Source organism: Neptunomonas sp. ABH4_499, assembly GCF_056160565.1.
Genome location: NZ_JBSWXK010000016.1, coordinates 1 through 57,671 on the forward strand (window position 1 = coordinate 1; position 57,671 = coordinate 57,671).

Below are 57,671 nucleotides of genomic sequence, written 5' to 3' on the forward strand. Positions count from 1 at the left end.
TGGTGACAGGGGTTGTGCTTGCATCGGTTACATCCACGCCACCGATGGTCACGGTGTCAATGCCCGCTTCGGCGGCTACGGTGATGGTGCCAGTTACGGTGTCACCGGTACCTTCAACGACGCTGTTATCGGCTGCCGTTGTTGTGCTGTCCGCATCTTCAACGTTGATGGTTGGTACGCCATCGTCTTGACCGTTAATGGTGACGGTCAAGTCAGCGGTATCCACATCACCATCGCTGTCCGAGATGGTGTAAGTGAAGGTATCAGTGAGTGTTTCAGTGTCGTTAAGTGCCTGCACCGCTGGGTTGCTGTTATCCAACGCGTAGGTGTAGGTGCCATCGCTGTTCAGCGTCAGCGTACCGTACGTACCTGTGATGGTGGCCGGAGTTGTATCCGTCACCGCCGCACCGTCTACCAAGGTGACTGTGATAGGCGTATCGACGTTCTGCGTATCCGCCACATCACCGGCGCTTGCGCCTGCTGTACCTAATACGTTACCGGTGACAGAAGTACTGTCCTCGGCGATCGCATTGGCATCATCTTGAGCAACTGGAGCCGTGTCGATGATCTGGATGTCCAGCGTATCGTCAGAGGTCTGGCCCGCAAGGTCGGTCACTTCAACGGTGAACTGATCCACGATCGAGTTATCACCGGCGGTGTGATCTTCCGCTGCACCGTCTTCGGTGTATTCGTAGGTGATCTCACCGGTGGTCGCGTCATAACCGGTAACCACCAAGGTACCTTCCGTACCAGGAATGGTGACAGGGGTTGTGCTCGCATCGGTTACATCTACGCCACCGATGGTCACGGTGTCAATGCCCGCTTCGGCGGCTACGGTGATGGTGCCAGTTACGGTGTCACCGGTACCTTCAACGACGCTGTTATCGGCTGCCGTTGTTGTGCTGTCCGCATCTTCAACGTTGATGGTTGGTACGCCATCGTCTTGACCGTTAATGGTGACGGTCAAGTCAGCGGTATCCACATCACCATCGCTGTCCGAGATGGTGTAAGTGAACGTATCAGTGAGTGTTTCAGTGTCGTTAAGTGCCTGCACCGCTGGGTTGCTATTATCCAACGCGTAGGTGTAGGTGCCATCGCTGTTCAGCGTCAGGGTACCGTAGGTGCCTGTGATCGTGGCTGGCGTCACTGTGACTGGCGTATCTGCATTTTGGGTATCCGCCACATCGCCTGCACCAGCGCCTGCTGAGGTCAATACGTTACCCGTTACAGAGACAGAGTCTTCTGTAATAGACGCCGCATCGTCCTGCGCCACAGGTGCGGTATCGATGATCTGGATGTCCAGCGTATCGTCAGAGGTCTGACCTGCAAGGTCGGTCACTTCAACCGTGAACTGATCCACGATCGAGTTATCACCCGCTGTGTGATCTTCCGCTGCACCGTCTTCGGTGTATTCGTAGGTGATCTCACCGGTTGCGGCATCGTAGCCTGTGACTACCAGAGTACCTTCGGTGCCTGGGATGGTGACAGGGGTGGTGCTCGCGTCGGTTACATCCACGCCACCGATGGTCACGGTGTCGATGCCCGCTTCGGCGGCTATGGTGATGGTGCCGGTAACCGTGTCACCGGTGCCTTCAACCACGCTGTTATCGGCCGCGGTTGTGGTGGTGTCGGTGTCTTCCACATCGATAGTTGGAACACCATCGTCCTGACCGTTAATGGTAACGGTTAAGGTCGCTTCGCTGCTGTCGCCATCGCTGTCTGAGATGGTGTAGGTGAAGGTATCGGTCACCAACTGACCATCGTCCAGTGCCTGCACCGCTGGGTTGCTGTTATCCAACGCGTAGGTGTAGGTGCCATCGCTGTTCAGCGTCAGGGTACCGTAGGTGCCTGTGATCGTGGCTGGCGTCACTGTGACTGGCGTATCCGCGTTTTGCGTATCGGCCACATCGCCTGCGCTTGCGCCGGTTGTACCCAATACGTTACCGGTAACAGAAGTGCTGTCCTCGGCGATTGCATTGGCATCATCCTGTGCCACAGGAGCCGTGTCGATGATCTGGATGTCCAGCGTATCGTCAGAGGTCTGACCTGCAAGGTCGGTCACTTCAACCGTGAACTGATCCACGATCGAGTTATCACCGGCAGAGTGATCTTCCGCAGCACCGTCTTCGGTGTATTCGTAAGTGATCTCACCGGTTGTAGCGTCGTAACCGATAACCACTAAGGTACCTTCCGTACCAGGGATGGTGACAGGGGTTGTGCTCGCATCGGTCACATCCACGCCACCGATGGTCACGGTGTCGATACCCGCTTCGGCGGCTACGGTGATGGTGCCCGTAACGGTATCGCCCGTGCCTTCAACCACGCTGTTATCGGCCGCGGTTGTGGTGGTGTCAGTGTCTTCCACATCGATGGTTGGTACGCCATCGTCTTGACCGTTAATGGTAACGGTTAAGGTCGCTTCGCTGCTGTCGCCATCGCTGTCTGAGATGGTGTAGGTGAAGGTATCCGTCACTAGCTGGCCATCGTCCAGTGCTTGAACGGCTGGGTTGCTGTTATCCAGCGCGTAAGTGTAGGTGCCATCGCTGTTCAGCGTCAGCGTACCGTACGTACCGGTAATGGTGGCCGGAGTTGTATCCGTCACCGCCGCACCGTCTACTAACGTGACTGTGATAGGCGTATCGACGTTCTGCGTATCCGCCACATCGCCAGCGCTTGCGCCTGCTGTACCCAATACGTTACCGGTGACAGAGGTGCTGTCCTCGGCGATCGCATTAGCATCGTCTTGAGCAACCGGAGCCGTGTCGATGATCTGGATGTCCAGCGTATCGTCGGACGTTTGGCCTGCTAGGTCAGTCACTTCAACGGTGAACTGATCCACGATCGAGTTATCACCCGCTGTGTGATCTTCCGCGGCGCCGTCTTCAGTGTATTCGTACGTGATGATGCCTGTTGTAGCGTCATAACCGGTGACCACCAAGGTGCCTTCGGTGCCTGGGATGGTGACAGGTGTGGTGCTCGCATCGGTTACATCCACGCCACCGATGGTCACGGTGTCGATGCCCGCTTCGGCGGCTACGGTGATGGTGCCGGTGACGGTGTCACCGGTGCCTTCAACGACACTGTTATCCGCCGCGGTTGTGGTGGTGTCGGTGTCTTCCACATCGATGGTTGGTACGCCATCGTCTTGACCGTTAATGGTGACGGTCAAGTCAGCGGTATCCACATCACCATCGCTGTCCGAGATGGTGTAAGTGAAGGTATCAGTGAGTGTTTCAGTGTCGTTAAGTGCCTGCACCGCTGGGTTGCTGTTATCCAACGCGTAAGTGTAGGTGCCATCGCTGTTCAGCGTCAGGGTACCGTACGTACCTGTGATCGTGGCCGGAGTTGTATCCGTCACCGCCGCACCGTCTACTAACGTGACTGTGATAGGCGTATCGACGTTCTGCGTATCCGCCACATCGCCAGCGCTTGCGCCTGCTGTACCCAATACGTTACCGGTGACAGAGGTGCTGTCCTCGGCGATCGCATTGGCATCGTCTTGAGCAACCGGAGCCGTGTCGATGATCTGGATGTCCAGCATATCGTCGGACGTTTGGCCTGCTAGGTCAGTCACTTCAACGGTGAACTGATCCACGATCGAGTTATCACCCGCTGTGTGATCTTCCGCAGCACCGTCTTCGGTGTATTCGTAGGTGATCTCACCGGTTGCGGCATCGTAGCCTGTGACTACCAGAGTACCTTCGGTGCCTGGGATGGTGACAGGTGTGGTGCTCGCATCGGTTACATCCACGCCACCGATGGTCACGGTGTCGATGCCCGCTTCGGCGGCTACGGTGATGGTGCCGGTGACGGTGTCACCGGTGCCTTCAACGACACTGTTATCCGCCGCGGTTGTGGTGGTGTCGGTGTCTTCCACATCGATGGTTGGTACGCCATCGTCTTGACCGTTAATGGTGACGGTCAAGTCAGCGGTATCCACATCACCATCGCTGTCCGAGATGGTGTAAGTGAAGGTATCAGTGAGTGTTTCAGTGTCGTTAAGTGCCTGCACCGCTGGGTTGCTGTTATCCAACGCGTAGGTGTAGGTGCCATCGCTGTTCAGCGTCAGGGTACCGTACGTACCTGTGATGGTGGCCGGAGTTGTATCCGTCACCGCCGCACCGTCTACCAAGGTGACTGTGATAGGCGTATCGACGTTCTGCGTATCCGCCACATCACCGGCGCTTGCGCCTGCTGTACCTAATACGTTACCGGTGACAGAAGTACTGTCCTCGGCGATCGCATTGGCATCATCTTGAGCAACTGGAGCCGTGTCGATGATCTGGATGTCCAGCGTATCGTCAGAGGTCTGGCCCGCAAGGTCAGTCACTTCAACGGTGAACTGATCCACGATCGAGTTATCACCCGCTGTATGATCTTCCGCAGCACCGTCTTCGGTGTATTCGTAGGTGATCTCACCGGTTGCGGCATCGTAGCCTGTGACTACCAGAGTACCTTCGGTGCCTGGGATGGTGACAGGTGTGGTGCTCGCATCGGTTACATCCACGCCACCGATGGTCACGGTGTCGATGCCCGCTTCGGCGGCTATGGTGATGGTACCCGTAACGGTATCGCCCGTGCCTTCAACCACGCTGTTATCCGCTGCGGTTGTGGTGGTGTCGGTATCTTCAACGTTGATGGTTGGTACGCTATCGTCTTGACCGTTAATGGTGACGGTCAAGGTCGCTTCGCTGCTGTCGCCATCGCTGTCTGAGATGGTGTAGTTAAACATCTCCGTTAGGCTCTGGCCGTCATTCAACGCTTGAACATCACCATTGCTGTTATCCAACGCGTAGGTGTAAGTACCATCGCTGTTCAGCGTCAGGGTACCGTACGTGCCTGTAATGGTCGCCGGAGTTGTATCCGTCACCGCCGTACCGTCTACTAAAGTGACTGTGATTGGGGTATCGACGTTCTGCGTATCCGCCACATCACCAGCGCTTGCGCCGGTTGTACCTAATACGTTACCGATGACAGAAGTGCTGTCTTCAGTGATCGCATTGGCATCGTCTTGTGCCTCTGGCGCTGTCTCAGTAACTAGAACGTCAACCGGATTTGAAGCCAAGTTTTCGAAATTACCACCAGTTGTATTTTGAACTGAGAATGTAACTTGGTCAGTCGAACTGTTGTAATCACTAACCGGCGCGTTGAAAGTGACGCTGCCGGTGGTTTCGCCCACGGGGATGGTGATGATTTCACCGTTATCCAGGGTGATCACCAACGGGGTGTCTTCAGGTGTGTTGTCCACGGTGGCTGTGATCGTCACCGGTTCACCTTCTTGAACCGCGTCTGGGCCGGTCAGGGTCACTGTGGTGGTGTCGCTGTCATCCACAATCGTTACGGTTGTAGACGAAGTAGCATCGAGGTTTTCGTAGCTACCGCCTTCGGCTGCTTCTATCGCAATATCAACTGGGCGATCAGCGTCTTGGTAAACATCATCTTCCGTTGCAAACGTTACGGTTCCTGAGGTTTCACCTACAGCAATAGTGATCGTTTCGCCATTCGTCAGCGTGATGATCAACGGAGTTCCAACCGGAGGATTATCAACCGTTGCCGTAATTGTGACCCTGTCACCTTCAGACACCGTCTCAGGCGATGTTAACGTAACCGTTGAGCTTTCTTGATCGCCTGCAGAGGCATCATCCAAAATCGCACCGATACCAACGCCATCAGCAATGGTCGCGTTACCAGCAATGACTTCGGTAATGTCTAGCTCAAACGTTTCATCACCTTCCAGTACGTAATCATCAACAATTGGAATGGTAATTGTGATCTGAGTCGATCCGGCTGGAATGGTTGCTGTGCCGCTTAGAGAAGTATAGTCCTGCTGATCAGTCGCAGAACCATTTTGGGTAGTATAAGCAAAAGTAATGTCTTCAGAAGATGGGGAACTGAGGGTAATGGTAAATGTGATTGAGCCATCGCTTTCGCTGGCAGTTACATCATTGACACGAAGCTCTGGTATAACTTGTGCATCTTCATCTGGATAACTATCACGCAGCTCCTCGTCAAATGAACGAGAAACACCGATGGTTTCATATCCCGCTTCTGGATTTTCCTCGAGTGCGGTACGTGTCAGGATTTCAAAACGAACGCCATCTTCGCCATCTTCACCCGCTTGCGCGCCGGCCGCCGTTGCATCAGCGACTTGAGTCGGATCTTCACCCGCTAAGATCGCTTGTTGAATGGCTTCAACATCGGCATCAGCCGCATTCGTAACAGCTTGATCGACGGGGTACTCAGTTACATCCGTATAGGTTTCAAGTGACACAAGCCAGCTTTGACCGCCACCCAGTGCAACCTCTTGACCATTGGACATGCGTATTTCGATGGCCGCATCAGGGGATGTACGAACAACCTCATCCGCGAATAACTCATCGCCTAATGCCAGCAGACGTTCAGTGCCATCCGCTTTCAACGCATATACAAGACCTTTAATGTAAGTAACGGTACCAACAGCCGCAGCCATAACATTCCCTCAAAACATACTTTTACCAGAGAGATATACTATAGCCGCTTATTTGGCGAGAGTTGTATTGTACCGTGGGCCAATACAAGAAAAGTAAATTTATCAATTAAATCGGCTACTTACCGATTTTTATCATGCCATTGCTTTAATCTTCAGCTGATGCAGCTGCTTGTATAGAGCAATGAGTGCACTGTGGTCCTTAAGATTACCAAGATCCGCCTGAATAACCGGGCAATCATCAAACACCCCCTGCCCTTGAAGCTTATCTAACCCTAAAGAGACCATCTTAGAACCGTACACATCGTTTAGAACATGACGGATCTCATCAAACTCGACGTCAGCATATAAAGAAAGTTCTAAAAGCTGCTTCAACAAACGATACAAGGTGTAACGACTGCCTTCTGGCGAGGCGTTTTCAAGCAACCAATCACATTCTTGCAAGGCCTCTTCGTAACGTTCAAACACTAAATGAACAAGACAGAAAAACTCAGAAACCGAAAAGGTCTCGAAATAGCCCCCTTCATCTGGAAGCACTCCGAACAACCAGGCTAGATTAACCCCTCGATCCACTGGCGCTTTTTGAATGGCTTGCATTAATCCATCTAGTTGTTGTTCGGTGGCGGAGGATAGATCCCGAAAAGTAACAACATGGTCGATCAGAATATTGTTGTTATCGAACACTAGGGTTTCGACTGGGTAGATTTCAGACATGCCAGGCACAATAATCCGGCAGGCATACATGCCCAAATGATCAAAATCTGCAATGTAGATGTCCATATCCACTTTATGGATCAGATAGCACAGATGCTCAAACTCCGCTTGAGCATCGCCCTCTATATTCCATTTAACAAACGGATAATCGGGCTCATTAGAGAACAACTCCCAGGACACCAAGCCGCTCGAATCCAAAAGGTGCAGCTCTATGTTCGCTTGATCAGCCACCAACTGAAGATCAAATACCGGCCCATCGAGTGATTCAAGATCACTCCAATCACGGCCTTGGAACAGCTCTATCACAGCGCGTTCAAGGGCAATTTCAAATTTAGGATGTGCACCAAAACAAGCAATGCACCCTCCATTCTTTGGATTGAATACAGAAACATTCACTAAAGGAAACTTGCCACCTAAAGATGCATCCAGAACATAGACGATAAAACCTTTTTCCTTTAAGGCATCTAAGCTGGTTTGAATAGATGGATATTGTGCGAGCTCTTCATCCGGCACTTGCGGCAAAGTGATACCCGAAGAGAGGATGGTATTTTTGATATGTCGTTCAAAAATTTCTGATAACGCCTGCACCCTCGCCTCGTACCGATTGTTACCCGCAGACATACCGCTACATGCATACAGGTTACGAATGAGATTAACAGGGAACCAGACCGTATTCTCGGTTTTCTGATGATGAAAAGGCAGTGCACAAATACCGCGTTCTCGGTTAGATGAATTGACATCCACCAACATGGAGGCAACCAACGACTCATCCATATTGTAATGACTGATGGTCGCTTCATCCAATAGGCCATCCGGAAGTGCATCTTGATCCGTTGGAAACCACTTTTCATTGGGATAGTGAACAAAGTCCGCTTTGGCGATCTCTTCACCTAAATAGAAAGGCGCAAAAAAATAGTTACAGCTCAGTCTCTCTATGAAACCACCTAATGCACTGGCGCGCGCTGCTAATTCAGTACGCCCTTTACCCTGCGAATAGAGAAAAGGTCTTTCTTTATCTTGCAGACGAACAAACCACGCATTTGGTAATGGGTTACGCCATTCGATCTCCTCTAACTCAAACCCTTGCTGAGTTAATAAAGAGGTCATAGCCGCAATCGATTCTTCGACTGGCTTTGTTTTACCCAATATAGAGGTCATAGAGGCTTCTCACGTTCACTCAAACACTAACAGGCGCATACTATAACCTGTCACTGCTGATTCAACACCCTATGCACCACCAGCCCACCCTTTCTGATCACTGAATAACCAGAAAGAACACTTTAAAATCAAATGTTAACCAGAAATAGCTCATTTCGATTAAAAGTTTAAAAATGAGCAATTTATTTCACTTTTTTTGAAAAAGAAGCTTGACGACATACGGCAAGCTCACTAATATACGCGCCCATCAGGTTGAGCAACGATTCCTCGATAGCTCAGTTGGTAGAGCAGTAGACTGTTAATCTATTGGTCGCTGGTTCGAGTCCAGCTCGAGGAGCCAAACCTGATATGTGTCGGAGCATAGCGCAGCCTGGTAGCGCATCTGCTTTGGGAGCAGAGGGTCGCAGGTTCGAATCCTGCTGCTCCGACCATTTTAACATCGTTGTATCTCCCTTGTGTCGGAGCATAGCGCAGCCTGGTAGCGCATCTGCTTTGGGAGCAGAGGGTCGCAGGTTCGAATCCTGCTGCTCCGACCATTCTCTTCTTGCTTACTCATCTTTACTTTATTTCATATATCAGTTGAGTATTCAGCTGTATACTCCTGTTTTACATCATCAAAGCGTGCCTTATTAGGGTATTTCAGTATAAAATAACGCTTATATTCGTATATAGCGGCAGCGCAGTATCACCGCTCTTGGTTTTCTGTCAAAGGACTGGCTAAGTGATCACGTATTCCTTTCGAAGCGCTGTTAAGATTACTCTCTCGTTTTTAGCGCTTTTTCTATCCTTCAGCCTTTGCGCTGAACCTCTAACCCTTCAACTTCGTTGGCATCATCAAGCCCAGTTCATTGGCTACTACATTGCTAAAGAGAAAGGGTTTTATTCCTCCTTGAATATGGATGTCACTATTTTGGAGGGCAAGCCAGACACCCCACCCTGGCAGCAAATAGCCTCAGGTGAAGCAGATTTCGCGGTGGATAACAGCAATGCTTTTACCGCCTACCTTCAAGGAGCTGACCTTGTTGCATTGGCTGCTGTGTTACAGCACTCACCAAGTGCATTTTTGATCAAACAGAGCTCGGGCATACATACCCCTATAGACTTGGAAGGCAAACGGGTGATGAGCTTCTCCCAAAACCAAGATCCAGAACTCATCCTGCTACTCAAAAAGGAATCCGTTAACCTAGATAATATTCAGTGGGTAAATAGCAGCGGCGATCTTAATGATTTATTGGATGACAAGGTCGATGCTTTCAATGCCTACGTGAGTAATGAGCCCTATTTGCTGCAACAACGAAACACGCCTTATCAACTGATTTCACCGCGCCAATACGGCATCGATTTTTACAGCGACTTACTGATTACGAGCCGCTCCTTCGCGAAACACAATCCGGACTTAGTGGATAAATTTGTATCAGCCAGCTTAGAAGGCTGGAAATACGCCCTTGCCAACCCAGATGAAGCCCTTCAAATTTTGCATGAGAAGTATCAACCCACCAAATCGATTGATCATCTAAGATACGAATTTAATCTAACCCGCGAACACATCATGCCAGAGCTCGTCAGCATTGGGCATATCAACCCGACTCGGTTGAATAATATGCGCAAACAGATGACCCAATACGGCTTTATTGAAGATTCTCGGGATGTCACATCGTTTGTTTATGACACTAAACAGTCCATTCGCTGGAGTAATTGGCTTCCACTGATTTACGCCTTAGTTGCGGTTCTGCTGATCTTATTCGTATTCAGCTTTTACCTGATCTCTCTTAACCGGAAGCTAAAAAGCGAAATCCGTCACCGCATTTATACGGAAGATCAGCTCAAGTACATGGCCACGCACGACCCCCTGACCGGACTTGCCAACCGCTCTGCCCTAACATCCAAGCTCGATATGATTGTGAGCCTATCCAAACGCAACGCTGAAACCCCAGCCATACTCTACATTGATTTGGATGGCTTTAAAGAGATTAACGACACGCTCGGCCATGCCTCTGGTGACCAAGTATTAAGCCGATTTGCGAAGCGCACATTAACCATCCTTCGAGAGAGCGATGTGTTTGCGCGATTGGGCGGCGATGAGTTTGTGATCATCATGCCACATGCCGACCGCGCCGGGGCTCATCACCTAGCACGAAAAGTTCTTCAGCACTTAAACACCCCTTTTAAGCTTCGCAGCGGCGATCATAAAATCAGTGCCAGTATCGGGATTGCTATCTACGACAACTATCAAGAAACGGCGGATCAGTTTCTGATTCGAGCCGACCATGCGATGTATCACATTAAACGAAGTGGGAAGTCGGGGATCAGCTTAGCTCCAACCTTTAAAAGGAATGAGCCTAACCCGCAGATGAGTTGTGTGTAACTCTGTATGGCTCAATAGAAAAGCGTCTTCAAAAAAGTGCAACGGGCCAGTCCAACCCGCTGCACAATAGCACGCTTTACGCGAAGGCGTAGCCCAACATAATGAAGGCTAAAAAGGTAACGATGGCGCCAATAACCGCGTAAGGGATTTGGGTGATGGCATGTTGCATTGAAGTACAGCCTGAGCCCTGTGCCGACAGCACAGTGGAATCACTGAAGAAACACGCATGACTACCAAAAGCCGAGGCGGACAATAACGCACCAACGGTCAAAGGCATCGACATATCCATCGCTTGTGCCATAGGAATCACAATCGGCAAAGAAACCACAAACACGCCCCAACTGGACCCGGTTGCAAACACAACTGCGGCCATAATCGCAAACACTAAGGCCGGTAAAAACTCTTTGGAGAGATAAGGAGAGACAGAGTCGATGATGTACGGTGTCATGCCCAGCTGCTCATTCACATCCTTAAGCATAAAGCCCGCGCATACTACCGCGATCGGGTGCAGCATCACTTTGAAGCCGTCCAGCATCGAATCCACCATTTGCCCAAAGCTCAGTAGGTTCTGCCAGAAATACAACACCATCGTAAACAAGGACGCCGTGAGAGCACCGAGCAATAGATCAATCTCGTAATAGACACTTGCGCCCACCAATACTGCCATGGGCAACAAGAAATTAATCAAACCAACAAAGGGCGAAACCGATTTAATGCCAGACAGCAAAGCGAAAGCCCCCATGATTCCTAGATAGAACACCAGCCACCCACTGGTGCGTAGCACATCCGATGGGGCTCTTTGATTGAGCGTTTCTCCTGTTAGGGTTGGGTTATTACTCATGTATATAGACCTCTTAGTATTATCGTTATTGTGCAGCACGTTGCGGCCCTCTCTTGACGCCAGACTGCACAGTTAAGATCTTTTCTATAGGCCGAGTTTATCCCGCAAGTTGTAATAAAAAGCCCCCATTGCCGTGAGCGGTATACGGAATGTACGACCGCCTGGGAATGGGTATTGAGGTAATGAGGCAAACACATCAAAACGTTCGGCCTGCCCTTGAATGGCATCCGATAATACGCGACCGGCCAAGTGGGAGCTGGTAACACCGTGTCCACTGTATCCTTGTGCGTAATAGATGTTGTTGTGCTGCCCTACTCGGCCAAATTGCGGAAGACGCATCAGCGTCAGTAAGAAGTTGCCCGTCCAGGCAAACTCGACCTTTGTGCCCTTTAAATGCGGAAACGTTTTCAGCATTTTAGGCACAATCAAAGATTCAATTTTGCTCGGCTCGCGGGCGCCATAGGTCACACCGCCGCCGTACAGTAAGCGTCCGTCTCCAGAGATCCGGTAGTAATCGAGCAGATAGTTACAATCCTCGACACACTGACCTTTAGGCAGCAATACGTCCTGTACCTCTTTGGATAGAGGTTCGGTGGCGATGACCTGCGTGCCACACGGCATCGCTTTGGATTGCAGTTTGGGAATCAAATCCCCCAGATAAGCATTACCGGCGACCACAACGAACGAGGCCGTCACTTGACCTTGATCCGTATGGACGATCGCTTTTTCGCCTTCCTCAACCCGTGTTACGGGCGAGCCTTCAAAGATACGCCCCCCCAGAGATTCAATCGCATCGGCCTCACCCAACGTAAGATTGAGTGGATGGAAGTGGCCACCTGAGTGATCCATCAAAGCGCCGGTATAACGGTCCGTGCCGATGTACTCTTGAACTGTGTTTTCATCCAGCAGCTCAAGGTTTTCGTGGCCGTGCGCTTCCCAAAGTGCCTTTTTGGAGATCAACTCGTTTAATTGTTTTTTGTTGCACGCGGCAAATATACCGCCGTCTTTTAAATCACACTGGATGTTGTACTGATCCACCAAGCGTCGAATGATGCGTCTGCCTTCGAACGCCATTTTTCCCATCGCTTGTCCGGTCTCTTTGCCGTAGTGTTTTTCAATAAAATCGATGTCACGGCTGTAACTGTGGACGATTTGCCCACCGTTACGGCCGGATGCGCCAAAGCCAATTCGAGTGGCTTCGAGCACCACCACCGAGAAGCCGGCTTCACACAGATGAAGCGCCGTTGAAAGACCGGTAAAGCCTGCACCAATAACGCAGACATCAGCCTCAATGGACTGATCCAACACCGGACGCACCGTTTTACGGTTGGCCGATGCGGCATAGTAAGAAGTGGTATGAGATTGCAATGGCATACTATTTCCTGTCATAAATGGCCAGAAGGAAAATCCCGTTATTTGTTGTCTTTTTTCGTGATCGTGGTCTTAACGGTCTGTATTTAAGATACGATTGCGACAACTCGGCGGGATATACCTACCCGGGTATATTTTTGATTCGATGTCGTTTTTAGATAAGCGACATCCCCTAATCACCACAAAAAAACCCGCTGAAACAGCGGGCTTTCAACGTTATTTAACCAATGAGTTACGCTGCACGTTTCTTTAAAAAAGCGGCTAACCAGCGCCCTACCGCATTGGATTGCGCGTCGGTTTTATCATCCAATGTCTGAAGCTGTTGATCGGTTAACGCCTCGGGAAACGACTCCCCTTTTTTGTGCTCCAGCAAGGTGCGCTCAAACCGGGTTAAAAACTCCGGATGCGCCTGAAAACTGGCCATCTGATCGCCGTACCTGAGCGCCGCAAACGGGCAAAAATCGGAATAAGCTACCACACTTGATTGCTCTGGTTGACTGAGCACCTGATACTGGTGAACCGCGTTCAAACTTAATGTTTGCCCAAGCTCACTTTTGATCTCTGGTTCATCAAGCTGATAAGTATGAACGCCCAATCCCCACCCTTTCGGTGCAGGGCCAACATCAGCCCCCATCACTTGAGCCATAATTTGATGGCCAAAACAGATGCCAATCAGCGGTTTATTTTGCTCTCGGATGGTGTGGATCAACGTGCGCAATGTCGCAATCCACTCATAGTTATCATCCACATTGTGGCGAGAGCCGGTTATCGCCCACGCATCGCACAAATCAACCGACCGTGGAAACACTCCGTGTTCCACTTCAAACACCTCAAATTCAAGGGTGCTATCGGCTTTACTGAGCAGATTGATCAGCATCTGTGCATAACTGCCAAAAAAAGGCTTTAGGGCCGGTGGTGTGTCACCTGCCGCTAAAATACCTACTTTCATGACCTTCACCTCGTAACAATCGACTTATAGGAAGCCTAGGTAAGATTCGTATTCAATGTCCGAGATCTGCTCGTGCAGTTTTCGAAGCTCTTGACGCTTTGCGGCCACAAACACACGGATGAACTCTTCACCTAAGTACTCTTTGAGTACCTTGCTTCGGTTGAATCGATCGGTCGCTTCATCCCATTTGTTGGGCAGCACCAGTGCATCACTGAACTCTTCACTGTAGGCATCGCCTTCAAGGTTATCCGGCGGTGTAAGCTTGTTCTCGATGCCGTACAAAGCCCCTGCAAGAATGGTGGCCAACACCAAATACGGGTTGGCATCCGCCCCCGCAACACGGTGCTCGATGCGGCGCGCTACCGGCGGGCTATCCGGTACACGGATGGCAACGGTGCGGTTCTCGTAACCCCAGCTCGCAAACGTCGGCGCATGTGCGCCTACCATGAAGCGGCGGTATGAATTCATGTGGGGTGCGAACGCCAGCATGCTTTCTGGCATCGTTTTCATCAGGCCACCGATGGCATGCAATAGCATGTCTGTGCCCTCTTCACCGCCATTGTCGAATACGTTATCGCCTTGTTCGTTCAGCAAACTAAAGTGCACATGGAAACCGTTACCGCTTTTGTTGGCATAAGGCTTCGCCATAAAGGTGGCGCAATAGTTGTGTTTGCGCGCAAGACCACGGACTAAGCGCTTGAACATGATGGCTTGATCACCGGCCAGCATAGGGTCAGGCACGTGGTTTAGGTTGATCTCAAACTGACCAGGGCCCAGTTCCGACACGATGGTATCGGCTGGCACGCCCTGAAGATCACACACGGCACGCACTTCGGAGAAGAAGCTAGAAAGACCGTCCATCTCATCGATCGAGTAGCAATCGGTTTCAGATAAACGTCGACCGTGCCCTTCAACCAACACGGGTGGTTTAGGTCGTTGAGTCTCTTCGGACTTACCGTCCATCAAATAGAACTCAAGCTCGGTAGCAACCACAGGCGTTAAGCCCATCGCTTTGTAGCGATCCACCACCGATTTCAGTACTTGGCGTGGGTCGGCTAAAAACGGCGTATCGTCTGGGTTATACATCATCGCCATCATTTGATAACGATCATTTTCAGCCCATGGCACAGAAACGGGGTCGTCGTGAACGGGTTTGCAAATACCATCGCTGTCACCGGTTTCAAACACCAGTCCGTTTTCGAGCACATCGTCACCCCAAAAATCGAAACCAATCACTGACCGCGGCAGCTTCACACCCTCTTTTTGAATTTTACGTAATGCCGAGTAAGGCATACGTTTACCACGTAAATTACCGTTAAGGTCGGTAATAAACAGGTCCAGCTCTTTTTCTGCTTCAGAATACATAGAACGTCTCTCTCGCTGCCTGAATCCATTCTTTTGATGCGTGATCAGTTGCAAAACGTCACGACAGTCTGTTTTATATCGGCAGTCAGCTAAATAGGCACAGAGTGTGATGGATTCTTATTGCTCATTGTGAGCAAACTTTAGGTACTCTGTGTTAACACAATTTCGTTTCTTGGTGACCATGGATAAAACATCACCCATACACATCACATTAACCGAGCGCGAGCCGTCTGTAACTATCACCCAGTGGGTATATCTGCAATTGCGGACGGCTGTGATGCAGGGTGAGATCTTGCCTGGGCGCGCACTGACCATCCGCGAACTGGCTGCCCTGTTAGGGGTGAGCAACATGCCAGTGCGCGAAGCACTTCGACAGCTTGGTGCCGAACAAGCGTTGAAGATTCGCGAAACCCGTCGAGTCATGGTGCCCAAAATGACGCGAGCTAAATTCGATGAGCTTTGCAAAGCCCGCATCGCTTTAGAAACCCACGCCGCCGAACGCTCACTGCCTTTCATTACACGGGATACACTGGCCGAGCTGATTAATATTGATCAACACATAGACCAAGCCCAAGCACAAAAACAATGGCAAGACGCCAACCGGTTAAATCAGCACTTTCATCGAACCTTATATCAGGCCAATCCTAACCCCGTTATGTTGCCCTTGATCGAGAGCGTTTGGTTACAACTTGGTCCATTCATGCGTTTAGCACAAAACCAATTACAATCGCATTACGAAACCGATCACCACCACGAAGCCTTGAGTGCCATTCGCGATAACGACGCAACAGGCCTCAAGCACGCCATCGAATTAGACATCCACGAAGGCTTGGCGTTAGCAAACAGCCCCGAATTTCTTAACTGTTTAACACAGTAATCGCTCTTTTCAGCACACTTTTGGATCGCATCCCTACTAGGGGGTAATTGACTTACCCTTTTTGTGATCACATTATTAAATTTTGTGATCACAAAAATAATCAGGATGACGATCATGCCAAGCGACGCCCGACATAACGAGTTCTCTTTGCACCAAGCATGGGATGCTGACCACCATATTCACCCGTTTACCAACACCAAAAGCCTGAACAACAAAGGCGCTCGGGTGATTACACGTGGGGAAGGCGTGTATGTTTGGGATGAGCAAGGACAACAAATATTGGATGGGATGGCCGGTCTTTGGTGCGTTAACATGGGGTACAGCCAACCCAGCTTGATTGCAGCGGCACATGAGCAACTGAACACCCTGCCCTTTTACAACACCTTTTTCAGACCACTCATCCGCCCCCGCTGATCATTACCCGCGATGAAATGGACTTGTTGTGCGAGCGCGCTCGCCTGTGTTTCGACTTGCCCCTTAAATCACTGAATTTGTAATTGTTGTTAACCCATAGCAGTTGTACCCACATGAGTAGCTTTACACCCAAATCGATCGCAACCTTGATCGATCAGGTTCGGGAAACGGACTTCCCCACCGCATTGATTGAGTTTCTAGCCACGGTTTGCCAGTTTGATACCGCACTGATCGTCACCTATAAAAAGGCGTTCAAGCCCATCATGCTGTTCCCGGTCGAGCCGGCCGAGGTCAGCCCGACCCTCACGCAGTACATCAACCAATACTATGTGCTGGATCCGCTGTTCAATGCGATCCAATCTAAGGATGTGGATCTGGTCAGCCGCATGTCGGATTTAGCGCCAGATTCTTTCGAGACGACTGAGTACTTTTTAAGCTGCTATAAAAACTTTGATCTGATCGATGAGATCAACATCGTCGCGCGCTTAACCCAAAGTGTGACCTGCTGCATTACCTTGGGGCGATTGTCTGATTCAGGGCCTGTCGCCCAATCGATATTGGATGAGCTTCACGCGATACAACCGGTGATCGAATCCTTAATGAAGCAGTTTTGGTTTCATCGCTCGGGGGATTATGTTCAGTTCGAGCAATCAGACACCGCAATGAACGCCGCCTTAGATTCCTTTGGTGAAGATCAGCTAACCAAGCGTGAGCGTGAAATTGCCCGACTGATTTTAAAGGGCCACTCCTCCAAATCCATCGCAAAGCTGTTGCACATCAGCCTTGGAACCGTGAAGGTTCACCGTAAAAACATCCACACCAAACTGGATACCTCCAGCAATTCGGATATTTTTACCCTCTTTTTAGAGCACTTAAACCAAGTCGATGCCACACCCTAAACGAAACTACTCCGTCAGCGCACAAAAAAGGCCGGTCAATGACCGGCCTAACAGGGTAACTACCCTCTATCAGAATCGTTACAAACGGATAAACACGTTTTTCACGTCGGTGTATTTTTCAAGGGCGTGTAAGGACTTATCGCGACCATTACCAGACTGCTTTACGCCGCCAAAGGGTACGGTCGAATCCCCTTCACCCCAAGTGTTGATCCACACCATGCCACTCTCGACCGCTTGGCTGACCCGATGAGCACGCGAGAGGTTATCAGTCCAGATTGCGGCCGCAAGGCCATAACGAGAGTCATTGGCCATCTCGATCGCTTCCTCTTCGGTTTCAAACTCCATCACCGCCAATACAGGGCCAAAAATTTCTTCTTTAACAGCCGTCATACCATGATGAGCGCCATTGATGATGGTTGGTTTGGCATAAAACCCATTACCCTCTTGGTACTCGGGGTAGCCGCCATGGAGAATCTCCCCCCCCTCTTCAATGGCCTGAGCAACATAGTGCTGAACGGTTTCAAGCTGCGCTTTGTCCACCATCGGTCCCATCGTGGTTGCCGGGTCTAATGGGTCGCCCGCTTTAAAGTTGGCGGCCGCTTTCACCAAGGCGTTTAAGAATTGATCCTTAATGCCCTTTTGCAAATACAGGCGTGAACAGGCGATGCACACTTCGCCTTGGTTGGAGAAAATCGCATAAGCTGAGGTGGCCGCCGCTTTTTCAATGTTCGCATCGTCAAATACGATATTGGGTGATTTGCCGCCCGCCTCAAGCCATACACGCTTCATGTTGGACTGCCCGGCGTAGGTCATTAACATACCCGCCACCTTAGTGGAGCCCGTGAAGGCCAACACATCCACATCCATATGCAGTGCCAACGCCTTACCGGCCACATGACCAAAGCCTGGCACCACATTAAAGACGCCATCCGGTAGGCCTGCTTCGGCTGCAAGCTTCGCTAAGCGAAGCACACTCAAAACCGCCTTCTCAGATGGCTTTAATACCACAGAGTTACCCATCGCAATGGCTGGCATGATTTTCCAGCAGGCCATCAACAAGGGATAGTTCCAAGGGGTAATCGCACCCACTACCCCAACAGGTGAATGACTGATCATTGCGAGTTTATCGTGAGAAGTTGGGGCAATTTCGCCGTAGACTTTATCGATTGATTCAGCCGTCCAACGAATGCAATCGATGGCATCGGGTAGATCGATGCTCATCATTTCCGAGATTGGCTTACCCATCTCAAGGGTATCTAAGAGTGCGAACTCCTCTTGGTGTTGCTCCAAAAGGTCAGCCCACTTAAGCATCACACGCTTACGATCACCAGGAGCCATTTTTGACCAAGCACCGGCTTTAAAGACCGTGCGGGCGGCTTTGACCGCTAGGTCGATGTCGGCTTCATCACACTCAGCGACCTGACATAACGTCTGCTCGGTGGTTGGGTTGACGGTCGCAAACACCTGTCCGCTTTGCGCATCTTGATATTGGCCGTTGATATAAGCTTGGCCCGTTAAAGCCAAGGACTGACTGTGTGCCACCCATTGCTGATGTGATTTCATGGAGCATCCCCTTTTATCGAATCTGCTTACGATACTTCGCTCTGTACCGTTTGCCTATATCCCCTAATTGGTAGGAGGATGTGGGCGTGTGTCGATAAGAAAACACGCCCAAGGGGAAAGTTTGATGAAGAGAAAGCAATTAATAACGGACGATGATTTTGCCATTATTGCACTTGCGGGGTCAGCGTGATGATGCGGTCACAGACCGAATCGAGCCAAGCCAAATCGTGACTCACCACCATGACGGCGCATTGGTGCTCTTTGGATTGTTGCACCAACAGCTTTGAGACCTCTCGAGAGGTTTCTGGGTCCAAGCGTGATGTGGGCTCATCCGCAAAGAGGAAGACGGGCTTGAGTAATAGCGCTCGTAGCAAACAAAAGCGCTGTAACTCACCACCGGATACCGCTTGCGCCGTGCGATCCAGAATAGACTCCGATAAGCCAAGGGCAGACAGCATTGCCGGGACGTTTGAGTCATCCAGCTGATGCCGCTTCACTACGTCGTTTAGTAATGTCCGCAAAGTCACATGATCGGCCACAGAGGAGACAGGGTCTTGGTAGAGCTTGGTCCATTGGTACGGCTTAGATGGCACACACGCCTCGATCTGTCCTTTTGAAGGACAAAGGCCCAACAAAGAATCACCCAAGGTGCTTTTACCACAACCACTGTCGCCCACGACCCCTAAGATCTCACCTTGATGCAAGGTAAAAGAGATCCCTTGCTGCAGGGTACGACCACCTCGGGCCAGGGTTAGATCATTCACACGCACGACGGGACGATCAAACGTTTGGGGGCTTGAAACCTTGGGTTTTCGATGCGCCTGTATCAGAGATTGAGTAAACGGGTCTTGAGGGTGATCAAGTACCGCATCTGCGCTCCCTTGCTCAATGATCTTACCGGCCCGCATCACCCAGACTTGACCACCCACTTGTCGGGCCACATCAATGTCGTGCGTGATGGTGATCAATGCCCCACCTTCGGTTTGCTCGATCAATTGGCGTACCGCTTGATCTCTTCGCGAGACATCCAAACCTTTGGTGGGCTCATCCGCTAACAATAAGCTTGCACCACCGGCCATAGCGCAGCGAATCGCCACCCGCTGCGCCATACCGCCTGACAGCTCACGTACGCGCTTATCTTCGGCGCCTTTAAGCCCCAATTCGGTAAAGGCACTGCGAGCCGACTGCTCCGCCACCGAAGGTCGCTCGCCTTTGACCCAGCGAAAGGTCTGGGCAAGCTGACGCTTCACCGGCATGAGTGGGTCTAACGATTTCCAAGGCTCTTGCGGTAACACGCTGATGGTATGCCCCCACAGCGGTTGCTGGGCAGCTTTTCCATTTGGGTGATTCAACTCGATGCGTTGCCCATCAATCCAAAGAGCGCCTTCCGCCCTAAGGTTTTTGGGGAGTGTGCCCATCATCGCCTGCATCAACAGGCTTTTACCTGAGCCCGTTTCACCCAAAAGAGTTAAACGTGCATTGCGCGGCAATTCAAAGGTGATCGGCTCCACTAAGCACTGATCTTGATGCCAAACCGATAGCTGCTCGACACGAATCATCGCGTGCTGCTGAATAGGTGCGTTCATGCCGCTCTCCTTTGCATCAATTGTTGCGTCGAGTGCTCAAGCACCACCGAGCGTTTAGGCTGGGCAATCATATGGCAAGCCAATACGATTAACGTCAGCGTGACCAAGGGCGCTATCAATAACCAAGGGGCATCACTGTAATAGGGAAACTGCTCTACGATCATTAACCCAAGCTCGGCACGCGGTGGCTGAATGCCCACGTAGATAAACCCAAGTGACGCCATCATCATGATGGCTGCAGCAGCACCAAACGCCGCTAAAGTGCGTACCTGAGGCGCAATCGCCGGCCAAAGGTGACGAGCAAAGCAGTAGCCATACCCAAAGCCCATCAAGCGAGAAGACTCCATCGCAGGCGAAGATTTCACCTTAAAGGCTTGCACTCGTACCATGCGGTAAAACTCAACCCACTGCACTAAGGCGATACCGATGTACATCATTAAAAACGAGCCTGGGACAATCGCCGATAAGATCAGCACCAAGACCAAGCCCGGCAAGGCCACGATCAAACTGAGTACAAAGCCCATGACCCGATCAATCCATCGAGGCCCCCAACCGGCCATAACCCCTAACGTGATGCCTAACGATGAAGCGGTTAACACACTCACCAAAGCCATCAGCAACGAGAGACGTAGTGCTTCGGCAAGACGCAACCACACCTCGCGACCATACCCATCGGTACCCAGCCAAAATTCCGAGCTTGGGGGTAACAGAAAATTAGATAAGTCCTGTTGGTCACTGCTGCTTCCGGACATGGGCACCCAAATCGCATAGATGCTCAGCACCGCTAAAATGAACACACCGCCCCACATGGGCAGATGTAATTGACGAAGACGCTGCATCATTACGCGGCCTCCTGAGTACTTGGGTCGATAAAGTAACAAGCAATGTCCACCAGCGTATTCAACGCCACAAACAAGATGCCCATTAATAATGCCGCGCCCTGTATAACGGGGATGTCTCGTGCAAAAACGGCGTGCGCCAAGCCATGCCCAAGTCCAGGCCAGGAGAACAGGGACTCAATCATCACCATCCCCTCCATAACAACCACAAGTTGGATGCCCACAAAGGTAATCACCGGAAGCGCGATGTTACGTACTCCGTGATGCATAAAGGCGCGGGATTCGCTCAAGCCTTTGGTACGCGCAAATTGATAAAAAGGTGCTCGCACTACTTCATGGGTGCGTTCTCGCACAATGCGGTTGGTGACAGCGGCCAAGCTCACGGCGAGCGTGATCATCGGCAAGACTAAGTAGATCGGCCCCTCTGCCCCGGCAACGGGGAACAACGGAATCTCAATCGCAAACAGGATGATCGCAACCACACCCAGCACAAAGAGTGGCGTGGCTCTGACACCTGCTGAACCGAGAACGGATAGGTGATCCACCCAAGGGACTCGAGCACTCAAAACGCCCATTGGGATCGCGATCACCAATGAGAGCAACATCGCGGTGATCGCCAGCACCAGTGAATGCCCCATCATGGCACCCAACTCATCCATCACTGGCATGCCGTTCACCAATGAACGACCTAAGTTGCCGGTGACAAGATCGGAGAACCACTGGAAATAAGCGGACCAAGCAGACCCGTCAAGGTTAAGCTCTTGACGGACTTGATCCGCGGCGTAGGCATCCACATTGTCTTGACCGTAACGGCTAGCGGCAATGCGGTACGCCATATCGCCCGGCAGCGCGCGCATCAGCAGGAAGGTAAGCGTACCTACCCCCCATGCAACGGCTGCCATCTGAAGTAGACGGCGCAGCAAGAGTGCTCTCATGGTTTAGCCCATTTAAGCTCATTCAAGTAGTAGGTGCGCTCGTACGGGTCTAACTTAAAGCCCGCTAAGCGTTTGCTGACCGCAACGTTTTGAGTGTAGGCCGCAACTGGAATCAACGGACGCTCATCATAGACCGCTTGCATAAAGGTCTGAGCCAGCGTGTTGTACTCATTATCATCCGTGGTTTGGGTCAGCGTCGTAATCCACTTTTGGGCTTGGCTTTGCCAATCCATCGCCCCCCAATCACCACCACGCTCGCCACCAAAGTCGAGACGGAACACCTCAACTGGGTCTGCGACAAAACCGTAGTTACGCGCGATCAACGCCATCTCCAGCGAGCCGTCTTCGTGACCGGCCGGAATCGCACTGGAGTTGGTGATCGCCACTTTGACATCAACGCCAATCTGCTTCCATTGGTTCTGTAACGCCGTCGCGACATTGGTTAACTCTGGACGATCCGCATAGGTGATCAAATTCAAGGTCAGGACTTGCCCCTCTTTTTCCATCCAGCCATCACCGTTCAGTGACCAACCGGCTTCAGCCAGTAAGGCTTTGGCTTTTTCAGGGTTTTTAGCCTCTACTTGGGTATCCAAACGCCAGCGCTCATAGGACTTTGGCAAAAGCTGATCCGTTTCGGCACCCGGTGTACGCAGGATCGCGCGGGCAATCCCGGCTCGGTCTATGGCATCACTTAAAGCGTTTCGAACCTTCGCATCGCCTAAAATTGCATGCCCTGAATTGAGCTTAACGACCAAAGTACGTGGCAACGCCACGCTATGAACCGCCACGTTCGGTAAACGCGACAACACAGGAATACTCGCGGGGTCTAGGTTGAAAACAATATCAGCTTGGCCACTTCGTGCTTGTAGCGTGCGGCTCTCGGCACGATGACTGGTGAGGTATTTTGCGTACTCAATGTCGGCTTTTTCACCCCAGTATTGATCAAATCGCTTCACCAGAATCGAATGCGGTGGCTCAAACGACTCCACTTGATAAGGGCCAGTGCCCGCAAGCTCGTGTGCGATGTCGTTTTTTAAGCTGTTAGGAGAGACAACCGCACTGGAGTAATGCGCCAGTACCGCGCCAAAAGAGCGGGAAGGCTTGTCCAACGAGATCACCAAGGTGTAAGCATCTGGGGCATTGATATCAATCACGCCAGCACGTGCGATGGGGCCTGGTTTCGTCATGGCGTATTCCAAGCTGTCTTTCACCGCTTGTGCGGTCAGCGGAGTGCCATCGTGGAAGCTAACCTCTTTTTTCAAGATAAGCGTCCATACTTGGCCGTCACCCGATACTTCCCACGCATTGGCTAAACCAGGCTGCAAATGACCTTCGGCATCAACATCGATCAGGGTTTCAAGCACCTGTAAGCGCGTCAAGATATACCCTTGCTGACTCGGTTCCAGTGACGTCATTTCAAACGGGCTGGTGATGCGAACGGTATTTTCAGTAGTGGATTCGGCGAAAGCGACGGAAGAAAACCCCATCAAAGCGACAAGGGCGGAACGGGTGAACATTGATTTCATATCATTTCCTTATATAAAGCATGTTATACAATAACATAACTAATATTATAAATGATATTCATTTTCAGTTTTATGACGGCGCCATAGAAAGACTCTTGAAAGCCCGAATTTATCCCAAAAGTGAGAGATCTTTTAAAAAGACCGGCGTATAGTGAGCCCGTAATTGAACGTCATTAACGCGTATTATATGAGTTCATCATTACGTGAATATTGAAATCACTCTTCGCTTGCTGGCCCTTCCGGTACTTTGGATGGGGGTTGTACAGCTGTTCTTCGCGGTACTCTCTTTAGTTATTTTTCATGATGGTCAAGTCTGGCATTTTCTTGACCCCGCGCTTGCGATGTTATTTTTTGGCATCGCGACCTTTATCAAGGTCAATAAGGGAGATCTCTCCAAGGCGGGCTACCGAGACGCCTTAGTGTTTGCAACGGCCACCTGGTTGATTGCAGGCTTACTTGGCGCCTTCCCCATCATGACCATCACCCACATCAGTTACACGGACGCGGTATTTGAGTCCATCAGCGCTTTAACCACCACCGGTGCCACGGTGTTATCGGGGCTTGATTACCTGCCGAAATCCTTTTTGATGTACCGTCAGTTTCTTCAATGGATGGGCGGCTTAGGGATTGTGATCTTTGTTGTTGCCGTGCTCCCGATGCTGAACGTGGGCGGGATGAAGCTCCTTAAGGCTGAAACACCAGGCCCCATCAAAGACGATAAGGTATCACCACGGGTATTTAATACGGCCCACCGTTTGTGGGGGGTCTACATCGGCATCACGTTGATGTGCGCGCTGGCTTACTACATTGGCGGTATGAGTCTGTTCGATGCCATTGCTCATAGCCTTACAACGGTTTCAACCGGCGGATTTTCAACCCATGACGCCAGTATGTGGTACTACGAAAGTCATCTTCTGCTGTGGATCAGCAATCTGTTTATGCTATTGGGCGCGATCAATTTTGGGCTGCATTTTAGAGTGGTTTCTAAAGGTCAGGTTAAGGGCTATTGGCAAGATGAAGAAGCCCGTGCTTTTTTGATCATCGTATTATCTTTATCCCTTGGGCTTGCGCTCTTTTTATTGAAGACGGACGTTTACTCTGCCCTACCCGAATCCTTCAGTTTTTCGGCGTTTCATATCATATCCTTCATTACCAGCACCGGGTTTGGCGCAGCAGATTTTGGCCATTGGCCTGCCGCCGCGGCCTTCCTGCTGGTGTTTACCGGCTATTTGGGGGGCTGTGCAGGCTCCACCGCCGGCGGAAATAAGATTATCCGCATTGTTCTGACTCTAAAGATGATTGGCATGAACTTTAAACAGCTGATGCATCCGCACGGTGTCTTCACCATCAAATACCAAGGGCACCCGGTCAATTCCGATGTGCGCGATGCGGTGATGTCCTTTATGTTTTTTGCGGCCGGTGCCTCTATGCTGATTACGCTTTTGCTGATGTCTACCGGCCTTGATTATTGGTCGGCATTTACTGCGGTAGCGGCGTGTGTGAACGTACTCGGCCCAGGATTTGGCGAGGTAGGTTCTAACTTTGAACCCATTACCGATGCCGGAACCTGGTTACTGTCCGGCACCATGATTTTGGGTCGGCTTGAGTACTTCACAGTGCTGGCGTTGTTCTCACCGGCATTTTGGCGAGGCTGATATCAGCTGAATTCATAGCAAGGAAGACACCTTTATATATTCATATTGAATAATAACCATTATCATTTACATAGATAAAAACAGTATGGAGATGACAATGGGATCACTCAGCTACTTCCTAAAGCAATGTCGACCCGCCAGTTCATTGCCCTCAACATCCAGTGAGCAAACTCGCACGTCTCGGGACGTTGATCAGGCGATCTACTATCTATTGCCTACCCTCAAACTCAGTTACACCAGCGTTTCTGGTAAAGTCGCACTGGAAAGCGTTAACCGCCACGCCATAGAGGAGCAGATCAAAAGCATTGAAGCCGACCCATGCAGCCCCTTTGCTCGGATGCGTAACCCACATGGTTTTTTTGAGCCATTTTGTTTAAAGCTGTGTGGGGTACAGTGGCAAAGAAACGCCGGAGCTGTTCGCATTCGCGCTCTGCCGGATGCTGCCTCTGTTCGTTTTATCAGTATCGATGGGCAACGGTTTGAAGCGCAGTTTTTGCATCACTACCCCGACCAACCCCGAGACGATGGCACCTGCTGTATGTTGGAGCCCTCGCTGCTTGGACTGGCCCGGCCTCGAGTTGTGCACGAATCGTTGGATCAGTTTTTCAGAGAGATTGCCCTTAACAACCAAACCAGTCTGAATCATTTCGGTCGCCAGCAACTGTTGGGTGCCGATCATTTTTCCGAAATCTTTTCGGCCCACGAACAAGCGCATATCCAACCCCTTCTGGATGCCTTGCAACCAGGCCTTACTTCTTCGAAAGAGTTGTAACGGCCTACCCTTTTAGTCGAACACCGCACCCAGTCGTAGAGATACGCTATTCACTGGGTGCGGTTTTGATATAGAATTGATAACGATTTGCATTAGCTTTATTGCTTGGAGAGAGTATGTTGCTGGACGTTTATCTGATTCGGGGACGTGGTGAAGATGGCCACAAATTTCAATTAGCGCTGGTACGAAACACCGATGGGCATTATTACCAAGGTGAGTACGACCCTGCCACACAATACTCCACCCTCGATGAGCTAAGAGCGACCCTATCCGAAATGGTGAATGTGCCCGTTGCGGAACTCACGTTGAATGAGCTTAATCTGTAAGTCAGTCAAACCCGAGGTGTGAATGTAAGCACACCTACAAAGAAGGGATCCGAAGATCCCTTTTTTAGTCACCTTTATAAGATCCACAAAATGTAGAACCCTGCACAAAAATACAGCACAGTGACCGCAATGCAACCGGCCATGAAAACACGGTTTATACCCGGAATTTTGACGTAGTCGGTACCAATCTGCCATCCCGCCAATACGGAGTTCAGCGCGACTAAAATGAGCGTAAGACTCGTGTATAGTTTGAACCAGAGTGGGTCAAATAGGTTCTTCCAGCTGGCGTAATCGGCTTGATCCATAAACAGAACCGAGAGGATAAATACCAAGCCCCACAAGCAGATCGACAGATTTGAGATGCGCTGCAGTAACCATTCGCGTGTGCCACTGCGTGCTTTCTCGGCGGCGGTCATGCCCATACCCAAATCCCCCATACTAGGCTTAAGAAAACGCCCACACCGATGGCGGCCGCGGAGATCTTCATACCGCTTTCGAGCTCTTCAAAGTGGCCCATGTCTTGAATCACATGCTTCAGCGTAGCTGCTACGTAGTAGCCAAACGCCGTTAATAGGCCCCAAGCGATAAACTGCCCAAAGAAGTTATCGGTCACCAGCGTGTGTAGGGTGTTGAACCCCTCTTCACTGCTTAATGAAACAATTAGGGCTGGGATAAAAAACGCCAAACCCACCCACAGCACCACCGCCGAAACACGGTGCAAAATGGATGCTTTAGCGGTGATCGGCAACCGGATCGTCTTAAGATCCAAATTGACCGGTCGTTGCTTGCTCATAGCATTACTCCAACAGGTTCAACAAAATAGCTACAAAATGATAATGCAATTGATATAGATTTGCATTAACGATAAAGTCGTAAGCCCATTTATAATCGCGACTGATTCAATGACATCACTGACCATTCGCACAGACTTAAGCCAGTACCCACGTGATCCGCTGATCAAACTCTACTTGAGCGCGTTCCAACATACCCCTATGGCTAAAATCTTAGGTCCCCAACGCGCTTATCAGTTGTTGGATTCCACGCTTTGCCAAGACTACGCCATGGGGGCTTTTTACGACGACCAGTTGATTGGGCTCGCAGGTTTTCAAACCCCAGAAGGCAGTTTTACTGGCGCAGCCACGCCCCAGATGCTTAAACAGCAGTTAGGCACCATCACTTATTGTCGTCTTGCTTGGTTAAGTCGAACAGAGCATCGCGCATTTAACCAAGGCGAGCTATTACACAATGGGTTAGTGGTGGCGAAAGAGTGGCGAAATCAAGGCGTTGGCCGACGCTTGTTAACGGAGTTCACGCAACTTTGCAAAGCGCATCAATGCCATTGCTTACGTTTGGAGGTAGAGCGCAACAACCTAAGTGCGTGCGCTCTTTATCACTCCATCGGTTACATCGAAGAGGCTTGCCATCCAAAGCGGGATCAACAGGTCGTCACCATGCGCCGTTACTTACCCAACTAACCTATTGTTTATCGATCGCTTAGCGGTGCGCCAGCGCATCTTCAGGCTTACACAGGGCGATGCGGTCTTTCTCTTCATCGAGTACCTCTTGCGGGAACTGGCTCATAAAGCAGCAGCATACCCCTTCACCAATCATGGTGCGCGGCCCCAATGGGTGCGCGATGTGCTTGTAGACCCCATGCGAGTGGCCATGTCCGTGATCATGCCCGTGGTGGTGACTGTGAGAATGCCCATGCGAATGACTGTGGGCGTGATCATGCGTGTGGCTGTGATCGTGCGAATGCTCGTGGCCATGTGAATGATCATGATTATCATGCGAGTGCCCTTCCTCCGCATGCGGGTCAAACTCCGCATGGTGGTGGTGCACATCGACCTCGCCCGCCGCTAAGCGACGCTGGAAGGATTCCATCAAGGTTTCATCGCCCGTAGGCTCGCCATCGAGGATCTCACGCACACGCACCTCGAACGCATCGATCACCTTCTCGTGATCGTTCAGGTATGGCGTTTTGATCAACTCAACGTCTGAGTTTTCAGCCGCCACTTTGTCCACGTAACCGAAGATGCGCTTAATCAGACGGCCAGTAAATAAGAAATACGGCGCCACCACGATCTTTTTAAAGCCAAGCTTCATTAAACGCTCAAGCCCCACACCCACAGACGGATAGGTCACACCGGAATAAACGATATCGGCCCAACCAAAGCCCATGTTCTCATTCACAATACGCGTCAGTTTTGCCGCTTCTGCGTTCGCGTAAGTATCGGAAGTGCCTCGCCCGACCACCACCAGCATGGTGTCGTATAGGCTGTCCGGCGGGTTGTTTGGATCAAGTCCCAGTGATTCGTAGATGCGTGCTTGGAAGGCATCAATCATGGCCGGATGCAAACCAAGCTCCTGCCCATAGTGGACAGACATCCCTTCGTTTTTCTCGGCGTAGGTGGTCAGCACCGATGGGATATCGTTCTTAGCATGCGTTGCAGCAAAGAGCATCCCCGGGACCGCGTAAATCTCATCCACGCCCTGCTCTTTCAGCGAGTTTAGCCCCATGTGAATGTTCGGCGCTGAAAACTCTAAAAAACCGTACTCGACCGGCATCTCCGGGAAGCGTTTTTTTAAGCCTTCGGCTACGCGACTGAACTCTCTTTCTGCATCTTTATCACGGCTACCGTGACCGCACACCATGATACCTTTTTTAGGCACGGGGCTTTCTCCACTTTGTCATTCAAATTCAAACATTATCTGGGCTTTCGATACGTCTAAAAGCCCTTTTATAGATCATTTTTTTACGCGTTGATCAGCGCACTAAACGCCTTGACGATGCGCTCACGCATCGCTTCTTGCTGTGCATCCACCAGCCCAATGCGAAGCAGCGCATCCTCTTGCAAATAGGAGGTGCCGTCAACAGGCTGCCACTCATCATGATCAATCAAACGAATAAGCACGCCCATTTTAGCAAGCTGGGTATAAATCTTATGGGCTGCCTCACGTGTCAGTTTAGCACTCAAAAAGAGGCCCTGATCCGTCAACCACTGACCACTGTGGGCCTCTAACACGGGTTGAAAGGCGTTTTTCATAAACGCGGCATTTTCTGCAATACCGATACGCGCTTTAGTCTGCCAGCGTTCATCCAACAACGCGTGCTCCGCCAGCCACTGTGCAGGTCCATTCACCGCCCACGGGCCCATCATAGATCTAAGTGTTGATTGATACCGTTTAGGGCCGAAGAAAAACCCCAAACGCACCCCCGCTAAACCAAAAAACTTACCAAACGAGCGCAACACCAAAAGGTTATCCAGCTGAGTAAACCGATCATAATCGCTTAGGACGCTTTGTGTAGGATTCAGATCAATAAACGCCTCATCAAGGATGACACAACCACCTTGGGGCATCTGTTTGGCAAATTGAAAAATCTGCTCGCATGAAAACATCAGGCCCGAAGGGTTATTGGGGTTGATCAACACCAAGTGAAACGGCTCTCCGGTAGCGAGCGCCTGCTCGATGGCTCTGTTCGCTTGGTTAAGACACTCTGCGGGGTAGAACGATAACGACTGGGTATGCTGACTCCAACTGCGGCGATGCTCTTGATAGCCGCCACTTGGGAGGAGCACAGGATAATCGGGCAACACGCTGGGTAACGCCTCGATCACCGGTTGCGACCCATTACAGGCGAGCCCTTCGGCCCCATAATAACGAAGGATCGCGCTCCCAAAGGCATCCGATGGGTATGGCAAGCGCTGAAAGACAGAGGCCTCGATGTCGGGTATCGGGTACGCCACCGGGTTAATGCCGGTCGAGAGATCAACCCAATCACTCAGTGGGATGTCGTATTGGCTAGCCGCTTGGTGCAGATTGCCACCGTGATAAGGCCGAGTCATAAAAACACCTTTCCGGCTTGGGTTAGCCCGATAAGAGCACCAAGTCCCAACACCAGCAACCAAAGCAAAACGACTTTATTGACCAGCCGACACGCGTTAAAAATACTGTCTGCACTTGGTTTATCGCCTAACGGTGGCCCGAGCGGCGGGCGTTGCTGCAAAGTACCGTGATACACCGCAGCCCCACCCAAAGCGACATTAATCGCCCCAGCGCCAGAGGCCATAACGGGGCCAGCATTGGGGCTTTTCCACGTTTTGGCTTGATCTTGCCAAGCTTTCAACGCCAACTTGGTTTGCCCCATCAACGCGTAACTGAGCGCCGTCAGCCGCGCGGGGATCAAATTTAACAGATCATCCATGCGAGCGGCGCACCAACCAAAGTGCAGGTAACGATCGTTTTTATAGCCCCACATCGCATCCAGCGTATTACTCAGTCGATACAAAACAACGCCTGGTATCCCCAACACACAAAACCAAAAAAGTGCCGAAAAGATCGCATCCGCGCCATTTTCCAATACCGACTCGGTCGCAGCCGAGGCAACCGCTTGATCATCGAGCACTCGGGTATCGCGACTAACGATCATCCCCACCGAAACACGCGCGGCCTGCAAGTCGCCAGCCGCCAAAGGTTTCGCCACCGCCAAGGCGTGACTGAGCAAACTTTGCCAACCAATCGCCAGATACAGCACCACCGAAGAAACAAGCACCGCTAAAACGGCATGCCCTTCAATCACAAAGGCCAAACCACACGCCAAAGCCACCAACGGCAGTACCGCCACACACCATGCCACGGCACCTAGAACACGCGAGTTGCGCGTGCGATTCAAGCGCTGCTCGATATGGCTTGCGAGATGGCCAAAACCGACCAAGGGGTGAAAGCGCTTGGGCTCTTTAAAGCAAAGATCCAACACCAGTGCGATGAGCACTGCGGCAAAAAGACTCATGCATCGACTCCAAGGGGTTTGGGTTCTGATGCGTTCGTTTTTGTAGCATTGGTCTTTGAGGCTTCGGTTTCCAAAGAGAGCAAGGATAAAAGCGTCGAGAGTGGCAAGGCTGCTTCAACTGTGTCGGCAATGCGGTTGATCTGCATCTCCCGAAACGCGGGGTAATCAAACGCTTTAGCTTGATCGACACCCGCCCAAGCAAGCCAGGCATCCAGAAACTCGGGGTGGTCGAACACACCGTGAAGATAGGTCCCTAAGATTTGCCCCGATGGATCTTTCACACCTTCAGGGTACTCGGTGCCCTCGGCATCCGTGATCTGAAAAAGTGGATGCTCAAGTGCCTCGCCTTGACTCACGCCTGCGTGGATCTCATAGCCGGTTACGCTCACTTTTTGATCAACATCGACCATCGTGCCAGAGACGTTTCTTAGCATTTTTTGATCGGTTAAGGTTGTATCCATCGCCAGCAAACCCAAGCCTTGGCTTGACCCTGCTTGTGATTCGATCTGATCTGGGTCGTGAATCCACTCGCCTAACATCTGATAGCCACCACATATGCCCACCAGCTTTCCGCCAAAGCGAAGGTGACGCTTGATGATACCTTCCCAGCCTTGGTCCTTTAACCACGACAAATCACCTCGGACATTTTTACTGCCCGGTAGCACAATGACATCTGCCCCACTAAACGTGCTTGCGTCGCGGACAAACTCGCAATCGATTTGCGGGTGCATACGAAGCACATCAAAATCCGTGTGGTTACTGGCCCGTGGGTACATGGGCACCACCACTTTAAGAGGTTTTTGATCTCCACTGGTTTGCTGTTTATTGACCGCATCTTCCGCTTCGATATGCAGGTTCATGACATACGGAATGACCGCAAGGACCGGTACACCCGAGCGCTCTTCCAGCCAATGAAGGCCGGACTCTAATAAACTGACATCACCCCGAAAACGGTTGATCACAAAGCCTTTGACCCGGGCTTTTTCGGAATCCGATAAAAGCTCGTAGGTGCCCAGTAGATGAGCAAACACCCCACCCCGATCGATATCCGCCACAATAATCACAGGGCAGTCGATCGCTTCGGCAAAACCCATGTTGGCAATGTCGTGCTCGCGCAGATTGATCTCAGCTGGGCTACCTGCCCCTTCAACAATCACCGCTTGGACTTTACTTTGCAAACCTTGATGACGCTTTACCACTTCGCCGAGCAATGTGGGCTTAAAGGCGTGGTATTCGGTGGCCTTCATGTTGCCAATGGCTTGGCCGTTTACAATCACCTGCGCGCCAATATCACTGTTGGGCTTGAGCAGCACCGGGTTCATCTCGATAGAGGCCGGTAAAAAACACGCTTGAGCCTGCACCGCTTGGGCTCGGCCTATCTCACCGCCTTCGGCGGTCACCGCGCTGTTGAGGGCCATGTTTTGCGGTTTAAACGGCGCAACCGACACCTGATGCCGAGCCAGAATACGGCACAAAGCTGTCACCAATACGCTTTTACCAGCGTCCGATGTGGTGCCTTGTACCATCAAAGTATGTGGGGATGTAAACGCGCTCATGCTGGTCTCATTCAGTTGTACGGCTCGGTCTAGGTGTCTTGCAGTGTTCGTGGTACTCAATGCGCGCGCTCTTGTGACTCATCCAATTCCAAAAGGAGGTCTTGAAGCTGATCGGCATAATGACCCGGTTCTTGCCAAAGCCCCCGCTGGGTTGCCTCAAGCAATCGCTCGGCTATTTCCTCAAGGGCGTGGGGGTTGTGGGCTTCTAAAAATGCGCGGTTCTCGGGGGCAAACACCAAGGCATCGGTAACCTTCTCGTACTGGTAATCGGCAATCAGGTTCGTGGTGGCATCGTACGCAAAGAGGTAATCAACGCTTGCTGTCATCTCAAACGCCCCTTTATAACCGTGCTCTTGCATCGCAGCGATCCACTTAGGATTCAACAACCTTGAGCGAATCACACGGTTTAGCTCCTCTTTGAGAGTGCGAATTTTTGGCACCTGCGGGTTGGAATGATCGCTGTGATACACCTCTGGCGCGGCGCCACGGTACACTTCAACCGCATTACTCATCCCGCCTTGGAACTGGTAGTAATCATCCGAATCCAGCAGGTCGTGCTCGCGGTTATCTTGGTTTTGTACCACCACCTCCAGTTGCGAGAGCTGATGTTTAAACGCCTCGGTCGCAGCGATACCGTCGCCCGCCTGCTGACCGTAGGCATAGCCACCCCAGTTTAGATAGGCCTCGGCCAAATCCCCTTTGTGCTCCCAACAGCGCTCGTCAATTAAACCTTGAAGCCCAGCGCCATAAGCCCCCGGTTTCGAGCCGAACACGCGGTAGCTGGCCTCAGATTTCGCCTGGTCAAACGTGCGCCCTTCGGCCATTAGCTCGGACACTCGCTGCTCGATGTTGTGTGCAATCGTGTTGCCGTTACCCGGCTCTTGATACTCGGCAATGGCGTTTACCGCCGCATCAAAGAGCTTCATCACATTAGGAAAGGCATCACGGAAAAAGCCAGAAACGCGCAAAGTGACATCCACCCTCGGGCGGCCCATCAACTGCGTACTGATCACCTCAAAATCTACGACACGGTTTGAGCCCGGCGCCCAGATGGGTCTTACCCCCATCAAGGCAAAGGCTTGTGCGATATCATCGCCGCCGGTTCGCATGGTCGCTGTGCCCCAAACCGAAAGCCCTAACGTGCTTGGGTAATCGCCGTGTTCTTGCAAGTGGCGATCAATCAGGGCCTTGGCCGATTTTTCACCGATGGCCCACGCCGCAGGCGATGGGATGGATCGGTTGTCCACCGAATAAAAGTTACGACCGGTCGGTAAGGTATCTAAACGCCCGCGCGTGGGTGCGCCACTTGGCCCTGGGTTCACAAACCGACCCTTTAAGCCATCCAAAAGGGATTGGATCTCAAGATCAGCGCTTTGCTCAAGAGCCGTATAAATGGATTGGCGCGCATAGGCCAGTTGATCCTGCATTCTCGGAAGGTCCGAAAGCTCTGTTAAAGGCCGGTCGTTAAGCACGTATTGGATGATCAATTCCACCGCCAGTAATTCGAGCCGCTCGCGAGTGTCGGCCTCACTGCGCCAGACCTCTTCACTTTGCGATTGCAAACGTGCAGGTTTTTCCCCTTGCCATGTGTGGCTGGTGGCTTTTAGCGGATCGAACGGCGCATCGTTCACGGTCAGTGCAAGGTCCAACACCAAGTTGTGCAAAATACCTTGGCTGCTGGCGGCTTCGCCTCGGGGTAAGCGCAACAAGGCAACTAAGGTATCGGCTAATTTGCTCGTTTCAGGCAGCTCGCCTAAGCGATGCAAACCATGACGAATCTGTGCCTCTTTAATGTCACACAGGTAGGCGTCCAACTCATTGAGCACCTCATCATCGTTGCGGGTTTGGCCTAACTCCTCAAGAAGATGGGTTTCCGACACCTGTTTTAAGATCTCGGTACGCAACCAGGCTTGGCGTTTATCGTCCATGCCCATCGCTTGGTAGTACTCATCAACTAAGCCTTCCAGGACGGCCATCTCGCCGTAGGTTTCCGCGCGGGTCATCGGCGGCATTAGGTGATCGATGATGACCGCTTGGGTGCGGCGCTTAGCTTGCGCACCTTCGCCTGGGTCATTCACGATGAACGGATAAAAGTTTGGCATCGGGCCAAGGGCAATATCGGGCCAGCATTGATCCGATAACGCGCTGCCCTTACCCGGCAGCCATTCTAGGTTTCCGTGCTTCCCGACATGAACGATGGCATCCACTTGGTAACATTCGCGCAGCCAAAAATAGAACGCCAGATAGTTATGCGGCGGGATCAGATCCGGATCGTGATAGTTGGCGACCAGATCAATGTTAAAGCCCCGTGCTGGCTGAATACCAACAAAGGTTTCGCCCAATCGAATCCCCGAGAGCATCAAGCGGCCATCGCGGTATTTGATGTCTTGCTCGGGGTGGCCCCATTGATTGATGACCGCCGTTTGGCATGCCTTGGGCAACTGATTAAAGCACGCCCAATACTCATCAAGTGCCATGCTTTGCCAGCAGGGTAAATTGTGCAAGGTGTTGGGGTTATTGGTGACGGCCCCCAACAGTGCTTGGATTAACGCATCGCCCGTTTCGGGGATGGTGTCGATGGGGTAACCATCGCGCTCCAGCGCTTTAAGAAGATTGACCGCAGATGCCGGTGTATCCAGCCCAACCCCATTGCCGATGCGTCCATCTTTGGTGGGGTAATTGGCTAAGATCAGGGCGATGCGTTTTTCGCTGTTGGGTTTCAGGCGCAAAGCACAGTGGCGTTTGGCTAACTGAGCCACAAATCGCGCGCGCTCACCGTGCAGCCGATAGCGCACCACCGCCATCTGCGTGCGCTCATCATAATGATCCTGCGCTTTAAAACTGAGTGCGCGAGTATGCACACGACCATCCATCTCCGGTAGAACCACTTGCATGGCGATGTCGCGGCTTCGCAACCCTTGGGAGTGGGTTTCCCAGTCCTCCCGCGTGCTGCTTGAGAGCACCAGTTGCAACACTGGGACATCTTTGGCAAAAGGTGAGTAAAACTCACTGGGATGGGAGCACAAATCGGGACTTGCCACCGTGTTGGAGGCAAAGCCCGTACTGTTTAAGATCAGGCATGCATTGGATTGCACCAGCAATGCATTCACCAACGCCAACGACTCGGCATCCTTTAACGAGGCGATCGCAATCGGTAACGGGGCCAACCCTTGTTCGACCAGTGTTTGAATCAGCTCATCAAACACCGCGGTATTACCGCTTTGAAGATGGCTGCGGTAAAAGAGTAGCAGTACGACCGGCTTCGTTGAGCGACCGCTGATTTGCCCAACGGCTTGATCGACGCCAAGATAGCGTGTTTGCCACTCGGTAAAGGTGGCCGCTTTAAGGCTGGATTCGGACTGATCCGGCAGGTAGATCATGCATTTGGGCAGAGGTTTTGGCTCATTCCAAGGACAGTTTCCCCCCAGATAAAGCGCACTTAAGGATTTAATCAGCTGAATACTGTTATCAAGCCCACCCTCTCGCAAATAACGCCACACCCGTACTGCCTCGGAATCTGGTACCGTGCTGGCCCTGAACAACTCAGGGTCTGGGGTATCATCACCCGGTACCACGATTAAGGTGCGCTTATCATCGGCGTTGGCCCAAGCTATTAGTCGCTCAAGACCATAGGGCCAGTAGCTTGCGCCCCCCAATAAGGAGAGCACCACAATACGAGAGCCCTCCAGCACCTTGTGCTCGTACAGGTCGTACGCGGCGGGCTTTAATAGCTGCATCCAGTTGGCTAAACGCACCGAGGGCGCATTAAAGGCGGTGTCTGCCTCGCATACAGCGAGTGCGTCAGAAAGAGCCCCCAACGCCGTATCCGCTGCAGACAAAATCACCATGTCGGCCGGCGTTTGGTTTAAGTCGATGATCCCTTCATCATCAACAAAACCACCGGGTTGAGCTGCCAATAAATGCATAGCCGCGCGTTATACCTGTCTTTACCTACCCGTTAAACAAGAGCCGTTTCAAGCGCGGCTTTGATGGTGGTTTCCTGAATGCCTTTACCAATGAACACCAGCTGAGTTTTTGGCTCATCATTGCCCCAAGGGCGATCAAAGTAGACATCCAAACGCTTGCCCACCGCCTGCAAGACTTGGCGCATGGGTTTATTAGGCAGCGCCGCAAAGCCTTTAGCACGGTAGATGTTGTACTCCTGCACTAAGCCTTTCAGGACGCTTTGCAGCTTGTCGCTGTCCACCGCACCCAAGGTGATCACGAATGAATCAAAGTGGTCGTGTGCATGGTCGTGCTCATGGCCGTGATCGTGGTGGTGATCATGGTGGTTGTGTACCGCTTCGATGCGCTCTTCAGTGGCGCAATCCAACCCCAGCAGCATCTCAAGATCGGCTTCGCCGTTGGCGATGTACGCGGTTTTTACCGCTGCAGGTACTTTGGCGCTTACACGCGCTTCGACGTTTTGGCGTTGCTCATCCGAGAGAAGATCGTTCTTGCTGACCACGACAAGGTCAGCCGCACTGAGCTGATCTTCCAAGAGTTCTTGAAGGCTAGGGTCATGGTCTAAGCTTTCATCGGCCAGACGCTGAGCTTGAACCTGCTCTTCATTATTGGCAAAGCGCCCTGCCGCCACCGCAGGGCCATCAATGACGGTAATTACGGCATCCACTGTGCAATACTCTTTGATGCCGGGCCAGTTGAAGGCTTGCACCAAGGGTTTTGGCAGTGCCAAGCCACTGGTTTCGATCAAGATGTGATCGATCTCATCGCGCCGCTCAACCAACTGCTGCATCACGGGTAAAAACTCCTCCTCGACCGTGCAGCAGATGCAACCATTGGCCAGTTCATAGATGCCATTACCGACATCAACCGCGGTTGCTTCGCTCTCGTCGCACTCCAGTGGGCAGCTGCGAAGCAGATCCGCATCGATGTCCAGCTCGCCAAACTCATTGACGATGACCGCGATGCGCTTGCCCGCGGCTTGCTTTAACACATTAGACAGCAATGTGGTTTTACCACTGCCTAAAAACCCAGTAACAACGGTGGTCGGAATCTTATTTAATTGCATGATGAATACTCTGTGTTGGGTTATTCGGCTGATGGTGTTGCGTCGGAATCCTGAGAAACCTTGGCGGTGTGTTTTTTCTTACGAAAGACGTGCGCTTGGTCTTTGTCGTAAAGATACGAGTCTGCAAACTCATCGGTATCCAGCACGCGCCCGACCAAGATCAATGAGGTGCGGGTAAAGCCTTTTTCGCGCACTTTGGCAACGATATCACCCAAAGTACCGGTGACTTTATCCTGATCCGGCCACGAGCTTCGATAGCAGACCGCCACCGGGCAGTCCTCGCCGTAATGCGGGATCAACTCATCGACGATTTTATGGATGCGCGTCACACCTAAATGGATGGCTAAGGTCGCACCGCTTTGCGCTAACTGAGGCAAGCGCTCGCGCTCTGGAAACGGGGTTTTGCCCTCGTAACGGGTCATGATGATGGTTTGGGACACACCCGATAGCGTGAGCTCTTTTTTAAGGTACGCCGCCGATGCCGCCACTGCGCTGACCCCAGGGATAACCTCATAGTCGATCCCTTTCGCTTCTAGACGGCGGATCTGTTCACCGATTGCGCCGTACAAGGAGGGGTCGCCGCATTGCAAACGTGCGACGTCTTTACCCTCTTGGTGGGCCTCTTCGATGTGTGCGGTGATCTGATCAAGGTCAATACTGGCGGTATCGATGATCTTTTCCGCTTTGCCTTCTACTGACTCCAGCACCTCGCGTGGGATCAATGAGCCCGCGTACAAGACCACAGGGCACTGCTGCACAATGCGATGCCCTTTTAGGGTCATAAGTTCTGGGTCTCCAGGGCCTGCACCAATAAAATAAACCGTCATACTCTTTCCCGCTTACGCGTTTAACGCTTTGAAAATACTTTGTTTATGCGCTGCATTTACTTGATTTATGCACGGTAATTACAGCTTTTTCGAATAGCCACGTGGGGTGTACACCCACTCTTTTGAGCCATTCACAATGTGTCGGGATTCGCTGTTGCCGACACTCACCAAGGTAAACATATCGACATCTTTTGCATCCAACTCGCCAAGGGTGATGATGCGGATCGATTCATCTTCACGGGTAAGCTGACGCCCCAGCAATACTGGCGTCTCTTTCGGGCGGTATTGGAGCAAAATATCCCGCGCATGATTGAGCTGCCAATCACGTTTTTTTGATACCGGGTTATAAAACGAAATGACAAAATCCCCAGTGCCGGCACTGTGGATGCGTTTTTCGATGGTTTCCCATGGAGTGAGCAAATCCGATAAGGACACCGTACAAAAATCGTGACCCAACAAAGCGCCCACGCGGCTCGCACCGGCTTGCATCGCCGAAATACCGGGGATCACTTCAATATCGACGTTCAACCATTCAGGGTGATTTTCTTTACCTTGCAACTGCTGATCCAACAACTCAAACACCAAGGTTGCCATCGCGTAGATACCAATATCGCCACTTGAGATCAGCGCCGTGGTTTTACCAGCCGCGGCCAAATCCAATGCCAATCGAGCACGACCAATCTCTTCACCCAAAGGTAAGTCGTGATGCTGTTTGCCATCACACACATCCCCAAGAAGGTCTAGATATAAGCCGTAGGCGACCAAATCGGTACTGGCGACAATGGCCTCGCGTGCTTTTGGCGCGACCAGCTGTCGATCACCTGGGCCTGTGCCCACTACAAATAGTTTTGTCATTGAACTCTCTAAACTCTTAATCATTCTTTATGGCGTTTAATCGATCTAAACGCGTGTCACCAGGCCTTTCGGCAACGCTCGGGCTTATTCAGCAAAGCTTCGAGCAATGGCGCAGGTGGCTTTTTTCGTTTTCTGTTTGTTCAGCACAAGCTCGGCCGTTTTTCCCGTTAACTGCTGAGCACTGTAAAGCGCAGCGGACTCGGCCACACCGTACACCCCAACGGTTTGATACACGTAATCGGAGCGTGTACTGAGTAGTCCATCCACCTCGGCAAGCTGTGTCTTATCCCACGTGCGATAAGGCTTATTGAGCTTATCCGCAAGCGCAATCAAACCCACCTCGTCCGCCTTGATATCGATGCTTGCAAGCGCATCGATCTGCTCAAGCTTTAAACCCGCCTCTTCAAGGCAGGCCATCAATAAGCGCTCTAACTCATCCACAGGGCAACCCCGCTCGCAGCCCATCCCCACCGTAAATGTGGGGTTAAGGTAGAGCTGTGCGCTGGTGATGACGGGGGTCGCATCGATCAGATCAGCGACCTCGGTGGCCCAATGATTCGCGCCGCCTTCGTGACCAGATAACAGCGGGATCACAAACGCCCCTTGCTCATCCAACACCAGCACCGGCGGGTCTTGGTATTTATCCTGTAACACGGGGGCCAAGGTGCGCATCACAATGCCGGTGGCGCAGATAAAGATCAGCTTATCGCCGGCCTTAAAAAAGCCTTGGACCACATCTGCAAACGGCTGCGGTTTATAACACACTTGCGCCCCAGAAAGCGCACAAACCAAGCGCTCAGCCAGGTTTTTTCCGTTCTCGGTTAAGGCGATGATCCGAATCATCTTGATTCCCTGTGCCCGCGCTGACTCGAGGTCACGACAAACAAGGAGAAGTACGGCCCAGCTTCGGCTTCAAGCGTGGTTACATTTTGAACAATGCGTTGATTTTCCCGACCGATGTACTCCAAATACTGCGCCTCATGAATGCGGCCGCTTTGCGCCAGTAGCGCCAATAATCGAGGGCGCGCTTGTCCGGCTTTCATAATCACCACTGAGTCGTGTTGTGTAAGTGCATTGATGATCTGTTCATCGCTGTGCCGGCCGTTCATAACAGCAAAGGACTCTTTCAGCATGGTTAACGGGTGCACCAAGGTCGCGGATGCGGCGTTAACGGATGTGATCCCTGGTATCACCTCGCAGGTAAACTCACTGCTGAGCCTGTCCAGTAAATAGGTAAAAGAGCCGTAAAAAAGCGGGTCCCCTTCGCATAAAAACAGCACATCTAGACCGTTATTTAAGTGCGTTTGAATCTCGCTTGCGCCTTGATCGTAAGCAGCATTGGCGGCTTTGCGCTCGGTCAGCATCGGCATCGAGATAGGGATCTCGAGCGCTTTTTCGCTGGCCGACTCGAGCGCAGGTTGGGCAATCTCTTTGGATTGCGAGCGCCCCTGCTCATTCACCAAAAAGCTGATCACCGGCGCACTTTGCAACGCCCGCCACGCTTTGACCGTCATGAGCTCCGGGTCACCTGGGCCTACACCCACACCGATGAAACGTCCTTTTTTCAGTGACTGTTTCAGTGACTTCTTCAATGACATGGTGACTCCAGCGTTGGGGTGTGATGATCTGTTTTAGTAAAGGCATACAGAGTCACGGGCAGATTGGGTCGATAACTGAGTTGGCCTGCTAATGTTTCGCCGCGACTGATCGCAACTTGCAGTGTCTCTTGTTGGGCATCACCTGTGTGCTCGCGCGTTTGCCAAAACTCAAACACCGTCTGTTTGGTATTTTCGGTCACCGCGCTCACCACCAGCACCCCGCCTTGTGGCAGCAAAGACCACACGCTCGCGAGTAATGCAGGCAGCTCGCCACCACTGCCGCCGATAAAGACTTTATTGGGCACAGTAAGATCGCTAATGGACTCAAGCGCGCGCCCTTCAATCACAGTTAGGTTAGAGACCACACCAAAACGCAAGCGGTTGGCGTTTAGACAACGTAAGCGCTCTGGATGATGTTCAATGGCTTCAATGCTGGCTTGGGGTTGCCAATAAGCCATCTCGATAGCCACACCACCGCACCCTGCACCGATGTCCCAGACATGGTCTTTTGGCTGCAACTGCATTAACGACAAAATGGCCAAACGCACTTCGCGCTTAGTGATCATCCCTTTGCCCGGTGTGTCAGAGTCGGTCACAAAGTGCGAATCCGGTATCCCCGGAAACGCCGGAAGATACCCATGATTGGTCCCAGGTTCTAACAAGGTCACGTGCAGTGGATGAAATTCAGCGGTATGGGCATCGGTGTTGCTATCGATTAACGCATCCGCACGAAAACGTCGGATCGACTCTTCGGGGTAGCCAAGTGCCTCTAACACCGTTAACTGCGCCTCATTAAAACCTGCGTCGATGCAGATTTTTGCAAGCGCAGACGGGGTGCTGTGTTGATCGGTAAGGATCAATAAAGGTTGATGCTGACGCAAACGGGTGAGCATTTTCGCGGCTGGTCGACCATGCAAACTTAATACTTCAACATCCTGTAATGATACCCCTAAACGGTGGCATGCAACTTGAAGGCTAGATACCGCAGGATAAAAAATTAACTGCGTCGCATCATAGCGTTGGCTAAACCAGCGACCAATTCCGTAGAACAGAGGGTCCCCGGATGCCAGCACCATAACCGACTGATCTTGTTCTAAAAGATCTTCTATCACCTGATGTAACTGAGACAGTTTGGGCAGTACCAGCAGGGTGTGATTCGGTTGTACCCAAGGCTCAATTGTTGCTAATTGGCGCTCAGAACCGATCACGCACGTCACTGATGCCAAAGCCCTCTTAGCCTCATCCGATAAAGCGGCTTGTTCGGCCACGCCTAAGCCTGCAATGTGGATACGCGCGGGGTTTGCCGAAAACATCAGTAGTATTCCCCGCGATTGCATCGAAGCAGCGCATTACAACTGGCCGCCGATACCGCACTGCCACCTTGGCGACCTAGCAGAGTAATGCACTCGATGCCGAGTGCTTTGTGCACCTCCCAAAGCGCTTGCTTGGATTCCGCCGCGCCCACAAACCCGACCGGCATACCGATGATCAAGGCGGGTTTATCGGCGCCTTGTTGAATCATCTCCAGTAAACGAAACAGAGCCGTTGGCGCATTGCCGATCACAACCACACTGCCCGCTAAAGAGTCTCGCCATAACTCCACCGCCGCCATCGAGCGTGTCTCGCCAGTTTGTAACGCGAGCGCTTGGGCGCGTGGGTCATTCAGGTAGCAACTGGGTAAGCGGGTAATCATCCGTTTAGTGATGCCTTGGCGTACCATCTCTACATCACAAAGGATCTCACCGGTATTGGCCAAAGCCGCCATCCCCGCTGCACAGGCGTTTTCGCTAAAGCGCACCTGCTCGGCAAGTTCTGGCATGCCTAAGCTGTGCACAATGCGCATCACCACTTGCTGTTGTTCCCGATCAAAATGGTCCAACTTTGTTAGTTCGCGAATTTGGCGAAAGCTCTCTTTTTCGATCGCTTGCGGATTGATTTCGTACTCAAATGCCACGGTTTACTCTTGTCCTTTTGCCCATGCACACACGGCGTGTACACAAGCCTCTGTCTGTTGAAACGTTTTCTCGGCCGCTAACAGCGTGGGGCGCCTTAGTAAAAACACCGGTATTCCTAAGTCGCGCGCGGCGATCAACTTAGCTTGGGTTGCCTCACCGCCACTGTCTTTACTGAGGATCAGATCAACCCCATGTTCACGCAGTAAGGCCGACTCCAAAGCCAATTCAAACGGCCCTATCGCTTGAAGCCAGCGCATGCCCAACGGTAATGTGTGCTCCGATGCCACAGCGGTACGCAGCAGCTGTTGTTGACCGGATTGACGGTTAAAGCGATCGCACAGCGCCAACTCATCGGCCGTTAACTGACCAACACTTAATAGCACCGAGCGATAACCTTCAGCGGCTTGAAACATATCCATGCGTTGATCAAACCAGTGCCAACGGTCCTTAGGGCCTGCAACCCACGCGGGCCGCTCAAAGCGCCAGCAAGGGATGCCTACCGCTTTACTGGCGGTAACGGCGGTATGACTCATGGCTTCAGCGAAGGGGTGTGTCATATCAAGGATAAGATCCACTTTCTGCTGCGCTAAATACTGGGTTAAACCGCCCTTTTGGCGAAAGCCCCCCGTGATCACCTCGCACGCAAGGTTCGGAACCCTAACCTTACCCGCCACGCTGTAAATCACGCGATGAGATTGGGTAATGCCAGCCGCTTCAAGGCCGGCTAAGCTTCGTCTTGCATCCAAGGTGCCGCCTAACAGTAAGAGGGTCACAAGCCACCGCCTAATGTATCGGCTTTACGACCCGCATAGCCGATCATATTGCCCTTACGATCCGTCGCCCACACTTCGATTTCAGTGTCTGGGTGCTGCGTGTGCACCACCGATTCAGCAACGGCTAACGCCTGATCACACACGGCGCTGGCCAAATCCACCTCGCAGGCTTGGCACCACTTGAGTACCTCCATACTGGTGTTGGCGGTCAGAATCTGGGCTTGTAAGCTGGCATCAGCCCCTTGGGTTTTCGCCAAATGCGCCAAATGTTCAAAATCGATGCTGGAGCTTCGGCTGTTCAGATCCATATGGCCGTTCGCCAGCTTAGTCAACTTACCAAACCCGCCGCAGATGCTGAGTTTATTCACCGGAGCTTTGCGAAGATGTTTCAGCAAAGCCCCCACAAAGTCGCCCATCTCGATTAACGCCATATCGGATAAACCATAATGGGCTTTAATGGCCGCTTCACTGGTACTGCCGGTGGTGGCTGCGATGTGATCCAGCCCATTGGCCCTTGCCACATCCACGCCTTGGCGAATCGATGCGATGTACGCCGCGCACGAGTAAGGTCGCACGATACCTGTAGTGCCCAAAATGGATAAACCACCCAAGATACCTAACCGCGGGTTCATGGTTTTAAGGGCGATCTCCTCGCCTTTTTCCACGCCAACCGACACCTCAAACCCGCCACTGTAGTCATACACCTTGGCCGCGTTTTCTAAGTGTTCGGTCATCATTTTGCGCGGGACGGGGTTGATGGCAGGTTCACCGACCTCCAGCACCAAGCCCTCGCGGGTAACCGTGCCGACACCTTTCGCGGGTTTAAACACGACCCCGCCCTGATCCACTAAGCGCAGCTCCACAAACACCGTTGCCCCATGAGTTGCGTCTGGGTCATCACCGGCATCTTTGATCGTGGCAGTTCGAATGCCCTGCTCTGTTTCAAGGCTTTGATAGCTTTCGATGTGTAATTCAACCAACTGGCCACGGGGTAAAAGCACCTCGACCACCGCTGGCCGTTTGTTTGCCAAAAGCGCTTGCGCGGCCGCCACACAGCACGCCGTCGCACAACAGCCTGTTGTGAGTCCGGTACGCAGTGCTTTGGGTTGTTCGCTACTTTCTGGCCACATCATTCAATCCAAGTTAAGCGTCTTAGCCGCGACCAAAAAGTGCCGCAACAGCCACAGGGTTGGAGGCAAAAAACAGGTGCAAATAACTGGCCGTTAGCCCTTTATCACGGTAGATCGCCTCACCCGGGGCTGGGTGTCGCTGTCTTCGACCATGCCCGATGGGCTCTGGTGTGCCTTCGCTGCGCGATCGATGATGCGCGTGCGCTTGGACATCACCCTCTGGTAGAACCGCGGTTTGCATCCCCTGACACCCACGCTTACCCCGCATCGCACCTTGACCTTGAAGCAGACCGAGCATCGGGTGAGTTTCCCCCTCAAGATCCGTTAAGGTCTCTAAGCAGTATAGAAAACCACCGCACTCGGCCAAGATCGGCTTATTGGCGGCATAAAAGCCGCGTATTTGCTCCAACATCGCGTGGTTCTCGGCCAACGGCTTGGCATGCAGCTCTGGATAGCCGCCTGGCAACCAAAGGGCATCGGCCTCTGGCAAGCGCGTATCGTGCAGCGGGGAGAAGAAGCTAAGCTCTGCCCCCATCTGTTCAAGTAATCGCACATTGGCATCGTAAATAAAGCTAAAGGCTTCATCTTTAGCAACCGCAATGCGTGTACCGGCTAGCAGGGGCGCAACGCTTGGCAAGGTCGCCGAATAAAAGGTGACCGGCTTTGGCAACTCGGTAATGGCATTTTTAACCGCCAGTGGCCCTTCAATCCATTGAGCACCCAGTTCAAAGCAGCGCTCTAACTCATCGAACACCTCGTGAGCTTGCACCAAGCCTAAATGGCGCTCGGGCAAGGCAACCTCGGCATCACGGGCCAGCACTGCCAAGAGGGGCAGAGACTTGGGTAATGCATCGCGAATCAGCTCGGCATGGCGTTCGGTACCGCAGTGGTTTGCAATTAACCCCGCTACCTCAACATCATCTCGGTAGTTCGCTAAGCCCATCGCAAGCGCCGCTGCGGTTTGCGCCATCCCCTTAACGCTCATGACCATGGCAATCGGTAGGTTAAAGCGCGCAGCAAGGTCGGCACTGGATGGGTCGCCATCAAACATGCCCATTGCCCCTTCGACCAAAATCAGATCGGCCGTTTGCGCCGCTTCAAACAGCTTTTGTTGGCAATACGCCTCGCCTGCCATCCAAAGGTCCAGTTGCTCGACATCTTGCCCACTGGCTTGCGCTAGGATCTGCGGGTCTAGGTAGTCGGGGCCTGTTTTGAACACTTTGACGATGCGCCCTTGGTTTTTAAAGTACCGCGCCAAGGCCGCCGTAATCGTGGTTTTCCCCTCACCTGAACTTGGCGCTGATAAAAACAATGCAGGGCACTGCACCGACAAAGTCGATGCTTCCACTGGGTGATCTTGCATGGATGATGGCAACATTAGAACTCAATTCCCGCTTGGGCTTTCACCCCTAAACGAAACGCGTGGCGCTCATCTTTAATATTACTGATGGTATCGGCAATCGCTTCTAGCCCTTCGGGCATCATGCGTCCGGTGATCATTACATTTTGGTGTTTAGGGCGGTTTTTCAGCGCCTCGATCACTGGCTCCAGCGGCAGGTACTCGTACTTAAACATGTAACTGAGCTCATCAAAGACCAGCATTTCGTATCGATCATCCTTCAGATACTGCTCGGCCAACGCCCATGCTTGCTTTGCCGCTTCGATGTCTTGGGTTTTGTCCTGAGTCTCCCACGTAAAGCCGTGGCCCATAACGTGCCAATCGATCTGATCATGATCGCGGAACAGCTTGTACTCGCCGGTTTCGGTACGGCCTTTAATAAACTGGATCACCGCGGCTTTTTTCCCGTGACCAACACAACGCGCCATGGTGCCAAACGCCGAGCTGCTTTTGCCTTTGCCGTTGCCTTTCAGAAGGATCAATACGCCGCGCTCTTCGGTGGCACGGGCGATGCGTTTATCGATCACCTCTTTCTTTTTGGCCATGCGCTCTTGATGGGTTTTCATCGGTTTCCTCTTTACTCTTTATGCTATGGCTACATTAAGCCCCAGCCAACGACAGGTAGGTGGCGTTCAGTTCGGCAGCCAATCGCGGCCCTTTGCCACGCTTTACAGGACTTAGCTCGGTATCAATCCACACCAGATTCGCCTCCAGCTCGATCCCCGCCAAAGAGCTGCTGCTTCGCCCATCACTGAGTACATAGGCCGTCACGTGCAGATCCGGTTGCTGCTTTTTAAGCTGACGAAGGTAGCGCTGCGCCTCGGTGAAGGCCGCTTGCATGGGGGTACCGCCGCCTGCGGTGATCTCATCCATCCAGTGTCGCAGTGCTTTGGGTGCTCGGACTCTGGGTAATAACGGGGTCACTTCACTGTTACCAAAGCCAAATACGGCGATCTGCTCCCGTTTGACATAGGCTTTTTCGCAAATCTGTAAAACCGCCGCTTTTGCGTAGGCAAAGCCCTGCTCCTTTAAAACAGAGGCGGAGGTATCGAGCAACACCAGGTGCAGATGCATGGGCTTTCGCCCCTGCTGCTTGAATGCAAGTGCCTTGGGTGGCCACTCCGGCAAAGTGCCAATCAGGGTTTTAAACCAATCAGGCTTTTGGGAGGTCGCTCGCCCCTTGATAGCCTGGGCGCTACTGGACTTTGAGGCTTCCTGAAGGACATCCTCTGGCAAATTAACCGCGGTTTTCTCAGCGCTGGTTTGCCGCTTAGGTGTCATCGCCCCCCACTGCCCTTCGCTTTGTGGTTTGCTCTCTTCCGGGCGTTTAAAGCCAGAGTTAGGCGGTGGGCTCGGTGGACTGTTGTGTTGAGGGGGTGTCGGCGACTGCTTACGGCGGTGTGCCAACACCAAGACTTCGACAGCGTCGATATCATCCTGAGTGACCGCCGTTTTGCCCTGATAAGCCGCGTGGGCCAGCGCCGCACGAAACCAAACAATGTCGGCGCGTAAACCGTCCACATGGGCCTCGGCGCAGCGGGTCGCAATCTCTAGCCGTAAGGCGTCATCACACGCCACTTCAAGGATGTGGGCTTTGGCCGCCTGTATGCGCGCCATGAGTGCGTTTTTGTCGGCTTCGTACTGATCAGTAAAGGCTTTTGGGTTTTGATCAAACTGCTCACGGCGTTTGACAATTTCGACGCGCGCTTGCGGTGTCAACTGAGTATCCAGCTCAACCCAAAGACCAAAGCGATCCAACAGTTGCGAGCGCAGCTCCCCTTCATCGGGGTTCATGGTGCCGACTAAAACAAATTCGGCGGGGTGGCTGTGACTAATGCCATCGCGCTCAACCCGGTTCACGCCACTGGCCGACACATCTAAGAGTTGATCCACCAATGGATCGGGCAACAAGTTGACCTCATCCACATAGAGTACGCCGCCGTGTGCCTTAGCCAACAAGCCTGGGTGAAACGCCAGCTGTTTATCGTTGAGCACTTGGTTAAGATCCAGGGTGCCAACAAGCATCTCTTCACTGGCACCCAGTGGCAAGGTCACAAACGGGGCGGGCTCTTGGGACTGATCATCGACCGATAACAGATCCACCATGCCACGCGCCAGAGTGGACTTCGCACTGCCACGCGGGCCACTGATCACCACACCGCCGATAGCCGGATGTATGGCCACCAGAATCAAGGCCAATTTGAATTGATCTTGCCCATATACGGCGGCGAATGGGAAATGCGCTTGAGTCATAATCCTTCCTACTGCTCTTTCGGCCAGTGGACGTGGTGTTCATCAATCACAAACGGATGCTTGTGACGTTGCTTAGGGTGAAAATGTGGGTGTACATGCGGTTCTGGCCCCTCCCACCCTTCGTGTTCGTGCTGGTGGTGCTCATCGTGCACGTGCGGATGCAGGTGATCCACCGCGGGGTGCTCGTGCCAGAGCATGTGCTGATCGCTCTTTTTCCAGATCATCATCGCCGCAAGCCCCGCTAACAAAGCGATACTGCCTAAGCCTAAAAAAGCCCCCGACATGCTAAAACGACTGCCCAACCAGCCTGCCATCAGATAGCCCACCAACCACATACCGTGCGTTAGGGCAAAATTGGCCGAGAAGTAATCGTTTCGATCGCTCGCTTTGCAAGAGTTACGCACCACCCGCCCGGTCGGAATCAAAATCATACTGGTACCAAAACCTATCACACACCAGATGGGGAGCAGCCCATAAAATCCGGGGGCGGTGAGGCCTAGCAGTAACGCCGAAACCAAACACAAGGCCCCGATCAACATAACGGTGCGGTCGTGAATCGCCTCCAAAATCGATGGCAGCAAGAACGCACTGATCATAGACCCAACACCGGCAAACAGCATCACTAACGGTACATACTCTTCCGTAAGGCCCAATTGCTGGCGCACATAGACCACGGTGTTAACAATGATCATCGCCCCCGCGCACGAGAGCGCAAGGTTCAGCAACAACACCGCTTGTAGCCGAGGTGTTTTTAGGTAGCTGCGGATACCAAAGCTTACGCGCTGCCAAACACCGCCCACCCGGTCATTGGCGCGTGCCGCAGGGATGGCCGCTATGCACAAACACATTGATGCCAACGCAAAGCCAATGGCGTTTAACTCAAATAAGGCCGAGTAGCTAACAAACAGCAATAAAAACGCCGCAAGCGCAGGGCTTAATAAGCTTTCCATCTCCATCGCTAAACGCGAGAGTGACAAGGCTTGGGTGTATTCTTTTTCATCCGGTAGCAAATCTGGCAACAACGCCTGATACACCGGTGTGTAACCCGCGGCCATGGCATTGAGTAAAAACATCACACCAAACAACTGCCATGCGCTATCGCACAGTGGTAACAGGGCCACCAGCACAGCACGCCCCACGTTTAAACCGGCCAACCAGCGCTTTCGGGGCAGCTGGGTGGCATAGCCACCGACCACTGGTGCTACTGTTAGATAGGCAACCATTTTGATGGCCAGCGCCAAACCTAACACCCACCCCGCTTGGCTGGGCTCTAAATCAAATGCTAATAACGCCAACGCCACCGTGGTAAGGCCGGTGCCCACCAAGGAGGCAACTTGCCCTAAAAAAAGCCAGCGAAACGCGCTGTTTTTAAGGGGCGCTAACAGCGTCATCAAACGGCCTCCGCCTCGGCTAATGTCGGTTTGGTCGGCGTTTTGTCAAGTAGTTTTGCCGACTCTAGGCGCACTTCGCGTGTGGCGAGTTGATCGATAAAATCTTGATCGTGCGAGATGATGATCATCGCTTGAGGCAGTTCGAGTAAGGTGTCGATCAATCGTTTGCGCGCTTGTGTATCCAGCGCATTGCTGGGTTCGTCCAGTAGCAACACATCGGGCTCCATCGCCAGCACCGATGCCAGTGTGATCATCCGTTTTTCCCCGCCTGATAACTGATGGGTAATGCGCTCTTCAAAGCCTGCCATACCCAGTGCAGCCAGTGTGTCGCTGGCAATGCGAAGGGCTTGTTCGCGCGTTTTGCCAAGGTTAAGCGGGCCAAAGGCCACATCTTCTAATACCGTTGGGCAAAAGAGCTGATCGTCGGGGTCCTGAAACAAAAAGCCTGCTCGTGCGCGCACTTCAACAAACTGTTTTTCTTCGGTTCGGGTTTCACCAAAAGCCCAGACCTCGCCCGCTTTCGGCTTTTTTAAACCAACCAAGAGGTGCAGCAAGGTCGTTTTACCTGCGCCGTTGGGGCCGGTGAGCGCCACACGCTCGCCGGCGTGCAGGCTAAAATCCACGGCATCCAACACCACGCCACGGCGTGGGTAGCGGTAGGTTAAGCCAGTGACTTTGATCAGCGTATTTGGGTCGATCATAAAAAATTCAGCCCAACCAACACCCCAATGCAGGGGATAAATAAGATCAAACAACGAACATCGTGCTGGGTCATGGCCATCTCATCCAATAGATAAAACTGCCCCTTAAACCCGCGGCATTTCATTGCATCCATGATGCGCTCGGAGCGCTCTATCGAGTGCACCAACAGCATCCCAATTAAGTAACCAATCGAGCGCCATGTATGGCGGTTGGTTTTCAACACAAACGCCCTTGCCTGCATGGCGCGGCGCATCCGCTTGTACTCTTGCCCAATCACTTCTAAATACCGCACGGTAAAGAGCATCAAGTGCACGAGTTTTTCCGGCACTTTCAAGTGGGCTAGCGCATGGCCTAACGTGGTCGCGCTTTGTGTCCCGACCAATGCCAACAAAGAGAGCACCACCGCATGCGCTTTTAGGAGGATCATCAACGCGTGCAAAAAACCTTCTTTACTGGCGGATAAACCCCACAGGGTGAACCAGGTTTCACCGGGCGTTGTGAACGGCAACAGAATGATCAAGAAGATCATAAACATATCCATTGCAATCACTCGGCGAAGCGTACGTTTTACATTTAACTGCGCCAAAATAGCCAAGGCAAAACCGATCAATACCGCCAGCGTCAAAACGCCAAAGTGGTTCGAGAGCACCGTCACAAACGCAAATACAGTGACCATCACCACCCGAAGACGCGGGTCGAGCCGATCAATACAAGATTGATCGTGCTTAACCTTTTGCCCCTTCCACGAGGTGCCGCTGTGCTCTAAAAACCGAGGCATGATCGTCCCTTAGGCTTTGTTGGCCGCTTGTTGATCGAGCTTACGCTGACGCCACCAAATACCGATACCGCACAAACCAAAGATATAGCCAATGCCGCCAATGATGTCCTGCATTCCGGCTTTCTCTTTCAGGGCGAGGATCTCTTGGCGAAGCGGTTTTACTTGTTTGGCCACCGCTTTTTCGATCATCGCTTGAAGCTCGGCCTGATTGGCGATCATACCTTGGCTGTTTTCAGTGGTTGAAACATCACCCGCGCTTACCGAAGGTTCCCCATCCGGGCCTGGCAATGTGTCTGGTAGCTCATCAGCAGGCAGTGCAATCTCAAACACATGGCCCGAGCTTAAGTTGGCGTAAAAGTTGTGTTGGATCCGTTTGGTCGCTTTAAAGGTGAAAAAGCCCTCATCATTGGTAGTCACACGACCGAGCTCCTCACCCATCGCATCAAAGATGATTACTTCGGTACCTGCGGAGGCCATATCCCCGTTCGAGAAACCGATCTCCCCTTCGATTACATCTCCAATGGCGTACACGCCACCAATCACATTATGAGCGGAAGCATTACACGCCATCATTAACACACCGATGACTAATAGGATTTTACGCACAGCCTTAACCATATGCCCGCTCCTCGTCTAATCCTAAAAATTCCGGTTTAACTTTGCGGATTAACACCACCGCGGCTGCGGTTACAAAGCCTTCCACAATCATGACCGGTATGTGTGCCACAAAGGTCGCCTTGGCGGCCAGAAGGAAAGCCTCGCCCGAGAGCATTAACGAGAACGCCACCATCAAGGTGGTGATCACAATCGACCCCGCCCCAGCGATTGCCCCCCAAACAGCGGCCACCTTGGGTGATGAGGCGCTGATACCGTGTCGGCACAGGTAATAGATCATCACGGCTGGCAGCGCGATGTTGACGGTATTCACCCCCAACACCAAAAAGCCGCCAAAACCAAAGAACACAGCCTGCAGAAAGAGCGCTACCAAGAGCGCTGGAAACGCGGCCCAGCCAAGGGCCAAACCGATTAAGCCGTTTAAAATCAGATGCACACTGGAGAAGCCAATGGGCAAATGAATGTAGGAGGCAATAAAAAAGGCCGCAGACAAGACACCTACTTGAGGCAGGTGGTCGTAATCCATTTTTTTAAGGCCCAACGCCACACCCGCAATGGTCAATACACCACCGGCCACTAAAACTGGGACGGACAGCGCACCATCTACAATATGCATCTTAGAATCCTTAGCCGTTACTGCGCCGGTACTGCTTGAACCCAGATGACGGCATCTTGGGACAGTTCTTTGCCTTTGTACTCTTTATCCGGGCCTACGCCTAATGCGGCAAAGCCCCATTGACCGGCCTTGGGGATACCAAAAGTAAAAGTACCATTAGCATCGGCGTACATGGTCATGGTGACAAACGCATCAGCCGGAATATGGATGCTAGGCTCTTTGGCAAAAGCGTTGGCTTCGGTATCCGGTCGATAATTAACGTACTCGACCTCAACTTGAGCAAAGGGCACAGGTTTACCTTCGCTTTTTACCACGCCGGTAAAGGTACCGCCTTCATAGATGGCGTAGGGTTTGGTGAGCGGGACGATTTCGGCTTTAAGGCCTAAGTCTTCGTTCCAATCGGTTGGCAAGCTGCCGACGTTCACGATGGATTTGGTGATCTGCTGTATGTACAGATCTTCGGACGCCTCAAAGTACGGCGCCATCTCGTAGATGAACACATAATCGCCCATACCACGAAGGCTGTAGTCGGCCTCGTAGGACTCCCCTAGGTTCTCGGCACTTTGCCATTTAGCTGGCTTTAACGTCTCGATTAGATCGGTCTTCTTACCCTTTTTGATCACGTAAAACGCTTCGGGCTGATCGACCGTCATTACGGTGCCGCTGTCGGCCGGATGGGTAAAAGGCATATCAAAGCGCACATTACCGCCGCGATCATGAAGCAGTTCTGGGGTGTACAACAATTGAAAATGAGCACTGGCCGCAGTCGAAATAAGTGCCGTGCTGGCCGTTAATGTTAGGGCGATCGATTTAAACACTGAATATCTCCAACAGTATAGGTGTCGGAGTTGGGGAGGATAAGCAGACCCGCAGCACAACCAAACGATGCATTCATCGTTGTGCCTGAATCATTACTCGGTGAAGCCCTCCGCAACACCATGGTATCTTATCAGACTGGTATCCGGACTCATCAGCGAGGGCGTTAAACAACCCATCAGCCAGATCACCTTCCCATGCAGTGCACAGTGGCCTTCGAACTGGCATCACCAATCTACCGTTGCGGGGGCAGTGTTGGGATTGTACCCGGTATTACAACGGGTTACGCACCAACTTCCCGAGCTTTATCCTTTATAAAGCCTGTACTCTCGTACGGTCTGATAAGCGCCCAACGATACCGATGGAACAGAACCTTTGCAATCAAGTATTTTGCGACTGTGCATGAATCAAATAGATGATCGATAAAAACATACACGCACACATCGCAATGCAGTATTGCTCTTTTGTAGTGAGGTTTATCGTGTACCATAACGGCTTTGATCGAACCGAGATTGTGATGAAGCAACTGATTTTAGGCGGCGCCCGCTCTGGCAAAAGCCAACTTGCCGAAACACTGACCGCCACTTACGGCGCCAAGATCGCTTACATCGCGACAACCGATACCCAATACAACGACGCCGAGATGGATAAGCGCATCGCCCTGCATCGCCAGCAGCGCCCAAGCGATTGGTGCACCATCGAGGAGCCCATCGAGCTTGCCAAAGCCATCCAAGACCACCAACACCATGATGCCATTATGGTGGACTGCCTAACGCTTTGGCTCAGTAACTGTTTGATGAAAGACGAGGCGTTTTGGCAGGCGCAAAAGCACGAGCTGCTTGTAACCTTAAGCCAAATCGACACGCCCATTATCTTTGTCAGTAACGAGGTCGGCATGGGGGTTGTCCCCATGGGCAAAATCAGTCGCCAGTTTGTGGATGAGAGCGGCTATCTGCATCAAGACCTTGCCAAACTGTGCGAGCGTGTGGTTTTTATGGCCGCAGGCTTACCCCTAGTGATGAAAGGCCCGGCTCTGCCCTAAGCCTTGCCCAGTAAACACCCGATAGATCGAGGATACCCATGACTTGGTACACCCAACCCGCTGATGCCCCTAGCCAATTACATCGTGACGCGGCCCATGCGCACCAAAACCAACTAACCAAGCCACCTGGGTCCCTTGGCGAGCTGGAGAAGATCGCCATCACACTGGCCGCCTTACAACGCACCAAGACCCCAAAGTGCGAACAGATATCCATTGATATCTTCGCCGCCGATCACGGCATTGCCGACGAAGGCGTATCGGCCTTCCCGCAGGAAGTCACCACGCAAATGGTATTAAACTTTGCCCACGGTGGCGCAGCGATCTCGGTATTAGCCAACGCACTCAACGCCACACTTAGCGTCACTAATGTGGGCTCCAAAACGCCCATTCCGGACACCCCAAAGGTGATTGATGCGCGCATTGCCGATGGCACGCACAACTTTGCCAAACACCCCGCCATGAGTGCTAAGCAGCTAGAGCTCGCACTAAAAGCAGGTTTTGATGCAATTGCACGGGCAAAAGAGCACCAAGCAGACTTGTGGATTGGCGGCGAAATGGGCATCGCCAACACCACATCGGCCACCGCTTTGGGCTGTGCCCTACTGAGTGTGCCCGCAGAACAACTCACAGGCCCAGGCACGGGCTTAGATAAAGAGGGGCTTTTGCACAAAGCGGCTGTGATTGACGGCGCTTTGGCGTTCCATAACGCGGGCTCCCTAAATACCTTCGAGAAGCTACAAACCTTTGGCGGGTTTGAGATAGCGGCACTTTGTGGTGCCTACATCGCCGCTGCCCAAGCGGGCATCCCCGCTTTGGTCGATGGGTTTATCTGCACCGTCGCCGCGCGCTACGCGATTGCATTAAACCCAAGCGTTCAGCCATGGCTTTTGCTGTCCCATCAATCGGCCGAACCTGGCCATCAACCGCTGTTCGATGCGTTTCAACAAGCGCCCTTGATTGATTTGAAGCTGCGCTTAGGCGAAGCCAGTGGCGCCGCAACAGCTGTACCGCTGATCCGCTTAGCGTGCGAATTGCACAATAAGATGGCGACGTTTGCCGAGGCTGGGGTTTCAGGGGCTGAGGAGTAAAACTCGCAGAGGACATTATTTTTCTTTCTCAGTGATAGATAATGATCGCATATGTACACTCACCGTATTGAGAGACTGGATTGGTATAAGACACCATCACACATGCAACTTGAGTTGTGATTAAATAATGAATATATTTGATAGGGATCGAAAGGAAGCACTAGATTAAGGATAATCTAATCATGTCAGTTTACGCTAGCGAGCGATACGCCCCTTATTTTGCATCGTGCAATTCTTCAAGATTGAAGTTTGACGGTAATTTCCTCATATTCACCGGCAATAACGGTAGAGAATATAAATACTCCGCCGTATCTGGAAAGCAGCCTTCTGACTACTCTCTAGAGTCACAGAGAGCATCTGGAAAAGGCCCTATTCCAGCAGGCAAATATTGGATTAGACTCGATGAACTATGGGAAAGAACCTTTTTTAAGGAGGTTCAACTCAGGTTCATGTACTCGTCAGATGCATTACAGAGACATAGAAATGGTTGGGGGAACTACCGTATATCAATACACCCTTACCCTGAAACAGAAACCTACAAAAGAGGAGGTTTCTTCATACATGGCGGGAAATATCCGGGTAGCGCTGGCTGTATAGACTTGACCAACGAAATGGATAAATTTATTGACGACCTAAAAAGTGAGTCAGACTTGTCCAAATGTTACATACAGCTTGAAGTAATTTATAGAGATTAATAATGGCTATTACCAAAGCTGCTCTTACTATTCTATTTTTAGCTATACTAGCAACAACGCTAGTACTGGACTATAACACCTATGTTGAGTTTTACGGTTCAGGCCCGCCTTATTACAATCAGACTACCAACATGGATAAGTGGGTTGACCCTATGCCAGGGCTCATTATCACAAACTCAATTTCATTTGTGATATTAACCACAATAGTTTTAACTATATGGAAAATCAGAAAAAAGTAATCCATACAGCACATTATTTTATGACTTAAATTATAGCCGCGATTTCTTGCGGCTATAATAATCTGATATTTTTATACCTTCAACGGTGAAGTCGATATTTTGACTACTCAGTAATCGGCCTATATTCCTAAACCGCCTGTGCGGCGGTGAAGCCCGTATTTTAAAGCAGCCTAAATTTGCAGAATTTCTAAGCCGCCTGTGCGGCGGTGAAGACTGGATGACTAGTCAACTATCATTTGACTACTTTCTAAGCCGCCTGTGCGGCGGTGAAGTATGAGTGAGGAGGTTGGAAATTAATGAGGGATTTCTAAGCCGCCTGTGCGGCGGTGAAGTTGATGCAGAAGATCAGTACGGTACGGCCGTATTTCTAAGCCGCCTGTGCGGCGGTGAAGGCTGGTGGGATGATCTTCTCTTCTTTCTTGAATTTCTAAGCCGCCTGTTCGGCGGTGAAGATGACGCCAAGAAACAGGTTCGAGTTATCGGCTTTCTAAGCCGCCTGTTCGGCGGTGAAGCTAATGGCGGTACGGTAATAGTAAATCCCGATTTTCTAAGCCGCCTGTTCGGCGGTGAAGTTCGGGTGTCACTAGAACCCCGAACCCCTTCGTTTCTAAGCCGCCTGTTCGGCGGTGAAGTGGGTTTATTACGATATGCAAGTGCGCCTTGTTTTCTAAGCCGCCTGTTCGGCGGTGAAGCCAGCGCTTGATTGCGTGGCTGAGTTCCTTCGTTTCTAAGCCGCCTGTTCGGCGGTGAAGCCCGTCGCGGCGGCTAATGCGATGATTGTGCTTTTCTAAGCCGCCTGTTCGGCGGTGAAGCATTTTCCGGTAATACGCACAAGACCTCTTCGTTTCTAAGCCGCCTGTTCGGCGGTGAAGGAAGTCGGGCAGGGCTATCAGATAAA

General features: G+C 51.9%; 47 protein-coding genes, 3 tRNA genes, 1 CRISPR repeat array and 1 riboswitch (1 of these 52 running past the window's edge). Of the genes, 14 read left to right on the plus strand and 36 right to left on the minus strand.

Annotated features, from left to right (window positions below; translation table 11 throughout):
- On the minus strand, positions 1–6,469 hold a 6,469-nt coding region (locus ACXAF9_RS14965), incomplete at its 3' end, for a VCBS domain-containing protein (protein ID WP_475075498.1).
- Between the two features lie 132 nt (positions 6,470–6,601).
- Complete coding sequence (ycaO, locus tag ACXAF9_RS14970) at positions 6,602–8,338, minus strand: 30S ribosomal protein S12 methylthiotransferase accessory factor YcaO (protein WP_475075499.1); 1,737 nt, start codon at positions 8,336–8,338, stop codon at positions 6,602–6,604.
- Positions 8,339–8,602: 264 nt separating this feature from the next.
- On the opposite strand from ycaO, the gene ACXAF9_RS14975 reads away from it, so the two are divergent.
- The 4 genes from ACXAF9_RS14975 (at position 8,603) to ACXAF9_RS14990 (ending at position 10,703) form a co-directional block, all read left to right on the plus strand.
- Positions 8,603–8,678 (plus strand) — tRNA-Asn (locus ACXAF9_RS14975).
- A 14-nt stretch (positions 8,679–8,692) separates the two neighbouring features.
- Positions 8,693–8,769: transfer RNA gene (locus ACXAF9_RS14980), tRNA-Pro, on the plus strand.
- A 28-nt stretch (positions 8,770–8,797) separates the two neighbouring features.
- Positions 8,798–8,874, plus strand: a tRNA-Pro gene (locus ACXAF9_RS14985).
- Between the two features lie 185 nt (positions 8,875–9,059).
- Positions 9,060–10,703 carry an ABC transporter substrate-binding protein gene (locus ACXAF9_RS14990; protein ID WP_475075500.1) on the plus strand — a complete coding sequence of 548 codons (1,644 nt, stop codon included), beginning with the start codon at positions 9,060–9,062 and terminating at the stop codon, positions 10,701–10,703.
- Between the two features lie 76 nt (positions 10,704–10,779).
- On the opposite strand, the gene ACXAF9_RS14995 is transcribed toward ACXAF9_RS14990, so the two are convergent.
- The 4 genes from ACXAF9_RS14995 to ACXAF9_RS15010 all read right to left on the minus strand — a co-directional run bounded on the left by ACXAF9_RS14995 (position 10,780) and on the right by ACXAF9_RS15010 (position 15,229).
- On the minus strand, positions 10,780–11,544 hold the full coding sequence (locus ACXAF9_RS14995) for a Na+/H+ antiporter NhaC family protein (protein ID WP_475075501.1): 765 nt from the start codon (positions 11,542–11,544) through the stop codon (positions 10,780–10,782).
- Between the two features lie 84 nt (positions 11,545–11,628).
- Positions 11,629–12,918, minus strand: a complete 1,290-nt coding sequence (locus ACXAF9_RS15000) for an NAD(P)/FAD-dependent oxidoreductase (protein ID WP_475075502.1) — start codon at positions 12,916–12,918, stop codon at positions 11,629–11,631.
- Positions 12,919–13,147: 229 nt separating this feature from the next.
- Positions 13,148–13,864 carry a glutamine amidotransferase-related protein gene (locus ACXAF9_RS15005; RefSeq protein WP_475075503.1) on the minus strand — a complete coding sequence of 239 codons (717 nt, stop codon included), beginning with the start codon at positions 13,862–13,864 and terminating at the stop codon, positions 13,148–13,150.
- A 24-nt stretch (positions 13,865–13,888) separates the two neighbouring features.
- On the minus strand, positions 13,889–15,229 hold the full coding sequence (locus ACXAF9_RS15010) for a glutamine synthetase family protein (protein WP_475075504.1): 1,341 nt from the start codon (positions 15,227–15,229) through the stop codon (positions 13,889–13,891).
- Positions 15,230–15,380: 151 nt separating this feature from the next.
- Here ACXAF9_RS15010 and ACXAF9_RS15015 point away from each other — a divergent pair, with 151 nt between their 5' ends.
- The 3 genes from ACXAF9_RS15015 (at position 15,381) to ACXAF9_RS15025 (ending at position 17,419) form a co-directional block, all read left to right on the plus strand.
- Positions 15,381–16,106 (plus strand): GntR family transcriptional regulator, encoded by a 726-nt coding sequence (locus ACXAF9_RS15015; protein WP_475075505.1) that lies wholly within the window; start codon positions 15,381–15,383, stop codon positions 16,104–16,106.
- A 114-nt stretch (positions 16,107–16,220) separates the two neighbouring features.
- Entirely contained in the window at positions 16,221–16,520 is a 300-nt protein-coding gene (locus ACXAF9_RS15020) for an aminotransferase class III-fold pyridoxal phosphate-dependent enzyme (RefSeq protein WP_475075506.1), read from the plus strand.
- 113 nt (positions 16,521–16,633) lie between these two features.
- A complete protein-coding gene (locus ACXAF9_RS15025; protein WP_475075507.1) occupies positions 16,634–17,419 on the plus strand; it encodes a LuxR C-terminal-related transcriptional regulator in 786 nt (261 codons plus the stop codon).
- A 78-nt stretch (positions 17,420–17,497) separates the two neighbouring features.
- Here ACXAF9_RS15025 and ACXAF9_RS15030 read toward each other — a convergent pair whose 3' ends face one another.
- The 5 genes from ACXAF9_RS15030 to ACXAF9_RS15050 all read right to left on the minus strand — a co-directional run bounded on the left by ACXAF9_RS15030 (position 17,498) and on the right by ACXAF9_RS15050 (position 23,868).
- Positions 17,498–18,982, minus strand: coding sequence for an aldehyde dehydrogenase (locus ACXAF9_RS15030; RefSeq protein WP_475075508.1), 1,485 nt, complete (start codon positions 18,980–18,982; stop codon positions 17,498–17,500).
- Positions 18,983–19,146: 164 nt separating this feature from the next.
- On the minus strand, positions 19,147–20,568 hold the full coding sequence (locus ACXAF9_RS15035) for an ABC transporter ATP-binding protein (RefSeq protein WP_475075509.1): 1,422 nt from the start codon (positions 20,566–20,568) through the stop codon (positions 19,147–19,149).
- Positions 20,565–21,410, minus strand: coding sequence for an ABC transporter permease (locus ACXAF9_RS15040; RefSeq protein WP_475075510.1), 846 nt, complete (start codon positions 21,408–21,410; stop codon positions 20,565–20,567). Before ACXAF9_RS15040 ends, ACXAF9_RS15035 begins: the two co-directional genes overlap by 4 nt.
- Positions 21,410–22,342, minus strand: a complete 933-nt coding sequence (locus ACXAF9_RS15045) for an ABC transporter permease (protein WP_475075511.1) — start codon at positions 22,340–22,342, stop codon at positions 21,410–21,412. The genes ACXAF9_RS15040 and ACXAF9_RS15045 overlap by 1 nt, the downstream gene beginning before the upstream one ends.
- On the minus strand, positions 22,339–23,868 hold the full coding sequence (locus ACXAF9_RS15050) for an ABC transporter substrate-binding protein (protein ID WP_475075512.1): 1,530 nt from the start codon (positions 23,866–23,868) through the stop codon (positions 22,339–22,341). The genes ACXAF9_RS15045 and ACXAF9_RS15050 overlap by 4 nt, the downstream gene beginning before the upstream one ends.
- Positions 23,869–24,071: 203 nt before the next feature.
- On the opposite strand from ACXAF9_RS15050, the gene ACXAF9_RS15055 reads away from it, so the two are divergent.
- The 3 genes from ACXAF9_RS15055 to ACXAF9_RS15065 all read left to right on the plus strand — a co-directional run bounded on the left by ACXAF9_RS15055 (position 24,072) and on the right by ACXAF9_RS15065 (position 26,621).
- Complete coding sequence (locus ACXAF9_RS15055; protein ID WP_475075513.1) at positions 24,072–25,523, plus strand: TrkH family potassium uptake protein; 1,452 nt, start codon at positions 24,072–24,074, stop codon at positions 25,521–25,523.
- 97 nt (positions 25,524–25,620) lie between these two features.
- Positions 25,621–26,295 (plus strand): hypothetical protein, encoded by a 675-nt coding sequence (locus ACXAF9_RS15060; protein WP_475075514.1) that lies wholly within the window; start codon positions 25,621–25,623, stop codon positions 26,293–26,295.
- Between the two features lie 116 nt (positions 26,296–26,411).
- On the plus strand, positions 26,412–26,621 hold the full coding sequence (locus ACXAF9_RS15065) for a hypothetical protein (RefSeq protein ID WP_475075515.1): 210 nt from the start codon (positions 26,412–26,414) through the stop codon (positions 26,619–26,621).
- Positions 26,622–26,695: 74 nt separating this feature from the next.
- On the opposite strand, the gene sdhD is transcribed toward ACXAF9_RS15065, so the two are convergent.
- Together sdhD and sdhC are read right to left on the minus strand one after the other, a co-directional pair.
- A complete protein-coding gene (gene sdhD / locus ACXAF9_RS15070) occupies positions 26,696–27,043 on the minus strand; it encodes a succinate dehydrogenase, hydrophobic membrane anchor protein (RefSeq protein ID WP_475075516.1) in 348 nt (115 codons plus the stop codon).
- Positions 27,034–27,414, minus strand: coding sequence for a succinate dehydrogenase, cytochrome b556 subunit (gene sdhC / locus ACXAF9_RS15075; RefSeq protein WP_475075517.1), 381 nt, complete (start codon positions 27,412–27,414; stop codon positions 27,034–27,036). The genes sdhD and sdhC overlap by 10 nt, the downstream gene beginning before the upstream one ends.
- A 109-nt stretch (positions 27,415–27,523) precedes the next feature.
- Here sdhC and ACXAF9_RS15080 point away from each other — a divergent pair, with 109 nt between their 5' ends.
- On the plus strand, positions 27,524–28,096 hold the full coding sequence (locus ACXAF9_RS15080) for a GNAT family N-acetyltransferase (protein ID WP_475075518.1): 573 nt from the start codon (positions 27,524–27,526) through the stop codon (positions 28,094–28,096).
- Between the two features lie 19 nt (positions 28,097–28,115).
- Here ACXAF9_RS15080 and ACXAF9_RS15085 read toward each other — a convergent pair whose 3' ends face one another.
- The 23 genes from ACXAF9_RS15085 to ACXAF9_RS15195 form a co-directional block, all read right to left on the minus strand.
- Positions 28,116–29,276 carry a sirohydrochlorin chelatase gene (locus ACXAF9_RS15085; protein WP_475075551.1) on the minus strand — a complete coding sequence of 387 codons (1,161 nt, stop codon included), beginning with the start codon at positions 29,274–29,276 and terminating at the stop codon, positions 28,116–28,118.
- Positions 29,277–29,377: 101 nt separating this feature from the next.
- The gene (locus tag ACXAF9_RS15090; RefSeq protein WP_475075519.1) at positions 29,378–30,469 is read right to left on the minus strand and encodes an aminotransferase class I/II-fold pyridoxal phosphate-dependent enzyme; all 1,092 of its coding nucleotides are present in this window, start codon (positions 30,467–30,469) and stop codon (positions 29,378–29,380) included.
- Positions 30,466–31,413, minus strand: a complete 948-nt coding sequence (gene cbiB / locus ACXAF9_RS15095) for an adenosylcobinamide-phosphate synthase CbiB (RefSeq protein WP_475075520.1) — start codon at positions 31,411–31,413, stop codon at positions 30,466–30,468. Before cbiB ends, ACXAF9_RS15090 begins: the two co-directional genes overlap by 4 nt.
- Entirely contained in the window at positions 31,410–32,969 is a 1,560-nt protein-coding gene (locus ACXAF9_RS15100) for a cobyric acid synthase (protein ID WP_475075521.1), read from the minus strand. Before ACXAF9_RS15100 ends, cbiB begins: the two co-directional genes overlap by 4 nt.
- A 56-nt stretch (positions 32,970–33,025) precedes the next feature.
- Positions 33,026–36,895, minus strand: coding sequence for a cobaltochelatase subunit CobN (cobN, locus tag ACXAF9_RS15105; protein ID WP_475075522.1), 3,870 nt, complete (start codon positions 36,893–36,895; stop codon positions 33,026–33,028).
- Positions 36,896–36,927: 32 nt separating this feature from the next.
- Positions 36,928–38,001, minus strand: coding sequence for a cobalamin biosynthesis protein CobW (gene cobW / locus ACXAF9_RS15110; protein WP_475075523.1), 1,074 nt, complete (start codon positions 37,999–38,001; stop codon positions 36,928–36,930).
- Between the two features lie 20 nt (positions 38,002–38,021).
- On the minus strand, positions 38,022–38,828 hold the full coding sequence (cobM, locus tag ACXAF9_RS15115; protein WP_475075524.1) for a precorrin-4 C(11)-methyltransferase: 807 nt from the start codon (positions 38,826–38,828) through the stop codon (positions 38,022–38,024).
- Between the two features lie 78 nt (positions 38,829–38,906).
- Complete coding sequence (gene cobJ / locus ACXAF9_RS15120) at positions 38,907–39,683, minus strand: precorrin-3B C(17)-methyltransferase (RefSeq protein ID WP_475075525.1); 777 nt, start codon at positions 39,681–39,683, stop codon at positions 38,907–38,909.
- A gap of 84 nt (positions 39,684–39,767) precedes the next feature.
- Positions 39,768–40,526, minus strand: coding sequence for a cobalt-precorrin 5A hydrolase (locus ACXAF9_RS15125; protein WP_475075526.1), 759 nt, complete (start codon positions 40,524–40,526; stop codon positions 39,768–39,770).
- Positions 40,523–41,281, minus strand: coding sequence for a precorrin-2 C(20)-methyltransferase (cobI, locus tag ACXAF9_RS15130; protein WP_475075527.1), 759 nt, complete (start codon positions 41,279–41,281; stop codon positions 40,523–40,525). Before cobI ends, ACXAF9_RS15125 begins: the two co-directional genes overlap by 4 nt.
- On the minus strand, positions 41,272–42,594 hold the full coding sequence (cbiE, locus tag ACXAF9_RS15135) for a precorrin-6y C5,15-methyltransferase (decarboxylating) subunit CbiE (RefSeq protein WP_475075528.1): 1,323 nt from the start codon (positions 42,592–42,594) through the stop codon (positions 41,272–41,274). The genes cobI and cbiE overlap by 10 nt, the downstream gene beginning before the upstream one ends.
- The gene (locus ACXAF9_RS15140) at positions 42,594–43,235 is read right to left on the minus strand and encodes a precorrin-8X methylmutase (protein WP_475075529.1); all 642 of its coding nucleotides are present in this window, start codon (positions 43,233–43,235) and stop codon (positions 42,594–42,596) included. The genes cbiE and ACXAF9_RS15140 overlap by 1 nt, the downstream gene beginning before the upstream one ends.
- 3 nt (positions 43,236–43,238) lie before the next feature.
- Positions 43,239–44,009 carry a precorrin-6A/cobalt-precorrin-6A reductase gene (locus ACXAF9_RS15145; RefSeq protein ID WP_475075530.1) on the minus strand — a complete coding sequence of 257 codons (771 nt, stop codon included), beginning with the start codon at positions 44,007–44,009 and terminating at the stop codon, positions 43,239–43,241.
- On the minus strand, positions 44,006–45,139 hold the full coding sequence (locus ACXAF9_RS15150) for a cobalt-precorrin-5B (C(1))-methyltransferase (RefSeq protein WP_475075552.1): 1,134 nt from the start codon (positions 45,137–45,139) through the stop codon (positions 44,006–44,008). Before ACXAF9_RS15150 ends, ACXAF9_RS15145 begins: the two co-directional genes overlap by 4 nt.
- A gap of 22 nt (positions 45,140–45,161) precedes the next feature.
- Positions 45,162–46,517: a cobyrinate a,c-diamide synthase gene (locus ACXAF9_RS15155; RefSeq protein WP_475075531.1), complete on the minus strand. Its 1,356-nt coding sequence runs from the start codon at positions 46,515–46,517 to the stop codon at positions 45,162–45,164.
- Positions 46,517–47,104, minus strand: a complete 588-nt coding sequence (gene cobO / locus ACXAF9_RS15160) for a cob(I)yrinic acid a,c-diamide adenosyltransferase (RefSeq protein ID WP_475075532.1) — start codon at positions 47,102–47,104, stop codon at positions 46,517–46,519. Before cobO ends, ACXAF9_RS15155 begins: the two co-directional genes overlap by 1 nt.
- A 34-nt stretch (positions 47,105–47,138) precedes the next feature.
- On the minus strand, positions 47,139–48,791 hold the full coding sequence (locus tag ACXAF9_RS15165; protein WP_475075533.1) for an ATP-binding protein: 1,653 nt from the start codon (positions 48,789–48,791) through the stop codon (positions 47,139–47,141).
- A gap of 8 nt (positions 48,792–48,799) precedes the next feature.
- Positions 48,800–50,182: an MFS transporter gene (locus ACXAF9_RS15170; RefSeq protein ID WP_475075534.1), complete on the minus strand. Its 1,383-nt coding sequence runs from the start codon at positions 50,180–50,182 to the stop codon at positions 48,800–48,802.
- Entirely contained in the window at positions 50,182–50,883 is a 702-nt protein-coding gene (locus ACXAF9_RS15175) for an energy-coupling factor ABC transporter ATP-binding protein (protein ID WP_475075535.1), read from the minus strand. The genes ACXAF9_RS15170 and ACXAF9_RS15175 overlap by 1 nt, the downstream gene beginning before the upstream one ends.
- Positions 50,880–51,662, minus strand: a complete 783-nt coding sequence (gene cbiQ / locus ACXAF9_RS15180; RefSeq protein WP_475075536.1) for a cobalt ECF transporter T component CbiQ — start codon at positions 51,660–51,662, stop codon at positions 50,880–50,882. The genes ACXAF9_RS15175 and cbiQ overlap by 4 nt, the downstream gene beginning before the upstream one ends.
- Positions 51,663–51,671: 9 nt before the next feature.
- The gene (locus tag ACXAF9_RS15185; RefSeq protein WP_475075537.1) at positions 51,672–52,280 is read right to left on the minus strand and encodes a hypothetical protein; all 609 of its coding nucleotides are present in this window, start codon (positions 52,278–52,280) and stop codon (positions 51,672–51,674) included.
- The gene (gene cbiM, locus ACXAF9_RS15190) at positions 52,273–52,893 is read right to left on the minus strand and encodes a cobalt transporter CbiM (RefSeq protein ID WP_475075538.1); all 621 of its coding nucleotides are present in this window, start codon (positions 52,891–52,893) and stop codon (positions 52,273–52,275) included. The genes ACXAF9_RS15185 and cbiM overlap by 8 nt, the downstream gene beginning before the upstream one ends.
- 17 nt (positions 52,894–52,910) lie before the next feature.
- Positions 52,911–53,711, minus strand: a complete 801-nt coding sequence (locus tag ACXAF9_RS15195; protein WP_475075539.1) for a DUF4198 domain-containing protein — start codon at positions 53,709–53,711, stop codon at positions 52,911–52,913.
- A 117-nt stretch (positions 53,712–53,828) separates the two neighbouring features.
- Positions 53,829–54,066, minus strand: a riboswitch (cobalamin riboswitch).
- A 58-nt stretch (positions 54,067–54,124) separates the two neighbouring features.
- Between ACXAF9_RS15195 and cobU the strand changes: the two genes are divergently transcribed.
- The 3 genes from cobU (at position 54,125) to ACXAF9_RS15210 (ending at position 56,534) form a co-directional block, all read left to right on the plus strand.
- A complete protein-coding gene (cobU, locus tag ACXAF9_RS15200) occupies positions 54,125–54,751 on the plus strand; it encodes a bifunctional adenosylcobinamide kinase/adenosylcobinamide-phosphate guanylyltransferase (protein ID WP_475075540.1) in 627 nt (208 codons plus the stop codon).
- A 38-nt stretch (positions 54,752–54,789) separates the two neighbouring features.
- The gene (cobT, locus tag ACXAF9_RS15205) at positions 54,790–55,839 is read left to right on the plus strand and encodes a nicotinate-nucleotide--dimethylbenzimidazole phosphoribosyltransferase (protein WP_475075541.1); all 1,050 of its coding nucleotides are present in this window, start codon (positions 54,790–54,792) and stop codon (positions 55,837–55,839) included.
- Between the two features lie 182 nt (positions 55,840–56,021).
- Positions 56,022–56,534, plus strand: a complete 513-nt coding sequence (locus ACXAF9_RS15210; RefSeq protein ID WP_475075542.1) for a tlde1 domain-containing protein — start codon at positions 56,022–56,024, stop codon at positions 56,532–56,534.
- A 363-nt stretch (positions 56,535–56,897) separates the two neighbouring features.
- Positions 56,898–57,671: direct repeats of the CRISPR family, unit length 28 nt; unit sequence TTTCTAAGCCGCCTGTTCGGCGGTGAAG (it continues 274 nt past the right edge of the window).

Bases quoted from the DNA above. Each gene is read 5' to 3' on its own strand.
- ycaO (WP_475075499.1), bottom strand. From the start codon at position 8,338: ATGACCTCTATATTGGGTAAAACAAAGCCAGTCGAAGAATCGATTGCG.
- ACXAF9_RS14995 (WP_475075501.1), bottom strand. From the start codon at position 11,544: ATGAGTAATAACCCAACCCTAACAGGAGAAACGCTCAATCAAAGAGCC.
- ACXAF9_RS15000 (WP_475075502.1), bottom strand. From the start codon at position 12,918: ATGCCATTGCAATCTCATACCACTTCTTACTATGCCGCATCGGCCAAC.
- ACXAF9_RS15005 (WP_475075503.1), bottom strand. From the start codon at position 13,864: ATGAAAGTAGGTATTTTAGCGGCAGGTGACACACCACCGGCCCTAAAG.
- ACXAF9_RS15010 (WP_475075504.1), bottom strand. From the start codon at position 15,229: ATGTATTCTGAAGCAGAAAAAGAGCTGGACCTGTTTATTACCGACCTT.
- ACXAF9_RS15020 (WP_475075506.1), top strand. From the start codon at position 16,221: ATGCCAAGCGACGCCCGACATAACGAGTTCTCTTTGCACCAAGCATGG.
- ACXAF9_RS15025 (WP_475075507.1), top strand. From the start codon at position 16,634: ATGAGTAGCTTTACACCCAAATCGATCGCAACCTTGATCGATCAGGTT.
- ACXAF9_RS15030 (WP_475075508.1), bottom strand. From the start codon at position 18,982: ATGAAATCACATCAGCAATGGGTGGCACACAGTCAGTCCTTGGCTTTA.
- ACXAF9_RS15035 (WP_475075509.1), bottom strand. From the start codon at position 20,568: ATGAACGCACCTATTCAGCAGCACGCGATGATTCGTGTCGAGCAGCTA.
- ACXAF9_RS15040 (WP_475075510.1), bottom strand. From the start codon at position 21,410: ATGATGCAGCGTCTTCGTCAATTACATCTGCCCATGTGGGGCGGTGTG.
- ACXAF9_RS15045 (WP_475075511.1), bottom strand. From the start codon at position 22,342: ATGAGAGCACTCTTGCTGCGCCGTCTACTTCAGATGGCAGCCGTTGCA.
- ACXAF9_RS15050 (WP_475075512.1), bottom strand. From the start codon at position 23,868: ATGAAATCAATGTTCACCCGTTCCGCCCTTGTCGCTTTGATGGGGTTT.
- ACXAF9_RS15060 (WP_475075514.1), top strand. From the start codon at position 25,621: ATGGGATCACTCAGCTACTTCCTAAAGCAATGTCGACCCGCCAGTTCA.
- ACXAF9_RS15065 (WP_475075515.1), top strand. From the start codon at position 26,412: ATGTTGCTGGACGTTTATCTGATTCGGGGACGTGGTGAAGATGGCCAC.
- sdhD (WP_475075516.1), bottom strand. From the start codon at position 27,043: ATGGGCATGACCGCCGCCGAGAAAGCACGCAGTGGCACACGCGAATGG.
- sdhC (WP_475075517.1), bottom strand. From the start codon at position 27,414: ATGAGCAAGCAACGACCGGTCAATTTGGATCTTAAGACGATCCGGTTG.
- ACXAF9_RS15080 (WP_475075518.1), top strand. From the start codon at position 27,524: ATGACATCACTGACCATTCGCACAGACTTAAGCCAGTACCCACGTGAT.
- ACXAF9_RS15085 (WP_475075551.1), bottom strand. From the start codon at position 29,276: ATGGTGTGCGGTCACGGTAGCCGTGATAAAGATGCAGAAAGAGAGTTC.
- ACXAF9_RS15090 (WP_475075519.1), bottom strand. From the start codon at position 30,469: ATGACTCGGCCTTATCACGGTGGCAATCTGCACCAAGCGGCTAGCCAA.
- cbiB (WP_475075520.1), bottom strand. From the start codon at position 31,413: ATGAGTCTTTTTGCCGCAGTGCTCATCGCACTGGTGTTGGATCTTTGC.
- ACXAF9_RS15100 (WP_475075521.1), bottom strand. From the start codon at position 32,969: ATGAGCGCGTTTACATCCCCACATACTTTGATGGTACAAGGCACCACA.
- cobN (WP_475075522.1), bottom strand. From the start codon at position 36,895: ATGCATTTATTGGCAGCTCAACCCGGTGGTTTTGTTGATGATGAAGGG.
- cobW (WP_475075523.1), bottom strand. From the start codon at position 38,001: ATGCAATTAAATAAGATTCCGACCACCGTTGTTACTGGGTTTTTAGGC.
- cobM (WP_475075524.1), bottom strand. From the start codon at position 38,828: ATGACGGTTTATTTTATTGGTGCAGGCCCTGGAGACCCAGAACTTATG.
- cobJ (WP_475075525.1), bottom strand. From the start codon at position 39,683: ATGACAAAACTATTTGTAGTGGGCACAGGCCCAGGTGATCGACAGCTG.
- ACXAF9_RS15125 (WP_475075526.1), bottom strand. From the start codon at position 40,526: ATGATTCGGATCATCGCCTTAACCGAGAACGGAAAAAACCTGGCTGAG.
- cobI (WP_475075527.1), bottom strand. From the start codon at position 41,281: ATGTCATTGAAGAAGTCACTGAAACAGTCACTGAAAAAAGGACGTTTC.
- cbiE (WP_475075528.1), bottom strand. From the start codon at position 42,594: ATGTTTTCGGCAAACCCCGCGCGTATCCACATTGCAGGCTTAGGCGTG.
- ACXAF9_RS15150 (WP_475075552.1), bottom strand. From the start codon at position 45,139: ATGTGGCCAGAAAGTAGCGAACAACCCAAAGCACTGCGTACCGGACTC.
- ACXAF9_RS15155 (WP_475075531.1), bottom strand. From the start codon at position 46,517: ATGTTGCCATCATCCATGCAAGATCACCCAGTGGAAGCATCGACTTTG.
- cobO (WP_475075532.1), bottom strand. From the start codon at position 47,104: ATGAAAACCCATCAAGAGCGCATGGCCAAAAAGAAAGAGGTGATCGAT.
- ACXAF9_RS15165 (WP_475075533.1), bottom strand. From the start codon at position 48,791: ATGACTCAAGCGCATTTCCCATTCGCCGCCGTATATGGGCAAGATCAA.
- ACXAF9_RS15170 (WP_475075534.1), bottom strand. From the start codon at position 50,182: ATGACGCTGTTAGCGCCCCTTAAAAACAGCGCGTTTCGCTGGCTTTTT.
- ACXAF9_RS15175 (WP_475075535.1), bottom strand. From the start codon at position 50,883: ATGATCGACCCAAATACGCTGATCAAAGTCACTGGCTTAACCTACCGC.
- cbiQ (WP_475075536.1), bottom strand. From the start codon at position 51,662: ATGCCTCGGTTTTTAGAGCACAGCGGCACCTCGTGGAAGGGGCAAAAG.
- ACXAF9_RS15185 (WP_475075537.1), bottom strand. From the start codon at position 52,280: ATGGTTAAGGCTGTGCGTAAAATCCTATTAGTCATCGGTGTGTTAATG.
- cbiM (WP_475075538.1), bottom strand. From the start codon at position 52,893: ATGCATATTGTAGATGGTGCGCTGTCCGTCCCAGTTTTAGTGGCCGGT.
- cobU (WP_475075540.1), top strand. From the start codon at position 54,125: ATGATCGATAAAAACATACACGCACACATCGCAATGCAGTATTGCTCT.
- cobT (WP_475075541.1), top strand. From the start codon at position 54,790: ATGACTTGGTACACCCAACCCGCTGATGCCCCTAGCCAATTACATCGT.
- ACXAF9_RS15210 (WP_475075542.1), top strand. From the start codon at position 56,022: ATGTCAGTTTACGCTAGCGAGCGATACGCCCCTTATTTTGCATCGTGC.